This window comes from Luteimonas deserti (genome assembly GCF_013425765.1).
Lineage (GTDB): Bacteria > Pseudomonadota > Gammaproteobacteria > Xanthomonadales > Xanthomonadaceae > Luteimonas > Luteimonas deserti.
Genome location: NZ_JACCJZ010000010.1, coordinates 168,861 through 225,749, shown reverse-complemented (window position 1 = coordinate 225,749; position 56,889 = coordinate 168,861). Strand labels below are relative to the sequence as shown.

The following is a 56,889-nucleotide window of genomic DNA, read 5'->3' as shown; positions in this document are numbered from 1 at the left end:
GACCACGACACCTCGGAAAAGTATTCGCTGGGTGGCAAGTGGTTCTACGGCCATCTCGAGGACGGCATGCGCATCGGCCTGACCGCACGCGTCTATCACCACAAGGCCGACGAGCCGGGTTTCCTGACCGCCGACGAGCTCGCCACGATGCGGCGCGGTTCCAACCCGCGCAACGCCAACGACGGCGACGACCGCGACATGCGCCAGTTCGCCGTGCACATGGACCTGGCGCTGGGCGACGATCTGATGCTGGGCACCAAGCTCTATCACAACCGCTACCAGGACGACCGCCGCATCACCTTCAGCGGCGTGCCCACCGGCAATGCGCCGCGCCAGCGCCGGGTCTGGGACGAAAAACAGACCGGCCTGATGGCCACGTTGACCTGGACGGCCAGCGACGCACTGACGCTCGAAGCGGGCGCCAATCACGAGCAGCAGACCAACGCCTACCTGCGCGAGCGCTTCAACTACAGCGTGCCCACCGACTTCGACGCCGTGCCCGCGCGCGTGCAGAACGACGACGTGCACAGCTTCGACAACACCGGTGCCTACGTACAGGCGATCTGGCAGCCGGTCGAATCGCTGAAGATCGTGCCGGCCTACCGGGTGGATCGCTTCTACGGCGCCACCGCTTTGCCCGGAGGCATCCGCGGGCCGCTGCAGGACTACGGCACCATCGGCCAGCCCAAGCTGAGCGTGGTGCGCGCGCTGACCAGTGACACCAACGTCTATGCGAACTGGGGACGCACGTTTCAGGTGCTCACCGGCTCCACCGCACCGGCCTATCTGACGCCGGGCCAGGCGGCGCTGCGGCCCTCGACCAACACCGGCGTGGAAGCCGGCATCCGCTTCAGTCCCTTCGCCGGCAGCCAGGCCCGTCTGGCGGTGTGGCAGCAGGACGCGGAGAACGAGGTGTCCAACATGCCCGCCACCGGCACCACGGTGGTGCTGGGCAAGACCCGGCGCCGCGGCGTGGACGCGCAGATCGATGCGCGCCTCGGCGATGCATGGACGGTCTGGGCCTCGCACGCCTACCAGGAGGCGAAGATCCAGCGCGACGGTCGCGCGCCGGGCGTGTCGATCGAGGCCAACGAAGTCGCCGCCACGCCGCGCTACATCAGCAACGTCGGCATCGACTACCAGGCCAGCGACGCCCTCCGGTTCGGCCTTCAGGGCCGGGCCCAGGGCGACTACTACCTCGAAGAGCAGAACATCACCGACAAGTTCGGCGGCTTCGCCGTCGTCGATCTCAGCGCGCAGTACCGCATCAATCCGCGCATGCGCGTCGACGTGCAGCTGCGCAACGTCACCGGGCGCGAGTACGTCTACGCCTGGTACGACAGCTTCTTCCAGGAGACCACCCAACCGATGTTCTCACCCTCGGCCGGACGCACGGCGTTCCTGTCGCTGCACGTCACGCTCTGAGCGGTGCGTGCGGCGCGGCGGCGTTCGAGGCTCAGGCGCTGCCGCGCCTGCGCACCGGAATCGCGGCCGCGTCGAAGCGCGCCAGCTCCTCGCCGCCGTCGCGGATCGGCGCACCGTGGGCCGGGGACCACGCCATCGCGGTGATCCATTCCCAGCTCGCCGGCAGGCCCTGCGGCGTGCGGAACTGTTCGTAGTGGGCGGCGGCGGCGGCGAAGCGCGCGCGGCCGGTCATCGAGCGGCGCCGCGTGGCCAAGGCGTTGGTCGCACCGATCGCGCGCTGCTCGCGCATCAGCGACGCCATGTCGGCATGCCAGTGCACGGTGACGTCGCGATCGAGCACCGGATTGCGGAAGCCGGCCCGCATCAGCGCATCGCCGAACTCGCCGATCGACACGAACGGGCTCACGTGCGGGGTGTCGTCGGCGTGGCCGAAGGCGTCGCGCAGTTCGATCAGGCTCTGCGGACCGAAGGTGGACACCAGCAGCAGGCCGTGCGGCTTGAGCACCCGGCGGAAACCCGCGAAGGCGGCGGACAGATCGTCCACCCACTGCAGGCACAGGTTGGAGACCAGCACGTCGACGCTGTTGTCGGCCAGCGGCAGCGCGCGCAGATCGGCGCACACCCGGTCCACCGGACGCGGCTGCAGGCCGAGCTTCGCCAGCATGCCGCCTGCGCCGACCGGGGCCTGGCGCAGCATCGGCAGCGCCAGATCCAGCGCGACGATGCGCGCCTTGGGCCAGCGCGCGCGCATCGCCAGCGCCGCATGCGCCGGCCCGCTGCCGACATCGAGCACGACGTCCGGCACACGATCGTCCAGATAGTCCAGCGATTCCAGCAGCTGGGCCTCGATGTCGCGCTGCAGCGCGGCGGCGGCGGTATAGGTGGCCGACGCCCGCGAGAACGCGCGGCGGACGTGGGCAGCGTCGAAGATTCGGGTCATTTGGGCAGGGAGCGGACATCGGGTCCGTCGGCGACGGCGGCCGTCGCATCCGGAAGAAAGGCATGCAGCCGCTCGACCACCGCGTCGGCATGGGTGAGGAACGGCGCGTGCCCGGCGTGGTCGAGGGTAATGGCCGTGCCGGTCGGTGCGCGCCCGGCGGCGTCGTGCATCGCGCGTGGATCGACCAGGCGATCGCGCCGGCCGGCAAGCCACAGGCTCGGCACCTGCAGGTCCGGCAGCGCGCGCCGCAGGTCGACCGATTCGAGCAGGCCCAGGCCGTCGACCAGCACGCGCGTGGCCGGCTCGCCGCGTGCGAACACCTCGGCGCGCAGCGTGCGCAGTTCGCCGCGCGCGTCGTCCGAGCCGAACGCCTCGAGCGCGATGAAGCGATCCAGCGTGCCGCGATAGTCGCTGCGCAGGCCGCTGGCGAAATCGCGGAACACCTGGGGTGCCATGCCGTGCGGCCAGTCCCGCGCGCTGACGAAGCGCGGGTTGGCGCACACCATCACCAGCGACGTCGCGATGTCGGGGCGGGTGGCGGCCGCGTGCAGCGCGAACAGACCACCCAGCGACCAGCCCAGCCACGGCGCCGGTGGCACGACCCGCGCGAGCGCGTCGACCACCGGCTCGAGCGCCAGCGGCACGGCGCTGTCACGGCTGTGGCCATGGCCGGGCAGATCCACGATGTACAGCGTGTGCGTGCGCCGCATGCGCTCACGCAGCGGCGCGAACACGCCGCCGTGCATGGCCCAGCCGTGCAGCAACACCAGCGGCGGGCCATCGCCGACGATGTCGATGTGCAGAGCGTTCGGTGTCTCGGTCATTGTCGTCGCGGCCTCAACCGCCCTTGTCGCTGCGCAGGGCGCGGGTCCGGCGGGGGCTGCCGGCGGCAGGCCGCGCGACCAGCGCGGCGAATGCGACGATGCCGGCCGTCACGATGCCGGCGCCGAGCAGGGCACGCCCCTGGGGCCAGGCCTCGTGCAGGAACAGCGCGCCCAGCAGCGCGGCAAACAGCAGTTCGGCCGCCTGCATGGCCTCCGCGGCGCCCAGCGCCACCGGGTTGTCGCGCACCATGCCCGTCGCCTGGAAGAACAGGATCGTCGCGATCACCCCCGCGCTCAGCGCGACGCCCGCGGCCAGCCACACCTGCGGCATCGACGGCGCACCGGCCTGCTGCCAGGCGAACGCGGCGACCAGCAGCCACAGCGGCTGGCTCACCAGCGTGAGGCCGAACACGCGCTGGGTCGCGTTGAGGGTTTCGCCCGTGCGTTCGAGATGCAGCAGCAACAGCCGGTTGCCCAGCGGATACGCGACCGCGGCGGTCAGCACGCAGGCCAGCGCGATCCAGCCGGCGGCGTCGAGCCCCGGACCGCCGTGGCCGAACTGCATCAACAGCACGCCGGCGAGGATGGCCGCGGCCACCGCGAGCGCGAGGGGCGGAATGCGTCGGCGCGCATCGCGATACAGCAGCGGCGCGCACAACATGCCGGCGATCACGGTGAACTGGAAACTGCCCGCCACCAGCCACGCCGGCCCGCTCGCCGCCGCGTAGGCCAGCATGCAATAGAACAGCAGAAAGCCGATCGCGCTGCAGCGCAGCCACGCACCCGGGTGCGCGGCGATCGCGCGCAACACCGGCATGGCGCCGCCCTGCCAGGGCATCAGCGGCAGCAGAAGCGGCAGGGTGATGAAGTAGCGCAGGCACGCGGTCCACGCCCAGTGGCCGCCGCCGCTCGCGCTGGCGCGGTTGAGCACGTAGGTCAGCGTGAAGAACAGCGCCGAGGCGAGCGCGATCCCGACCGCGAGCAGCGCGCGGCGGGCGTCGGGATCGGGCCGGGTCACGCGGGTGTCGCGACGGCGGATTCGGCGCCCAGCGTGTCCCGGGCCCGCGCCAGCGCATCCACCAGCGCGTCCACGTCGGCATCGGCATGCGCCGCGCTCAGCGTGATGCGCAATCGCGCCTGGCCCTCCGGGACGGTCGGGGGACGGATCGCGGCGACCCAGAAGCCCGCCGCCTCGAGTGCGGCCGACCACGCGAGGGCATTGGCGTTGTCGCCGCAGCGCAGCGGCTGGATCGGGGTTTCGGACGGCATCAGGTCGAGGCCGGCCGCACGCGCACGCGTGCGGAAGCGCTGGACCAGCGCCATCAGCCGTTCGCGCCGCCAGTGTTCGAGGCGCGCGAGACGCACCGCCGCCAGCGACGCCGCGGCCTGGGCCGGCGGCAGCGCGGTGGTGTAGAGGTAGGGGCGGGCGGTTTCGGCCAGATGCGCCACCAGGTCGGCGTCGCCGGCGAGCACCGCGCCATAGCCCCCGAGCGCCTTGCCGAGGGTCACCAGCTGGAGCGGCACGGCGCCGACGTCGAGCCGGGCCTCGGCGACACTGCCGCGGCCGTCCGGCCCGAGCACACCGATGCCGTGGGCGTCGTCCACGTACAGCAGCGCGTGCTGCACGCGCGCCACCACCGCCAGCTCGCGCAGCGGCGCGACGTCCCCGTCCATGCTGAAGACGCCGTCGGTGGCCACGACCGCAGCGCTGCCCGGCAGCGAGCGCAACTGGCGCAGCGCGCCCTGGGCATCGGCGTGCGGATAGCGGCGCAGCCGGCATCCGGCCAGACGCGCGGCGTCGATCAGGCTGGCATGGTTGAGGCGGTCCTGGACGCAGACGTCCTCGTCGCCGAGCAGGGCCTGCAGCACCGCCAGGTTCGCCGCGAAGCCGCTGCCCAGCAGCAGGGCCGCCGGCAACTGCAGCCAGTCGGCGATCTCGCGCTCGAGCGCGGCATGGCGCGCATGGTGACCACTGACCAGGTGCGAGCCGCCGCTGCCGACGCCGTCGGTGGCAGCCGCGTCCTGCAGGGCGCCGGACACCGCGAAGTGCTGCGACAGGCCGAGATAGTCGTTGCCGCAGACATTGAGCAGCCAGCGCCCGTCCACCTCGCAGCGCATGCCGTCGCGGCGCGTGACCACGCGCCGCCGGCGGCGGCCGTGCACCGCGTCCCGGGCCTCGCGGGCCTGCCGCGCACGCTCGCGCAGGTCGGGCCGGTCAGGCGCCATGACGCGACCAGATCGCCAACGTGCCCAGGGCGACCGCCGGCAATGCGACCAGGCCGTTGATCGCCACGCCCACGCGCCCCGGGGCGCCGAGCTGCATGCGCCGGGCGTCCTGGGCATCGGCCACGCTCTTGTGCGACAGCACCACCACCGCGGCGAACAGTGCCGCCGCGAAGCCGAGCCCGGCGTCCCCGTCGCGCACGTAGACGAACACCGCCCACACCAGAACACCCATGGCGGCCAGGCGCGCCAGGGCGAGCGGCTTCGACTGGCCGGCGCGCAGCATCAGCGCGAACCCGCTCAGGCCGACCAGCGCCAGCAGCACCACGTAGGCCCAGGCGGCCCAGGGCATCACGCTGCGCAGCTCCGTGGATGCTGCGGCAGCTCGACGATGTCCGCATGCACCGTGCCGGGCCGGTCGTGGTGCTCGGCATCCACGTGCACCTGCATGGGGCGCAGACCGAGCCGCTGGAACAGCGCCATGTCGCGTTCGGTGTCCGGATTGCCGGTGGTCAGCAGCTGCTCGCCGTAGAAGATGGAGTTGGCGCCGGCGAGAAAGCACATCGCCTGCAGCTCGTCGCTCATGTCCTGCCGGCCGGCCGACAGGCGCACCATCGACCGCGGCATCAGGATGCGGGCGACGGCGATCGTACGCACGAAATCGAAGGGATCGATCGCCTCGGTGCCGTGCAGCGGCGTGCCTTCCACCTGCACCAGCCGGTTGATCGGCACCGAATCGGGATGCACCGGCAGGTTCGCCAGCGTGCGCAGCAGACCGGCGCGCTGGCGCCCGGTCTCGCCCATGCCCACGATGCCGCCGCAGCAGGTCTTCAGGCCGGCATCGCGCACGTGTTCGAGCGTGTCGAAGCGGTCCTGGATCTCGCGCGTGTGGATGATCGCGTCGTAGTACTCGGGATCGGTGTCGATGTTGTGGTTGTAGTAGTCCAGGCCCGCGTCCTTGAGCGCGCGCGCCTGCGGGCCGCTGAGCATGCCGAGCGTCGCGCAGGTCTCCATGCCCAGCGCCTTGACCTCGCGGATCATCGCCGCGACCTTCGGAATGTCGCGGTCCTTCGGCGAGCGCCAGGCCGCGCCCATGCAGAAGCGCGACGCACCCGCGGCCTTGGCCTGGCGGGCCTTCTCCAGCACCGCCTCGGTCTCCATCAGCTTCGTCGCCTCGACACCGGTGTGATAGCGCTGCGCCTGCGGGCAGTAGCTGCAATCCTCCGGGCAGCCGCCGGTCTTCACCGACAGCAGGGTGCTGATCTGCACCTCGGCCGGATCGAAATGCTGACGGTGCACGGCGGCCGCGCGGAACAGCAGGTCGGTCAGCGGCAGCGCGAACAGCGCTTCGATCTCGCCGCGCGACCAGTCGTGGCGCAGGACGGTGGGCTCGCGGGTGGGGCTGACAGCGGACATGGCGATTCACCGACGGATGGCGCGGAGCAAGAGCGGCAGTCTGGAAAGCATGCCCCACCCTGTCAACCTGACGTCCCGGCCCGCGGTTGACGCCGGCTGGCGCCGTCATCTGCGGCGGCTGCTCGTCTGCCGCTGCCTCGTTTGCCGCGAGCCGGCCGCGGACGGCCACGATCTGTGTCCCGCGTGCCTGGCCGCGTTGCCGTGGTCACCACCCGCGTGCCGCCATTGCGCGATCCCCCTGGCCGCAGGCGTGGATACGGTATGCGGCGATTGCCTGCGCCGGCCACCGACGCTGCACGCGGTGCACGCGGCCTTCCTCTACGGATTTCCGGTCGACCGGCTGCTGCCGCGCTTCAAGTTCCACCACGATCTGGCCGCCGGCGCCCTGCTCGCCTGTTGCATGGCCGATGCGTTCAGGAGCGCGGAACGGCCGCAGCTGCTGGTACCGGTGCCGCTGCATCCCGGCAGGCTGCGCCGTCGCGGGTACGACCAGGCCCTGGAACTGGCGCGGCCGCTCGGCCGGGGCCTCGGCGTGCCGGTCCACGACGGGCTGCTGCGCCGCCGCCGTGCGACGGCCGCCCAGTCGGAGCTGGATGCCGACGCCCGGCGGCGCAATGTCCGCAATGCGTTCGAGGCGACCCTCCGCGATCCGGCGCCAGGACATGTGGCCCTGGTCGACGACGTCATGACCACCGGCGCCACGCTGCATGCGGCCGCGACCGCGCTGCGCCGCGCGGGCGTGACCCGGGTCGACGCGTGGGTGTGCGCACGCGTGCGCTGATCGGGCCGGCCGTGCCGGTCAGACCAGCAGGAGGGTGGCCGGCGGCAGCGCATAGTGCGCGGCGATGCCGGCGAAGACCGCCATGCCGACCCAATGGTTGTGCAGAAATGCCCGGAAGCAGGCAGCGCGCTCACGCGTGCGGGCGATGGCGAACTGCCAGGCCACCAGACACGACGCGGCGGCAAGACCGAGCCAGTAGTTCGCCCCCAGCGCCGCCTCCCGCCCGGCCAGCGCCAATGCGATGAAGGCCAGCGCGTACAGCACGCCCTGCGCGACGAGGTCGAGATCGCCGAACAGGATCGCGGTCGACTTCGAACCGGCACGGATGTCGTCGTCGCGGTCGACCATCGCATACCAGGTGTCGTAGGCCGTCGCCCAGAAGATGTTGGCCACGAACAGCACCCAGCCCAGCGGCGGCACCGTACCCTGCACCGCGGCGAACGCCATCGGGATGGCCCAGCCGAACGAGATGCCCAGATAGACCTGCGGCAGGTAGGTGTAGCGCTTGAGGTAGGGGTAGCTGGCGGCGAGGAACACGCCGACCACGCTCATCGCGATGGTCAGCGTGTTCATCGTCAACACGAGCGCGAAGGCCACCAGCATCAGCGCCGCGAACAGCACCAGGGCCTCGCGTCCGCGCACCGCGCCGCTGGCCAGCGGCCGGTCCCGCGTGCGCTCGACCTGCGGATCGAGCCAGCGGTCGGCGTAATCGTTGATGACGCAGCCGGCCGACCGGGTCAGCCAGACGCCGGCGCTGAACACCACCAGCGTCCACAACGGCGGAACGCCTTCGGCGGCGATCCACAGGGCCCACCAGGTCGGCCACAGCAGCAGCAGCCAGCCGATCGGGCGATCGCCGCGGACGAGTGTCCAGTACTGCCTCAGCCGTGCGCGCCAGGGCGGGACGATGGGATCCGAATAGCGTTCGTAGTCGTGCATCGCCGCGGAAGGATATCAGCCTGACATGCGGCGCCCGGGGCCGTGTCATCGCGGTATCCGCGCACTGCCGCACGCCGGACATGGAGCGATCCCAGCATGACCGGACTCCACCAGGTCGGCGTGCATGCGGATCACCATCGTCGGCGCCGGCTACGTCGGACTTTCGAATGCCCTGCTGCTGGCGGGCCGGCACGCCGTCACCGTCCTCGACGTCGCGGCCGAACGGGTCGCGATGCTCAACCGGCGCGAGTGCCCGCTCGCCGACCCCGAGATGCACGCCCATCTGGCGCGACCGGAGCTCCAGCTCACGGCGACCACGTCGACGGCCGACGCCTATGCGGGCGCCGACTGCGTGGTCGTCGCCACACCGACCGACTACGACGCCAGCACCCACGCCTTCGATACGCGTTCGGTGACGTCGGTGCTCGCCCAGGCGCGCGCCCTCGCGCCCGATGCCACGATCGTCATCAAGTCGACCGTCCCGGTCGGCTTCACGGCGGCCCAGTGCGCACGCTTCGACACCGCGCGGATTCTCTTCTCGCCCGAGTTCCTGCGCGAGGGACGCGCGCTGCACGACAATCTCTACCCCGCCCGCATCGTGGTCGGCGGCGAGCGCGACGCCGCGGCGGCGTTCGCCGATGTCCTGCAGGCAGGCGCGCTGCGCAGCGACGTGCCGGTGGTGCTGACCGGCGCCACCGAGGCCGAGGCGATCAAACTCTTCGCCAATACCTACCTCGCGATGCGGGTCGCGTATTTCAACGAGCTCGACACCTACGCCTGCACGCACGGGCTCGATCCACGCCCCATCATCGAAGGCGTCGGCCTGGATCCGCGGATCGGCAACCACTACAACAATCCCTCGTTCGGCTACGGCGGCTATTGCCTGCCCAAGGACACCCGCCAGCTCCTGGCCAACTACGCCACCGTGCCGCAGAACCTGATCCAGGCCATCGTGGCGGCGAACACGACGCGAAAGGATTTCATCGCCGAGGACGTGCTGCGCCGTGCCCCGGGCGTGGTCGGGATCTACCGTCTGGTGATGAAGACGGGGTCGGACAACTTCCGCGCGTCGGCGATCCAGGGCGTGATGAAACGCATCAAGGCCAAAGGCGTCGAGGTGATCGTGCACGAGCCCACGCTCGGGACGCCGACGTTCTTCCACTCGCGGGTGGTCAACGACCTCGCCGCGTTCAAGCGCGAGGCTTCGCTGATCCTTGCCAACCGGCTCGGCGCCGAGATCCTCGACGTGCGGGAGAAGGTCTACACCCGCGACCTGTTCGGCGGGGACTGAGCCGTGGCGGGCGTCCATCCGGATTCGCCGCCGCCGGTCCAGGCCGTCGCCGCCGGTGCCGCGGTGCACGAGACGTCTGGGTGGCGTCGCACCCCCAGCAGGATTTCCGTTACAATCCGCGGCCGCCTGCCCACCTCCGCGTGGCGCACGGCCTGCACCACGCGCCTGTAGCTCAGCCGGATAGAGTAGTGGCTTCCGAAGCCATTGGTCGGGGGTTCGAATCCCTCCAGGCGCGCCATTTCCCCGCGACCCTCAGGGCTGTGACCTGCCAAACACTTATGAGGCACTACTCCTCATAACTGCTGGGTTTGTGGATCTCTGCTCCAAAAATTTCTTTCTTTCCAATGAGTTAGGCTGATTCGCTGCTTGCTCTGCAGGGTTGGGAGAACTCCCGCATCTCTCCTTTCGGTAACGGTGGGCGCTGCGAGCTGCAGGTCAGTCGTACGGTTGGATCAGCCTGTTGAAGACCGCTACGGGGAAGCCTCGCGAGCCAAAACAAAAGCCGGGCCGATCGCCGGCACCGGCTTTTGGAGTACGGTCGGGAACAGAGCGCCTACGCCCCGAAAAGAATCGAGAGTTCTAGTCGCTCTTCTTGTGTTTGTGGGGCTTGAGCGACGGGGTGTTTCCGGGCGTGTCTTTGTTATCCCGCCTGCGCTGATCGGGCTTGCCGGTGGACTTCGCAATCGGCTTGGGGCCGGGCTTGATAGCCATCACTGAGCTCCTTCGGTGAGATGCCTGTCAGAGGCGTCTCAACGGTGCGCGCATAGATCTGAAAATGGCGAGAAGACGAGACAAGGTCGGACATTGGCTGCCACCGGCAGCTACGGCTCAAAGGCTCGCGACGGTATCCCAGTGAGAACACGCTGAAGTTCCTAACGCACACACGTGCTCCATAAAACAGGGGCCTACTGAGGGGGCCTGGACGTCGGCGCTTGCTTGGAGTTTCTCGTCTCCGTCCCCCGCGTACGGGTGAGATGGCCAAGACGTCGTAGGTAGACTGCGCCGATGGCAGAGAACAACTTATCGGAACATGGCGATAGCTGATGTAGGGATTCTGCGCAGCTTGCTTACGTTGCGTACGCGTCACGTCTGCTGACGGCCATCAGCAGGCATCTTCTATGGTCCGGTTTCGACCCTAAGCGGACTCTCGGATTCCTACGTCGGCGTGCGATCCACTTCGAATGGAGGTTCTGCGGGCGCCAGTGCTCCGTCTCGGGCAGATCGATCAACAAACGGTCCGCGGTACCCGATTGTCCGCAGCAGCAGACGGTCGACAAAAAGCAACATTGCAAAGTACTCGTCGGCAGGACTCTGGTACGGCCAGTCATTTGGCGGAGCATCACACTGACAAACGAAGCGGGCCTCATGGACCAGTTCATTGCGTGACCTCACGAATCGTCGGACCTGATCGGCGTCCATATCCAACCGGAGTGCACGATGCGCCTCCGAGATCCGCTGCCGAAAGGTTGGATTAAGTAAGTTGTTTACCTTCTGCTTCAGCTCGGCGATGCGATGCTCCTTGTCGCCTGTAGTGCCTTTTGTGTCGTCAACAAGGCGCGCTTTAGCCTCCGCTTCCACGTGAACTTGTACCGCGTCGCGAAACGCCGCTCTTTCTTTTCGTGTCGCAAAGCCCGTCGGAACAGAATCGCCCACGACCACTGTTATCAGCGCATCAATAGTGGTCGCAAGCTTCGCGCCCCTCACCTCGAGGAAGTCGTCGTCAGCCGTCGCGTTGAGGATCAATCCAATCAGTCGACGGGCATGAAGACGGTGTGCTGAATAGAATTCCGAGAATCGCTGCCAATGTTCTGCAACGACGTCCCACCTTCGAGCCTCGTCGATCAATGGCAGGTTTTGGAATTTCCCGGTGATGGCATTGGAAACCCACATATGCGTAACGACTCCGGAAACGTCCAGACCCTCGAGATGAAGCCAGGAAACGCGGCAGCCGGAGATGACGCTGAGTAGCGCACACGTGGTCTCTGCTAGACGAACGGCGTGCACGCGATCATTCGTAGCAACAGACAGGTAGGCTGTATGGCCGAAGCGATCTCGGGTAGCGAGCGCTGATACCACCTCTTCGTATGCCGGCGCAGGGCTGACGGTAAGCCCAATGCCCTCCACCGTCCACAACGCGTCAGGCGGCGTTTCTTGGCTGATGTTGCTCAGAGCGAGCCGGAACGATGCGATCGCGAGGGCAGGAGCACTGCATTCGATTTCTTGGACGCGGAGTGTTATCCAGCCCTCGTCAGGGTCATCTGCGTCGACCGGGTTCGTTCGACCGTTCGTAGTGGCGCGAACGGCGCGCCCCGAAATGTCCATCCCAACAATCGTAGGCTTTCGGAAGAACTCGAGGAGGATGCCGAGGTCGCCGCCCAAAGGCTCCTCTGGAAGCGGTCGCACCGCGATAAAGGTGTGCCCTGCCACGCTCTGAGCGGCAGTCCACGCCACTCGCACTCCCCGAGGAGGATCGAGTTCGAGGATGCCTTGTCCTTCGTTGTACCAGACGAACTGGCTCGTCCATGTTCGCTTCAAGGTTGCCTACCTTCAGGCGGGAATCAATGGAAGCCTAGGCCTCAACTTGCGATCAGTCCAAGCCTGCCGCTCGCTTTCGAGAGATTTTCCGCTCGGGATTGAAGGTTCGGATTTGGCCGAAAGCGGGCATGGTCGGCGCCAGCTAGACGGCCATAACGCAGGCCCGATCGCAGTGCGGGCTGTGGAAGTCTGTTCGCTGGAGCTACACCTTATGCGGGCCCAGCAGGGCTTGCTATTGTCGAAGTTCGTTCGTTTGTAGGCTCCGGGGACTGATCGCTCTCGGGTCTGCATCTAGCTGTTAGCAAGGCACGCAGACTTTGGTTACCTCACAATGGCAGTGACGGCAATACAGCTACGCGTTAATGTTATTGACCACGTTCGGACTGGAGTCGCGATGGGCAAGCAATCGGACGCGAAGCGAAAAGCGAAGCTCAAAGAGCGTCGGAAAATTAGGGATGCGGCCATAGCGCGATCTGGATCGAGCCGAGAAGCCATCGCCAAGTGGATGGCTGCACAAGAAGGCGAGCCGAACATCAACGCGGAACTCGTTGATGAACATGGAGCCGTTCTTGCTCGCCTGGAGGGCGACAGCGAAGAGCTCTGGACGGTCTATGTTGGTGACGATCCAATCGCTGGCTCCCATGACGAGTTCATTGCTCTCGGTTTCCTTCTCACTGCTGCGGTTGACGAGCATGCTTTGGGCAGGACTTGCTTCCTGCAGTTCTACCCTTGGTTGCTTGAGGAGATCGAGAGGCGCTGCGCGGAGAGCGAGATGGAATGGCAGAAGCTGCTGAGCGATCTACTCCCGCCTGATAGACAGCATTTGGCGCTACCGCCGCATCAAATGCCTTGAACCGTTTCCGATGCTCATGAGCACTAAGCTTTCGACACTCAGAGAATCGCCGATAACAGTGTATGTACTTGAGCTTCAGGATGGCTGTTATTACGTCGGCCAGTCCTGTAAGTTCCGCGAGCGAATCTACCAGCACTTTACCAACAAAGGCTCTGCATGGACCCGGCTTCACCCGCCGGTGAAAGTGATTTGCGCGAAGACAGTTAAGACTCGGGACTGGAAAGTCGCCGAAAGGATCGAGAATAGACTCACCATTTTTCTTATGCGCCATCATGGGTGGACGCGCGTTCGTGGGGGATTCTGGTCCAACACCTGTGAGATATCCACAGCCCGAAACCTCGAACACCACAATAAGCACTCTGTCATTGAAAGTGGTAAGCGCTCTAGCCTACCGACTAACTCCGGTGGTGGCGTGTAGATCGGCGGGCGTGCAGAAGCCTTGGCGTGACAGCTCAGCTAAACGCAGTGAATCATATCGCCGTATGGCCGCTATCGGCCAGAAGCGGACGTAGCTCGACCGAGCCACGCATCCTGGTCGCGCAGTTACACCGCCTGGTCCGCTATCGAGGAACACCTTTAAGGTCGATCGATGCCGCCAAGATTCCGATCTTCCCAGCGTCAAGGTCCAATAGGAATAGAACACCTCGGGGCACCTCCGGTAGCAGCGCTTGGATGCGCCCCAGATGAAAAGCGCGCGGCAGGCCGCTTGAACCCCTGCGCTCGACGCTTCTGGATCTTCTCGGGGAAGCCTCATCCTCAGTGACGTGCGCTCGTTTTTTCGTTGTGTCAGATCGATGGTTCCGGTCGCCCGTACGCAACGCGTTGGCCGATTTCGAAGGCCCGTTGTAGCCCCGATTCCGCTTCCGGACGGCCGATCGGGTGCAGTAGTTCCGAGCCGATGGTCTGCATACCGCAGTAGCGGAAGATGCCTTGGATGATCTGTGCGTTCAGAACATCGAGATAGCCTCGTCGCTCGTAGGTGGCCCGATCTGCACCCCCGATCGCGACGACTTGTCCCTTCAAGCGCTTGAGTAGCCGCTTCGTTCCCTTGCCTGGGTCATCAATGAAGGCCCAGCCTTGAACGAACACCCGGTCAATCCAGCCCTTCATCACCGCTGGCATCGACCACCAGTAGACCGGGAACACCAGTACAAGAACATCGGCCCGGTCAACGCGTCGTTGCTCCTCCAGCACATCCGCTGGCGCTGACCCACGCTCATGGAGCAGATCGTGGTCAGGGCCAGCGAATCGAGGGTCGAATCCGCTCGACGCGAGGTTCAGAACTTCATACGTAGCTTCCGAAACGCTCTCGAGTCCGGCGACAAGCCTGGTGACCACAGCATGCGTATAGGACTCCGGGCTCGGATGCGCCGTGACGATCAGGGTATGCATGTCGGTTTCCAGAATCGGGGGATGGCTCGGGTAATCGCGGCGGCGGGTCGGCGTGTGCGGGACGGCCACGCGTTCACAGCGCGAACGTTGCCTGACTCGATACCTTCTTATGGCGTCGATGTGATGTGCGCATCTACAGGCGCCGACCGGGTGCCCTCCGAATCGCGCATCAGGAGCTCACCGCCGACGCTGTGCATCACGACGGCTGAGAAGCTGTCCTCGTACACCCAGTAGTGCGAAATGAGGTCGCCTTCGAAGTCGAAGCGGATGGCCAGTTCCCACTCGCCTGATCGACCTGTTATCGGGCTACTGGCCTGCTGCATTGCGAATGCCACAACGGTGTCCTCGTCTGCAACCCAACGGTCGATCTTGTCCACGCTGCTGATCTGTCCCGCAAGCAGTCGACGAAGGAAGTTCTTCGCTGCTTCACGGCCGCGATGTACGCCGCCCCAGGGAATGGCGTGCACGGTGTGCGGCGAGCGGCCCGACACGATGGTCATCACGATGTCTTCGGACATGAGTTCATCGACGACGGTGAGATCGCCGCGACCCTCTCGTTCCAAGTAGGCCTTCGCGCTCTGAAGGTGGCGCTGCGTGGTGGGTGTCATAACGGGTCGTCGTGGAGTATGTGGATGTCCGCGGCCTCCGGGGCCCCCGGTAATGGAAGGTCGATCAAGCTTGTTCCGGGAGTGGCACGCAGGCGCCTCAAAGGTCAGCGCAGTTTCCTGAGCGTGCTGTCCGGTATCGGCGAACCTCACTGGCCATGCACGTCGGAAGACGCGGTCAGAACCTGTTCGGTGTTTCGAGAAGAGCGGCCGCCGGTCAGTCGCGCTATGTCTGCCGGCGGTGCGCACTGCTAGAGGTCGCCGATGGCGCCTTCGGCCCTCAGTTCGGCAAGGAACCAGTGGGCGTCCATGAGTTGCTCAGGGAAGTACAGGCCGGGCGGGGATGCGTCCTTGCCTTCGAGGCCGAGCGCTGTCGAAAGTGCGAGCGCGACACTGAGCCCTGTGAGTGCCGCCTGTCCTTTGCCGAACTCCAGCGTGACACGTCGCTGGCTTGGGCTGCCGCGCAGCTCTCCCTCGATTTCTACGATCAGTTCGGTCGCAACGCCTGCTCCCCTGCGCCGACTGGACGAGTCGGCCATCGCGAGATCGAAGCGAACCGATCGTGCGCGGGTCATCGCCTGGAGGCTGGCAATGTCGTAGGGAGCAAAAGCGCTTCCCTTCAGCAATCGACCGTCGAGCGACCGGAACTCCCGGGACGCCGCAGCCCCTGTCAGCCAGACACGATGCCCCCCTTCGAAGGCCCAGACGCCGGATCCGCCTTCGGAGCCGCGCTCCATGTCGGCCATCGCGGCGGGACCCGTCGGGTCGAGGTCGTCGACGACCGCCGCGACCGACACAGAATGGACGATGTCCATGTCCACAGTTGCCAGTTCCGTCAGGAAGACGGCCGGGCCCCCATGCCAGTGACTGGCTAGGACAACGGGACTGGCATTCGGACGGCGAATGACATGTGCCATCTCGGCGCCAACCTCCACCAGCCAGTTGCCCATGCTGAGGTAGGGAACGCAAAGATCCTGGGCGTATGCAAGGCCGTTCAGCCCCTCGTCCGGCGCCATCATCACGACTGCGCCTATGCGGTCGTTCTCGGCCAGGCCCAGTCGCGGCTGGTTGTTGTCGATCTGGACGGCAACAGCGTTGTCGATCTCGAGCGCGAAGGCATGCGCCCGCGCCAGATTGCGCCCACCAATCAGAATCGGCGTTCCGGAATGACGTTTGCGGAACGCCTTGACCGCCTCGCTGCCGACGATGCCGGTTCCTCCGGCGAATAGAACTGGATCTTGCATCGCACTCTCCTGTGTGTGTTTGCCCGCCTGCAGTTGGGTTCCACCCGTGCGGCGGAACCTGCAGGTCGAAAGCACGTGGGTTGTCGGATCAGAATTGATTCAGCGCGGCGGGTAGTGGCGCTGCAGCCAGTCGATCGCCAGCCGATTGACCGCATCGGGCTTCTCTTCCGGAGTCCAGTGCCAGGCATCCGGAATGACGTGGGTCTCGAGGTCGGGAACGTAGTCGGCCATCCCCCGGGTCATGGCGGGTCTGAGGACGACGTCGTGCTCAGCCGAGATCATCAATGCCGGTACGCGGACTTGCTGATCGATCTCAAGCCCGGCTTTCCAGTTTCGTGAAATATTGCGATACCAGTTGATCGCCGGCGTAAACCCGGTCCTTGCGAAGCTGCGCGCGTAGACGTCGAGTTCGTCGTCGCTGAGCACGTCCTTGCCGGGTAGTTCGGCAGGAATCGGCTTGCCGTAGTACTCCATATTGGTGGCGAACGCGGGCAGCGCGTCCCATTCGGAGGCGCGCATGAGGTCCTTGCGATAGGCCGAGCGGATCGTAGCCCGGGGATCTGCGTCCATGGCGCGGTCGGCTTCATCGCCGCTCACGAACATCAGCACGTACATGTCCGGGCTGTAGACCTCACGCATCTGCGCGATCGGATCCACACCTGGATCGGCGACGAAGGTCTCGCCTTCCTCCAGCGCGGGACCGGCGATTTCGGGATGGAGCCAGAGGCCCCAGTGCGGCACGTGCGGGGTGTTCATAGAGATCACACCCGCCACCCGGTCGCGATGCAGAAGCGCCATCTGCCAAGCGAGCAAGCCACCAAAATCATGGCCAACGAACACCGCCTCGCGCGCGCCCACACGGTCGAGCAGGCCCACCAGATCGCCGGTCAGCTCGGCAATATCGTAGTCCTCGACGTCGGGCGGCATGTCACTTGCGCCGTAACCGCGTAGATCGGGAACGACCACACGGTATCCGGCGGCCACGAGCGCCGGGATCTGGTGCCGCCACGTATAGGCGAGACCCGGAAAACCATGCAGCAGCACAACAACGGGTCCGGTTCCGGCCTCATGGACATTCAGCTCTATCCCGTTGGTCGGCACTGCGATTGCGGCCGGCATAGGGGACGCGTCCGCCCAGGCAGGGCTGGCTGCGCCAAGCGATAAGGCCACAAGACCACTCGACAAAATTCGACGCACGATGGACACGTTGACTCTCCTTGGTTGCGATGGCACAGGCGTTTCCGCTAACCTGCGCGCATCGTTTCGTTTAGTAAGTTACTTATCGTAACTTAGAAAACACAAAGGTCAAGTGAGGAGTGCCGGGTGACAAAGAAGCTGCCGAGAGCCGAACGTCGCGCTCAGCTCCTGGAAACGGCGTTTGACATCGTTCGCGAGCAGGGGACGGACGCGTTGACGCTTGGACTGCTGGCAGAACAGGCGGGCGTCAGTAAGCCGATCGCTTACAGTCATTTCGAGACCCGATCCGGCCTGATGATGGCGCTCTACAAGGACGCCATGGATCGTCAGGTCAGCGCACTCGCCAAGGCGCTCGAAGATGCTCCGCAGGAGCCCGGGACGATTGTCCGGCTTCTGGCGCAGGCCTATCTGGAGTGTGCGGCGACGATCGGTTCGGAATGGCACGCGATCGGCGCCGCCTTGCGAGGTGACGCGATGATGGATGCCTACCAGCGGGAGATGCGGGAGGATCACGCCGCCTTCTATGCGAACGCCCTGCAACCGTTCTCGGGCCTCGATCCAACGGCTGTGCAGCGTCGCTGTATCGGCTTGATCGCGTCGATGGAAGCCATATCGAATGAGGTGACCGAAGAACGGATCGTCATGGAAGACGCGGTCGACGACCTCGTTTCATTGATCGTTACTTGGATCATCTCGCGGCGGTGAGGTGAGCCGAGCCAATGCCATGTTGCTCTTTGTACCAAGTGCTTTGAAGCACATCGACCGGAGTACCACTGCGCACTTAGAATAGTGGGAATACCGCGATCCCCGTTCGAATCACGTCTGCTTCTGGCCGGAAGCGGACCCGCATTGACGCTCCGTACCGACTGACACTGTGGGGTCTCCAACCAAGGAGAAGCCCATGCCATCTCAACGTGAGCCGTGGAACAAGGGAAAGCTGGTGGGCCAGAAAGCCCCCCTCAGGCTTAGCGACATCTGGTCCATCCGTGTTCGGCTGCAACTGAGCAAGAGCGTCCGTGACTTGGCGCTGTTCAACTTGGCGATTGATTCCAAACTGCGGGGCTGCGACCTCGTCAGCCTTCGGCTTAGAGACGTGACCCACGGTACAGCAATCGCCAGGCGCGCAATCGTGCTTCAGCGGAAGACCGGTCGGCCCGTCCAATTCGAACTGACTGACATGACCAGAATCTCTGTCGCGGAGTGGGCACGCCAAGCTCAGCTAACATCTGGCTCTCACCTATTCCCGGGGCGATCGCGCCAGGCCACCCACCTCTCTACTAGGCAGTACGCGCGGATCGTCTCCAGGTGGGTTAGCGATATCGGGCTCGACCGACATGCGTATGGAACTCACAGCATGCGTCGGACAAAGGCGTCGCTCATCTACCGGCGCACCAGGAATCTGCGCGCTGTCCAGATCCTCCTAGGTCACACCAAGCTCGAGAGCACGGTGAGGTATCTTGGAGTTGAGATTGAGGATGCTTTGGAGATGGCAGAGCAAACGGAGGCATAAGTCGACTGAGCGGCCAGAAGCGGACGGTCCGGCCGTCGCCATCCGGACCAGCCGTGAATGCCCTCCGTCACCGGCAATTGTGGTAACGGACACGGCCTACCTGCGCTTCACCACTCGATGCCGATCTTGCCGAAATGCTGGGCGCTCATCTCATAGGCGAACGCGTCACTCAACTGCTCGAGTGGAAAGCGCCGATCAACGACGGGCCGCATCTCTGCAGTGTCCAGCGCACGGACAAAATCCTGTTGATGACTGCGGCTGCCCACAATGATGCCTTTTAGGCACGCCTGCTTCGCCATCAGGGCTGCGGTGGGAACCTCGCCGATGTTGCCTGTGAGCACGCCGATTAGGGAGATGCTTCCGCCGAGACGCACCGCCTCAATCGACTGAGCGAGTGTTCCGGGCCCGCCTACCTCAACGACGTGATCGATACCGCGTCCGCCCGTCCAGCCGAAGACAGTGCGACCCCACTGGGGATCTTCTCGGTAGTTCACCAGAAAGTCGGCTCCGAGTTGTTTCGCACGCTCGAGTTTTTCGCCAGAGGAAGAAGTGATTGCGACTGTTGCACCCATCAGCTTTGCGATTTGCAAGGCCCAGATGGACACGCCGCCAGTGCCGAGCAACAGCACGGAGTCACCTGCTTTGATTTTTCCTTCCACTACGAGTGCGCGCCAAGCGGTCAGTCCTGCTGTAGGGATCGTTGCAGACTCCACCACGTCATAGCCGCGAGGCGCTCGCGTGAAGGCAGTGGCGGGCAGGACGACATGCTCCTGAGCAAACCCGTCGATCCCGTCCCCCGGGGTGTAGCTGAAGTCGCCGATCACTGGCTCCCCGGTCAGCCAGTTGGGAAAGAAACACGAAATCACCATCTCGCCGGGAGAAAACTCGGTGACTCCGTGGCCCACGCTCTCCACGATGCCGGCACCGTCTGCCATCGGGATGCGCCCGTCCTCTGAGGGAATCCAACCATTAACTACTGCGAGATCGTGGAAATTGAGCGAACTAGCGTGCAGAGCTACGCGTATCTCTCCTGGACCCGGGTTGCCCGGGTCCGGACGATCGCTGATAGCGAGTAGATCCAAGCCTCCAGGTGCACTCACCGTTGCTACTTTCATACTGTCTCCTATCAACCAGATGCAGAGTTACCGTGAATCTATCGATGAGGCGCTCGCATGATAATTGCCGCCAAGACAAGTCCGAGCTTCCACAGCAAGCCTTGGCGGGGCGGCTCCTCGTTCACAGCGTAGTGGGAAGATTCAAGCCGCTACAAGAGTGCTGCGATCGGCGACGCCCTGCGCCCAGTGGATCGACACCAGGAACGCGATCACCGCGAGCGCCAGGCTGACCAGATCGAACACCACGCGGCGGGCGCCTCGCGGCGTCTTCGGATACACGCAGAACAGCACGCCGAGGACAGGAACCACGGCACGAACAACAGCAGCGCCAGATTGAGTTCGATCACCGGATTCATGAGGCCGTCTCCTTCGTGGCGTCGGCCTCTGCCAGCGCATCGAGCGCGGTCCGCACCATTGCGGCATCGACGCCCTCGCCGAGCGACGCGGGTGCATCGGCAATCGAGAGTTCGCCGCGGCGCAGCCGCGCGATGGTCTGCCCCGCATCGCGAGGCGCATCGAAGGCGTGGCTCTGCAGCAGCACGCGCTCGCCGTTGACGAACTTGAAGTGGAACCGGCCATCCGCCTCGCGGTACTGCTTGAACATCGGCGGCGCGGCGCGTGTGCCGCCCGGCGCATCCGCCGCGGTCGTCACCGCGCGGCCGAGATCGCGCAGGCCGACGGCCTCGCGCAGCTGCGCGAGCAACGGCATCGCATAACGTTCGCGCAGACGACGTCCGCCGTCGCGCAGCACGTCCTCGATGTCGGCTGGTCGTGCGATCAGGTCCTCATAGCGTTCGCGCATCGGTGCGATCTCGCGCTCGACGACATCGAACAGCTGCTGCTTGGCATCGCCCCAGCCGATGCCATCCGCGAACGCCGCGGCGAAGCCCGCGTTCTCGTCCGGCGTCGCGAACGCCTGGTAGAGCTGGAACAGCGCCGAGCCGTCGATCGACTTCGCTTCGCCGGGCATCTTCGAATCGGTGAGGATCGAGAACACCAGTTTCTTCAGCTGCGCCTGCGGCACGAACAGCGGAATGGTGTTGTCGTAGCTCTTGCTCATCTTGCGGCCGTCGAGACCCGGCAGCGTGGCTACGTTGTCGTCGATCACCGCTTCGGGCAGGTTGAACCAATCGCGGCCGTAGACGTGGTTGAAGCGCTGCGCGAAATCGCGCGCCATCTCGATGTGCTGGATCTGGTCGCGGCCCACCGGCACGCGGTCGGCGTTGAAGATCAGGATGTCGGCGGCCATCAGCACCGGATACATGAAGAGGCCCGCGGTCACCGCGGCGTCGTCGTCCTCGCCGTCCGCGCGGTTCTTGTCGACCGCGGCCTTGTACGCGTGCGCGCGATTGAGGATGCCCTTGCCGGCGACGCAGGTCAGCAGCCACATCAGCTCGGTCGTTTCCGGCACGTCACTCTGTCGGTAGAACCACACCTTCGACGGGTCGAGCCCGGCCGCGAGCCACGTCGCCGCGATCTCCAGCGTCGAACGTTGGATACGTGTTGGATCATGGGTGTTTACCAAACTATGGAGGTCGGCCAGAAAAAAGAAGCTTTCCGTATCCTCCGTTTGGCTAGCGGCCACTGCGGGGCGCAGGGCGCCGACGTAGTTGCCGATGTGGGGAATGCCTGATGGCTTGATGCCAGTCAGGACACGCAAAGGCCGTTTAGTCATCTAGTGCTCTAAGCATTGAAGTTCGCCTAAGTGCAAGGGTAAATCGCCTGGACTATATAGAACTTCATCCGGTTGTGATGTGGTAACAGCCGTTTCCTGACACTGTCTAAGAGCGTGCTCTTTATTAAAATAAAACTATCCAGTTACCTGCACAGAGCGCCGCTTCATATGGGACTCATTCTGTTGTATTAACTGAAAGGATGGAAAACTCAGCATCACCAAGCTCGAATCCTAGATAGCAACGCAAGGTTCCTCCAGAGATGCCTCGACTCCACCAGAACTGGAGGTATTCGTCCCGGCAACCGCTTACATGGCGGCGATACGTCTGAACTAGCGGGCGCAGGCCGAGGTGAAAGGCCAGCAGACGAATTTTGTTCTTTCGCTCCGAGAGGTAATCGACGCGTGACCAGGATCTGCCGGCATACTCGGTCCTGTCTATAGCCATGGCACGGAACTGTGCATCGAATGACGCACGGCTCGACGGGAGGCGAAGCTCTTCCATCGTGAGGAACAGTCGCAGGTTTGAGACGAGGCCTCCCCTGACGGATTGAAGGATATGGCCCTGCAACATAAAGAGCGAGGTCACACGCGACAAGTCACTCGTCGTCATAACGCGCCGCCCCTTGTTCTCTAAATCAGCTATCAAAGCCCCATATCGCCAGATCCGATCTGTTTCGTGCGCTAAGACCGGCGTCACGGAAACCCTGTCACCGACGCGTATCAGTTCGAACGGAAGCTGCACTTTCTTCGCTCATGTACTGCAGATCGGCGCGCACACGAAGTAGAGTTCGAGCGATCTTCGCTGCATCGGCTGTAGCGCCTGTCCTCGCCCCTGGAAGCAATTGCGTTGTTGAGGGGCATAAGTCACCTCGTCTTGGGCGCGTGCATCCGACGATGCCTGCGATTTCGGCGCACTCTTTTGAAGAGCCAAAAGACGGTGACTCCAAGTGCGATGAAGGATGCGATGTATAGAACATCTCGAAGTACGAACTCCACAGAGTAGTCCTCTAGAGGTGCTGTCTATTGGTATTGGCCGCGGGCCCGACAGTTGGGCGGATCGACGGCTTAAGGGCGATGTGCTTGATCAGACCTAACTATCGATGAGGTCATGTCAGTTGTGGTCAAACATGCTCAGAGGAAGTGGAAGCGTGGCCCTCGGACGCGACTGGGGCAACTAGGTCCAGGATTGAGGCAATCAGTGCTTCAAAAACCTTTGACGACAGGCGGATATCGGCCAAAGACAGATGCACATGCAGTCCCTCAGCAGCTAATCGACCGACGAAGTTTCGGATTGCCCCACCGTCGCAGTCGTCAAGTGGTTGAGGCGGCGCCCAATATTCGGACACTCTTAGCCAGTGCTTCGCGAACGCCGGTGATGACCATCCACTCAACATGAAATGCAGTCGATGCACCGAGCGCTCGTGCGCGCAAGCTTGTACATATGCCCGATAGCAGGTCGACGGATTGTGCGGAGGCGAGGGGCTTGGGACGTTGCATTCAAGATCTTCTTTCCAGAGGAAGGCGAGATACTCATGTAAAGCAGCAATGAGGTGGTCGCGCGTCGGAAAGTGGTAGAGAACTCCTTGTCTTGTGATTCCGCTTTCGGAAGAAACCGCGTCGAACGTGATGCCCGACGGCCCCTCAGAATCGAGAACGGCGACCGCAGCTGCGAGTATGAGGCGTCTACTGTTTCGCCTTCGTAAGACTCCATCTGCCCGCTCGACACGCGTTGTCGATCCGCTCATCGCTCAGAACCCTACGTTCTCTTGGCCATTGAATCAGCGCTCACCCCTCGCAAGAAGGAATCCATCACGAACTGGTGGGCGCTCGCCGGAGCAACGCGTCCAAGGCTGATTGCACGCGCCGCACCGTAAAGGATGGCGCCGTAAACCTCGTTCAACCACGTCGCGGGCATATCAAATCGCAAGAAATTCTCTCGTTGACACCTGAGGAAGAAGGCGTCCATTGATTCTTCGAAGAACATCCATTCTGGCGGAACGTAGTTGACATCCCCTCGCTTGATTGCCTCTTCCCAGATATGTGTGAAAAAGAAACTGTACAGATCTCGGTTGCGTAGAAAAGCGTCAGTGACACGATCGAGCGCCTGACGGGGATCGCCGCGGTCGAGCTCAGCGCCATTGAGTGCGCTCTGCATCATGTCGACCGCATGTTTCGACAACTGGGTGAGAAGTTGTTCACGGGTCGAAGCAAACCGGTAGAGCGTTGCTCTGCTGATACCGGCCGCCTTTGCGAGTTCCTGGAGGCTGCTGCGCGGCCTGAGGGCAAGCGCAGCAGCGATCGGTTGCAAGAGGTCGTCGTCGGTTAGAGCCATTGATCTTCCACTGAGTCGACTGGTGATGACTGTAAGCAGGCACTGTATCACGTGAGTAACGGAAAGCTCCAATGAATCATTGTTGATTCAATCTATACAACTAGATAGCATGTGCGCTTCTGTGGCGGAAGCCGCGCTTTGGAATTGGTCGGATGAAGGTGTCAACGGGTTGGCCTGCGGGGCTTTGCCTCGCTTCGGTTGCGCTGCTTAGCGCGTGCGGCGCAAGCGGCGAGAATGAAACCGCCCATGAAGAGGCACCACCACCACCAGTGGAGGTGGTGACCGTTCAAGCCGGGCCTGCAGCAGCTGCGGAATCCCGCCCTGGCCGCATTTCACCGGTGCGAGTCGCTGAGGTTAGGTCGCGAGTGGCTGGCATCGTCCTCAAGCGGGAGTTTGAGGAAGGCATGGATGTGCAAGCAGGGCAGGTGCTGTTCCGAATTGACCCTTCGCCCTTCCAAGCACAGCTTTCGGAGGCGCAGGGTGCGCTTGCGAAGGCCGAAGCCGAACTGAAGGAAGCGCAAGCACAGGCGAGCAGATTGCAGCCCCTCGTCGAGGTGGAGGCCATCAGCCGACAAGACTTCGACGTCGCGCAGACGCGTGTGCAGACGGCGCGCGCAGGTCTGCGCTCGGGTCAGGCCGCGGTCGAGAGTGCCCAGATCCAGTTGTCGCACGCGACGGTAAGGGCACCCATTGCAGGTCGCATCGGCCGAGCTTTGGTCACGGAAGGTGCGCTGGTTGGGCAGGACGGCAGCACCCCGATGGCCCTGATCCAGCAGCTCGATCCTGTCTACGCGGATTTCAGCCAGCCGGTGGGTGATGCCTTGCGTTTGCGTGCAGCTGCGAAGGCAGCAGGTGATGCAGCCAGTCCCAAGCTGGCGATGACAATTGAAATCCCGGAAATTGGCGAGACGCGTTCTGGAGAACTGCTGTTCTCCGATATCACTGTCGAGCCCGACACCGGACGCATTGCGATGCGCGGTCAGTTCGACAATGCCGACGGGATGCTGCTTCCGGGCATGTTCGTGCGGGTTAGCACCGCGCACACACAGCCACAACAAATTATCACCGTCCCGCAGCGTGCAGTGGTCAGAAATCCCGACGGTAGCGCAGGCGTGATGGTGGTTGATGCCCAGCGCACTGTCGTCGCGCGGTCTGTGGAGACGGGACGTATGCACAACGGCCAATGGCAGGTGCTCAGTGGGCTTCAAGCTGGCGAACAGATCGTGGCTTCGGGCGTTGCAAAGGTGCAGCCCGGTATGCAGCTGCCACAAGGATCTGGCGAAGAGGCAGCTGTCCTCGCGCCGGCCAGTAGCGACGCCAACCCGTAATTGACCGGGCGCATGTCGCGCCATAGAGCTCCACCTCGCTCGCAAGATGCGGGCAAACGGAACCCCCATGTCCAGATTCTTCATTGAACGCCCAAATTTTGCCTGGGTCGTCGCAATCTTCATCAGTCTGGCCGGCTTGCTTGCGCTGCCGTCCATGCCGGTCGAAAAGTACCCCGAAGTTGCGCCTCCTCAGGTCCTAATCTATGCCTCATATCCCGGCGCCTCGGCGGAGGTCGTCAATGACACGGTGACCAGCATCATCGAGCAGGAGCTCAATGGCGCTCGGAACATGCTGTATTTCGAGTCCAACAGCTCGAACGGGACGGCTGAGATCACTGTCACTTTCCAGCCAGGCACCGATCCCGATCTGGCGCAGGTCGACGTGCAGAACAGACTCAAGAACGCCGAGCCTCGACTTCCGCCCGAGGTCACGCGTTCGGGCGTAATGGTCGAACAGACCACGGCTGGCTTCCTGATGATCTACACGCTGACCTACAAGGACGGCGTGGACTCCACCGATGCGGTGAGGCTCAACGATCTCGCCGCGCGCGTGGTCAATAACGAGATCCGCCGCATCAACGGGGTGGGCCGCGTGCAGTTCTTCGGCGCCGAGGCGGCAATGCGCGTCTGGGTAGATCCAATTGCCCTGGTCGGCTACGACCTGTCCATCCAGGACGTCAGCAACGCAATTGCCGCCCAGAACATCCAGGTGCCGGCTGGCGCGTTTGGCCTGAGTCCAACGGATGAAGGCCAGGAGCTCACAGCAAGTCTGCTGGTACAGGGATCTATGTCGTCGCCAGAAGAGTTCGGCAACATCGTGTTGCGCGCGCAGCAGGACGGCTCGCTCGTCCGTTTGTCCGATGTGGCACGCCTTGAGATGGGGCTTCAGGACTACAGTTTCGCCACGACGAGTAACGGCAAGTTGTCCTCGAGTGCGGCTGTGCAGCTGGCTCCCGGTGGCAACGCTGTGCAGACCGTCGAGCTGATCAAAGCGCGGCTAAACGAGCTCTCGCAGACGTTTCCGGAAGACATCACCTACACGGTGGGCTTTGACAGTGCGAAGTTCGTCGACGTCGCCATCAAAAAGGTGCTGCTGACGCTGGCCGAGGCAGTCGCTCTGGTGTTCCTGGTGATGCTGCTGTTCTTGCAGAACCTCCGCTACACGATGATCCCGACCATCGTGGTCCCGATCTGTCTGCTGGGCACGCTGGCGGTCATGAAGCTGCTTGGCTTCTCGGTGAACATGATGACCATGTTTGGCATGGTGCTGGCGATCGGCATCCTGGTCGACGATGCGATCGTGGTCGTAGAGAACGTCGAACGCCTGATGTCGGAGGAAGGGCTGTCTCCTAAAGACGCGTCTATCAAGGCGATGCAGCAAGTGGGCGGCGCAATTGTAGGGATCACCTTGGTGCTCTCAGCTGTCTTCCTACCGCTGGCATTCATGAGCGGATCGGTCGGCGTCATCTACCAGCAGTTTTCGATCTCGCTCGCCGTATCCATCTTGTTCTCAGGCTTCCTTGCCCTGACCCTGACACCCGCCCTGTGCGCCACGCTGCTGAAGCCGGTCCCCAAAGGCCACCACGCTGAGAAAAAAGGCTTCTTCGGCTGGTTCAACCGCAAGTTCTCGGCCGTTTCCGGCCGCTACATGGCAGTGAACAACAAGCTGGTGCGCCGCACCGGTCGCTACATGGCGATCTACGCCGCGCTGCTGGTGGTACTGGGCTTTGCCTACGTGCGTCTCCCTGAGGCATTCGTCCCCATGGAGGACGAGGGCTACATGATGGTGGACATCCAACTGCCCCCCGGCGCGAGCTTCAATCGAACGCGCGCGGCCGCCGAGCAGGCGGGTGAATACCTGGCGTCGCGGCCAAACATGCAGGAAGTCACGGTCATCTTCGGCTTCAGCTTTGCAGGCTCGGGCGCCAATGCGGCGCTTGCGTTCCCCACGCTCAAGGACTGGTCCGAGAGAGGCAGCGATGAAACCACCGAGGTCGAAGTGGCGGCTGCAAACGAGTTCTTCGCCGGAATCGAGGATGCAACGCTGATGGCGGTGAGCCCACCGCCCGTTGACGGCCTTGGCACCACCGGCGGCTTCTCGATGCGTATCCAGGACCGCGCGGCAATTGGCCGTGATGCACTATCTGCCGCCGTAGGCCAGCTGCTTGCTGAGGCCAACGACTCGCCAGCGATCGCCTACGCGATGATCGAAGGTCTCGACGATGCACCCCAGCTACGGCTGGACATCGATCGAGAGAAGGCTGAGACCTTGGGCGTGAGCTTCGAGAATGCCACCAGCGTGCTGTCCAGCGCTTACGGCTCGGCGATGGTTAACGAGTTCGTGAATCAGGGCCGCATGCAGAAGGTGGTGGTGCAAGGCGACGTGCAGTACCGCATGACCCCCGAATCGCTCAACGATCTGTACGTACGCAATCGCAACGGCGAGCAAGTCCCGCTGACGGCGTTTACCGAGACGTCGTGGGAGGTGGGCCCGATCCAGATCGCGCGCTACAACGGGTACCCCGCGTTCAAGATTGCCGGCGATGCCGCGCCGGGCTACAGCTCAGGCGATGCGCTCGCCGAAATGGAGCGAATTGCGGCGGAGCTTCCCGAGGGTGTCGGTTTTGAGTGGACGGGTCTGTCCTTCCAGGAGAAGTTTGCCGGCGCGCAGGCCCCGATTCTGCTCGGGCTTGCTTTGATCGTGGTCTTCCTGCTGCTCGTTGCCCTCTATGAGAGCTGGTCGATCCCGTTTGCGGTCATGTTGATTGTGCCTATCGGCGCGATCGGTGCTGTCGCAGCGGTCACGCTCGTGGGTATGTCAAACGACGTCTACTTCAAGGTCGGCCTGATCACCATCATAGGCTTGGCTGCGAAGAACGCGATCCTCATCGTGGAGTTCGCAAAGGACCTGCATGCACAGGGCCACAGCATCATCAACGCCGCGCTTGAAGCAGCGAAGCTGCGCTTCCGTCCGATCATCATGACCTCGCTTGCCTTCATTCTAGGCGTTGTGCCGTTGACGCTTGCTTCCGGCGCCGGTGCCGCCAGCCAGAATGCGATCGGCACGGGCGTGATCGGCGGCATGTTGGCAGCAACGTTCCTGGGCGTGCTCTTCATCCCGATCTTCTACGTATGGGTGATGTCTAAGTTCTCGAAGCACCGGGGCGGCAAGTCGACACAAGAGTCTTCGGTGTCGCTAAAGGAGGACGCGCCATGAGCGCAAGCAACTACCGCCGTGCGTCGCTCGTAATGGCTACCACTATGTTCATCGCTGCCTGCTCCATGGCGCCGCCGTATCAGCGGCCCGTGGCGCCCGTCGCCGACCAATGGCCAGCCGTCATGGATCCCGTCCGGGGCGCACAGTTGGTGCAGCAGGACGGGTGGCGAGCCTTCGTGATCGACGAGGATCTGCGGCGGTTCGTCGACGTCGCGATCGGCAATAACCGTGATTTGCGCACTGCGTTGCTCAACGTCGAAGCTGCGCGGGCGCAGTATCGGATCGAGCGGTCCGATCAACTACCGGCGGTCGATGCGACGGCGTCGGGCGTTCGTCAGCGCCTCTCGCCCGCCAGCAACCTCGAAGGCGTGGGCGGCGTACAGGAAAGCTTTCAGTCCGGCGTCGCACTCGCGGCATTCGAGCTCGACCTGTTCGGGCGCCTTCGCAGCCTGTCCGATGCGGCACTGCACGAGTATCTGGCAACCGAAGAAGCCGCTCGTAGCGCTGAGGTGTCGCTAGTATCGGAGGTGGCACGGGCATACCTGCTTCGCGAGGGAGCGTTTCGCCAACTGATGTTGACGCAGGAGATTGTCGACACACGTCGTGAGGCATTCGAACGCATCGCCGCTCGTCGAACCGCTGGTGTCGCGAGCGCTCTCGAACAGGAGGAAGCGGAGACCTTGGCCAACCAGGCGAAGGCAGATCTGGTTCGTCTCGACCGGCAATACCGGCAGGCCACCAACGCACTGGTGCTATTGATCGGAACGCGCGACGCCCTGACTGAACTGAAGCCGGGCTTTGAGACAGATGCACCAGTGGTCGCAGAACTCGAACCTGGCGCTCCGTCCGAACTATTGGCTAGCCGCCCGGATGTGCGGGCCGCTGAGCGCCGGCTTCAGGCGCGCAACGCAGACATTGGCGCTGCACGGGCGGCCTTCTTCCCACGTATTGCGCTCACCGGTTCCGCAGGGAGCGCGAGCGCCGAGTTCTCCGAGCTCTACGGCAGCAACACGCGCGTATGGTCGTTCTCCCCGCAGATCACCCTGCCGATCTTCAGCGGTGGCAGGAACCGCGCGAATCTGAATCTGGCAGAGGCTAGAAAGGACATCGCCGTAGCTGAGTACGAAAAGAGCATCCAGGTCGCGTTCCAGGAAGTCGCCGATGCTATCGCGGCAAGAGAAACTTTGGAGACTGAGCGCCAGGCGCTATCGGCAGTGATCCGCAACAGTGCAACTGCAGCCCGTCTGTCGGAGGCGAGGTACCGCGCGGGTCTGGACAGCTATCTGCGATATCTCGATGCACAGCGGACGCTGTATGCCGCCCAGATCGAGGAGATCGACGTCGAGGTCCAGCGGCAGATCGCGCTAACGCAGCTGTTTCGTGCAATGGGCGGGCGCTGGTACGCCCCCGTGTCCGGTGGTGCAGTGGCGACGCGTCACCAGAGCGGATAAGGCGCCACGCGTCAGCTTCGATATCACCTCTATCTAGAACGTTTCTACGCGCTGGCGCTGCCACCACTGATCCCCCTCAAGAGCTTCAAGACCATGCCCGCTCTACCAAAGAACCGATGGTTCGTGCTGCTCACCGTGATGTTGGCCTTTCTGCCGATCGTGGTGGATCTGACGATCCTGCACATCGCGATTCCTTCCCTGACCCAGGCCCTGTCGGCCACCGGGACGGAAGTGCTGTGGATCATCGATATCTATCCGCTGGTCATGGCCAGTCTGTTGATCCCCATGGGCACGCTCGCCGACCGGATCGGTCATAGAACCTTGCTGGCGGTAGGCCTGACGATCTTCCTGTTGGGCTCGCTAGCAGGTGCGTTCTCACCGAATGCCGAGTTCCTGATCGGCGCGCGCGCCGCGATGGCAGTGGGCTCGGCAATGGTGATGCCCTGCATCCTGGCCATTATTCGTCAGACCTTCGAGGACGATAAGGAACGCGCTCTGGCGCTCGGCCTTTGGGGCTCGGTCGGCTCAGCGGGCGCAGCACTTGGACCTCTGATTGGCGGTGCCATGCTGGAGCACTACTGGTGGGGATCGGTGTTTCTGGTCAATGTGCCCATCCTGCTCGTGGTGGGGCCGCTGGTTGTGCTGAGCGCGCCGCATCGACCCGTCGGGTCACAGAAGGGCTGGACGATCGGACAGGCGCTGATGTTGATGGCTGGCCTGCTTGCTAGCGTCTATGCGCTCAAGTCGTTCGCAAAGCCAGACGCCTCGTGGGCGCTGTCAGGCGCACTGCTGCTGGTCGGCGCCGCGCTGCTGGCCGTGTTCGTGGTCAAGCAGCGGCGCGCAGCAGACCCAATGCTGGACGTGAGCTTGCTTTCGATACCGGCGATCCGCGTGGGCGTGATCATGGCCCTGGTCGTGATGGGCGCCCTGGCCGGTGTCGAACTCACGCTATCTCAGGAATTGCAGTTCGTGCTCGGCCAAACGCCTCTGGAAGCGGGCATCTACATGCTGCCTCTGATGGTGGCAGCCGCCGTGGGCGGGCCGCTTGGCGGATACCTGCTTGGACTTGCTGGCCTGCGTTGGGTTGCGTCGTGCTCCCTGTTGGCTGCCGCGATCGCCGTCGGGAGTCTTGGCATGGCTGATCTGCATGATGCAGGCGTCGAGATCATCTTCATGCTGGCTGTGCTCGGTCTCGTCCTGAGCATAGGACTCACCGCATCTTCGGTGGCGATCATGAGCAGCGCGCCGATCGAGAAGGCAGGGTCGGCAGGCGCACTTGAAGCCACAAGCTACGAGCTCGGCACCGGATTTGGTATCACGGGCTTCGGCATTTTCCTAGCGAGCGTTTATATGCGCGCGATCGAAGTGCCGGCTGCGATTGCGACACAGATCCCTGCGACGGCGTCCGATTCAATCGGCGAAACTTTCCTGGCGGCTTCGCGACTTCCTGATGATGAGTCTGCTGCCCTGATTGATGCAGGAAAGATTGCATTCATGGAGGCCCATGGCAGCCTGCTGGTCGCCTCGGCTTGGGTAATTGCTGCACTGGCGCTTCTGGTCGTTTTGATGCTGCGAGAACCCAGGCCTGCTGAAACCTTGAGAGACGGATAGGCGCTTGTGAGACTCAACGAGCCTGATCAATGTCAGATGCAAGGCGCTGATCTTTCTCAAGAGTCGCCCGTGGCGAAGCCTGGCATTCACTTGGCTCAGCTTGGGTCAGGACCTCAGTGGCATTGGCATCGGCGGGAAGCAGCGTGTAGTCGACGTCCGGATCAGCGGCCAGAGCGGTCTGGGCGCGGTCGACGAGCGCCTCATGCAGCGCTGCATCGGCAAGGTTGGATTCGCTTGAAAGTTGCTCCACCTTGGCAGCGTGGGCCGCGGTGAAGCGTCGGCGCGGATCAAGACGTCGCATAGCTAGTCGGCGCAAGCGCAATCGCCGCTTGGCTTCCGCTGAGATCCGCGCGCGGCGCTGCAGCCAGCCGGTCGCCAGGACGGCAATCAGCACCAGGCCCATATAGCCGAGAACTGGATAGACAAACGACACCAGTGCTCGAAAGCCCACGAAGCTCAGGCCGAAGCCCACCAGGACAGACGCAACATAAACCTGGCGAAAGCGCTCAGGCCGTGCGCGGGTCAGGCGCTTGCCCAACGCGTAGAACATGCCCAAGGCAGTGTTGAAGATCATGCCGAAGATGACTGCCGACATTGCCGCACCAAGTCGGGGATCAAGCTCGTTAACCAAGGTCAGCATCGGCAGAGCGTCGCCGCCGATGACATCGACCCGCAGAAACAACGCACACACCGCGAGCATCAACAGCAACAAATACATCGAACCGCCGATCAGGCCAGCGAGGCCAGCGGTTCGACTATCGAGCATGCTTCCGCCGATGACAATCGTCATCGACACGCCCGTGATCGCGCACAGCCCCACATAGTTCAGCGCACCCACCCACCAGTTGGGCAGGCTGGTCTGTACGTTTCCAGCAGCAAGATCGAGGGCGACGACGTTGTAGGGCGCCGTCAGCAGCGTCCAGCCTGAAGCGCCGAGCAGGAAGAGAACGATGAAGGGCGTGATCAGGCCGATGAGGCGGGAGACCTTGTCGACGTCGAACATGCCGGCAACGAGGACAGCGAGCAGCGTCAGCACCGCGCCAACCCAGACAGGCCATCCAAACTGCTGTGACATGTTCGCGCCGCCGCCGGCGAACATGACAAAGCCGATCGCAAACAGAGTTGTGATCGTCGCAGCGTCTAGGAACCATGCCAGCGCCGGGTGAGACACGCGCCGGAACACCGCCGTGTGTTCTTTGGCCTGCACATGACTGCCTAGCTGCAGCGAGGCCACCCCGATCAGAATCATGATCACCGAAGCGATGAAAGCTCCAACGATGCCCATGAGTCCGAACGCCACAAAGAACTGGAGCATCTCTTGCCCCGACGCGAAGCCCGCGCCGACAATGAGGCCGATGAAGGCCATACCGATGCCGAGGGCGCGCTTGAACATGTCTGTCTCCTGGAGGCCGGGCCAAGCTATGCCGTGCAGTCGGTCAAGGCAAGCGAGTCTGACGAGGATCTAGGTGCCACAACGCTGTCCCAACAGCTCTAATGTCCGCTTCCGGCCAGAAGCGGACATCTCATCACCGACTTCGCCTGAACTAAGTCGGAAGTACCGCTAAAAAGAAGATTGAGATTGCGCGAGACCCTCGCGTAGGACGTCACGCCAGAAGGTTCAAGCCTAGATCCCACCAAATTTCACTTAGGCCTTAACATCCATGGCCAAGTCCTTGAAGTAACGCGGCACCGCTCGTATCCGACGTGGACCTCAGCGGAGTAGCACCTAGTTCTTGTCGTAGGGGCTTAGGCATACCAATTCAGCGTAATTCTGCTCATGCAGATCATGGATTAACTGCCTCTTCGTGATCACACGAACACTTGGTAAGTTGCCGATTGGATACGTCTCTAAACGAAACAGGATGTCACTGCCGAAATCCAAGTAGACCGGTTTGCGTGCCTCTATCCATGTGGAGTGAGGACGTTTCCACAAATACTGGTGGTGACCAGTGTACGCTTCGCGAAACTTCTGCTCTTCATCCCGCTGAAAGAACATCAGATGCATTCCGGTCGCAGCACCTCTGGCTCGGTCTTCTGCGATGAGTGATCTCTTTTGGTACATGCCTTCTGGAAATGGAGCGCCTTGAAGAGGATTACGCGCTGGAAACCATGCGCAATCTTGTGCCCAGTCTAGTGAGGGGTCGGGAAGACTGTGATGTAAATGAAAGCGGCTGGAAAACGGTGTCCCATCCACGATCCAGATCATGTTGTCGTAGAACTGCTCCCGCGAGTCCCGCTCGGCTTGAGTCATAGCTGAGTGCTGGATCTCAACGTATATCCCACCAGGCGCTTTGATGTCGGCGCGATGGATCTCGCCACTGGGTGCAGTGTGGGATATTTCCCGACACTCAGGTGGGAAAAGGTTCTTCCAGTCCCGATGCCACTGGGTCTCGTTTTCCCACCATGAGTCACAGTTGCGCCCTGCGTGTGCCCAGTGATGCATGACTATAGGGCCGCACTTGGCCACAGTCTTTCGGCCGCAATCAAGGCATGTAGCGTCAGCGCCGGCCACGGCTTCTGACTTCACCCCATTGATCAGTGCATATTGCATCCCGCTAGCGCTTTCCAGCGATAGCCACAGGGATGGAGATCAGTGCCAAGTCGCCTTCCTTGATGACCGTGCACCTCTTGGCATCCTCGCAGGGCCTGTGGAAACCCATGGGTTTGATCACACGGTGCTGCATGCGGCGCATGAGCCTCTTCCATTCTGGCTCTCCTGCCACGTGATCAGGATGCAACTCACCTAGATGGCATGAAGTTGTGTAGTCCACATACATGCGGTTGTGGAATTCGCGGTAGATGAGCCGAGATCTATCACAAGTGGTCCATAGACCACAATCACCAGTTCACCGCTATGGAGATCCTTGGCGCTCTCGATCTTGAGGTAGTCGTTGGCGATCTGACCCAGATCGTAGAGACATCCCATAGAGCTCTGGGACCTAGATCTTGGCATGCGTACAACCTTCAGTTCGATGCCATGGTGGTCGTAAACGATGTCGATCCTCGCCCTTCTTGCACCATCGGGCGCTGTGCCGCGAAAACGGGCTAATGGCACTTCTTTTTCTGCTTGCTTCAGGAGATCAAACATCCCATCGCGAGCAGCATGTTCCGTACCCAAAACACCTACAGAACCCTTAAGCCTGGTCACTGCCTGCAGTGCGCCACGGTAGATCCTTCTCTGCATGGCACGTCTTCCGTGTAAGTCATGATCAAGCAAGGTTATGCTCATTAAACATAACGCTCAACGCCGAACAATGCCCATCATCAGCTTTAAGCAGGTACTCAATGAGTACAACGCAGCGCTCACACTCCTGAGTGGATATGGCCTTCGAGTTAAGTCAACCAGGCTTGCCGACTATCGACGCGTGATCACTCGCGCAATGAGCGATGAGAACGAAGGGCGCGATTTTTCCAGCAGACGTCCAGAGATCGTAAATGCACTGAATGAAGCGGCAGAGATCGCTGAAATCGCAAAATTGAATCCCGCGCACCTGCGGGATAGAGAGGTTGTTCGAAAACTTAAGTTGATTTCAGGGGGCAGGCCCGTCATGGCCGCCGAGGGTGCGGATCAGGCACGCGACTACAGTTTGGAGTTCACAACCGCAGTCGCACTGCAGCAAGAGAATTCTTTCGGAGGCTTCTCCACCCATGGTGGCGACCTCACCATTGGTGAAGCTAAGAACCCTGCAGAGTGCAAACGCATCTCTTCTTTATCCAGCCTCCCGAAACGTCTTCGCGATGTTAGGGAACAGTTGATCGCTCTTGGTGAGGCTGGCAACCCGCCAGGCTTGATCGTGCTTGATCTCACGCGCCCAATCCGAATCGAGCAAGGAATGATCAAGGCTGACAGTGACGATGATTTCGGCAAGCAGGCAGAACAACGCTTGCTTGCCTATCTCGACAACCACGTTATGACATTGAGCAATGTTCTAGCGTTGATCCACCCGAACGTGCTGGGAATTGTTGCGCGTTGCATATCCACTGGAATTGCTGGCGATGCGACCAACATTCGTCAAGCAGTGATCTGGCAGGCCTGCACTATTCACGAAGATGGCTCTACTGAAGACATGCTGTTCCGAAATTTGGCACGGGGTTTCGGACCTGGCGAGTTGCGAGAAGGGTCGAAAGAAGATATCGATGAGGCCTCAGCGCGTATCATCGTAGCGCCTCGCAGAGGCAAGCGAGAGCGCTAACTAACGCACCACCATCAACTGATCCCGCTGCGTTGTGTATTCCTTCAACAGGATCTGTTGATCGCATGCTGCAAAAGCATGAGTCGACCGAAGTCAATTGACATCTGCAAGCTCAAACATACGCGCAACAGCAAAGAACTCAGCGTGCAAGTCTCTAAGAGCTTTCATTGCTGATGGCGACCTCCTCGGAAGACATGCGCGCAGCACTTCTCCGCTCCGATTCATATTAGAGATTTGCGCCCAGTGCGAATGCGATGCCTTCGCCACTAAAGCTTAGGAACCCAGCCATGCACTAAGAATTGATGTGTCCGCTTTTTTGCCGAAAGCGGACTTGGTCGATTACAGCGAAGCGCTCCTCTCACCACGGCGCGTGAGTCCGATCTGACGAGGCGCGCATGGCGCACGTCGACACGACGGGTCGGGTAAGCCCCCTAAGCAGTAGCCCACCCAAGACCTAACTGGATCAGGTCAGGTGGTAGCGCTTCTCGATTGCGGCGAACAACTGAGCAGCCTCTTCTTTGACGCGGACTGTTTCCTCGGCCGCGAGTGGCGCCAGTTCGATCCCGTCGACGCCCCCGACATACGCTGGCCCGCCGACGTCATCGTCGTACAAAGTGCCGTCCTCGTTGATCGCTTCATGCCGGTCCTGGCTCAGGTCCTGACCCAGCATGCGCGACAGGTGCATCCAGACCCAAGCGCGGACCAGTGTCTCGCCCCGATGTTCGATGAGCTCGCGCATGGCGGATACGTCACCTACGCATGCGAGCACGGTCAGCCATTGGTACCCCAGCTCGGGTCGACCATGTGCAGCGGCCAGATCTGCCATGTCGTACGGATCCATTTCATCCGACGGCTCGAGCTCAAGCGCTGAAGGATCGCCATAGCGTTCCGCAGTGACCAGCATTGCGCGTCTGTCCCCGCCCCGCGCCGCCGCAAGGAGATGGTACCTATGTTTCGCAACCACACGAACGAACCCGCCGCCCCCCGCAGTGATCTCCGCTAGGCTCACCGGCTCGACAGACCACTGCGCGCGCCAGCGCAGCTCGCGTCCGAAGCGGCGGTCCTCCTCCTCCGGCAGGCAAGCGTACGGCTCGAACAGGTACGCGGTCGCTAGGTGCGCAGCGGCAGCACCGCGGGCCGCGGCCGCCTCCAAGCCTTCCAGCAGCAACGGAAACTCCTCGAGCAGTGTCTCAAGCCCATGATCCATTCGGCTGATCAGTGCGGCCGATACCCACGTGGGGACCGCAGGCGCCTCCGCCTCGTCAGCGTCCGCCCACTCGTCCTCGTAGTCCTCGAGTGCAGCGATCAGCTCCTCAAACCGTAGCGGCGCGTAGCCGGATGAAGCCACGAAGCCGGCCAGGCCCTGGGCGGTACGCGCGGACTCTTCAGGCGAAAGCCGGAATTGAAGGCACCGCTGGATGACGCGGTCCTCATCCGGCGGGACAGCGGCAGCGCGCCATGGCACATCGCACCACGCCGCCTGGTGCTGGAACGCAGCATGGGTGGCAAATCCAGCGGCCGCAGCCAGCAGCTCATGGACCTGGCTGCGGGTAAGCGACAGCAGCCCCTGGGCCCGAAGATGCGCATGGGCATGAAACGCGTATTGCTTGATGGTCATGACTCGTCCTCGTTGGCCAAGCGATCCGGGGCAGGCGCACACGTTTAAGACCCCGGCAGCTGGCCAGAAGAAAAGTCGATTAGGGGATACAGCCTGTTTTTGCTCGTGTGCAAGCAGGGCGGGCGCCGCGGCCAGTGTATGCCGCGTGCTGTCTAGATTCCAAGCTCGCACTGCAACTGCGTGCGTTGGTGCGCCATCACCATTCCAGCTGTGGCTTACTGCCAAGCAGCACCGACTGGCGAGGTCCGCTTCCGGCCAAAAGCAGACACCGACCCTGGGCACTGGAATGGCTCAGTGCGGACTCGAAGGGCCTGCCGAAGACCAAGCACCACTGATCCGACGAAGCATCGCCTCCGGCGCCATTTTTCAGGTCAACGAAGAGCTTGGACAGGCGCCTGCTTAGATGCCATCATCTCCCCATGCATGGCATTGCCTACTTGGCACAGCATCGAATATGCGCGTGATCGTTTAGGACGATCACGCCCCTGCTGCTTACGTTGGTTTAAGCGCCGGCCTTATACTCCGGTGAAAGCACGCGCCAGATAAGCGCGGCCACGTCGGTTCGATTCCGACCAGGGGCTCCATTGACGAGGGCCTGTCGTGCATTACTTTTTCCTCGACACCGAGTGGGCAGACGCCCACGCGACGAGACTCGTGAGCCTTGCGTTGGTGAGTGCAGAGGGCGAGCGTGAGCTCTACTTGGAGCTGGATCCACCTCCAGCAGACCCCAAGCCGTTTGCCCGCGACGTCGTGTACCCACTGCTTGAGGGAGGCTCGAGCGCACTGCCGGCGGCACAGCTTCGACAACAGCTCTTCAATTTTCTGAGCGCATCACCCTGTGCTGCCGTGCTAGCCGATCATCATCATGACCTTGGCCTACTGCGCCGCTTTCTGGGCCCAGAGGTGCTGGACCGTTTGCATGACCGCGGCCTAATCCTCACCCGGTGCCACAAGGACGAGCGCATGCAACAACTGACCGAAGCTTGGTTCGCAAGCTCTCCAGAGCGTGCACACACGCGACACCACGCGCTCAACGACGCAAGAGCTTTGCGATACGCGTGGTGCGTAGTGACCGGCCGCTTGCCCGTGCAGCGGCACCCGCCTCACTTGATCTCACCGGGATCGCCTTGACCGCCACGGGCATGCAACGCGTCGCACGCGTCGGGAGATGCGGTTGTGGACCGGGTTTCTGACGCCCTGAGCTGCTTTCTGGCAGTCGACCAGCGCACCGGTCGCGGCAATGTGGCATCTGGATAGGAGTCCACGCGACCATCGGTGCCGACGTAGCGACCGAGATGCACCATGAACAAGGCGCGGGCGCCTGGATGCAGTCTGTCGAGAAGATCGGCGGTGCTGATCTCCTCATCCGGTCTGGGCAGTCGAGGCTCCCGAGCAGTGTTGTTGGAAACACGTCTGAGCTGTCGTGCCTCGGCGTATACGGCGCACAGCTTGCGATGATGCTCCCAGAAGAACGAGTAGCTGACGCCGACGATGATGGCCAACAGCTTCAGACTAGGAAGCGCGACCTTGGGTGGCGATGCCAGCAGTGCCTCCACAGTGCGTTCGAAGTACACCGCCAAGTCGCGATCTACGCGGCGTCTGCGCGAGTGCACGTTCAGATGGATCGACATCCCCGGCAATCGCGGTGACAGCGCCTGGGTCGGCGCGGTCAGCAGATCCACCACGTCAACTGCCTGCATCTGCGCAAGCTGGACAACTGATTTCCATCCAAACCGTGCGCGCGCCCGGCTCAAGACCCGCATCCGCGCCGTCTCGGTGGGCCCGTAGGCGTCATAGTGCTGCGCGAGCAGGTGTTGAATGCCTGCGTTCAGCTGCGCTCTCCAATCGGTCGGCGGCGCCGGTTGATCGGAATCGGTCACGTAAGTAATGAGTCGGTAGAACTGAGCATCTGCACGCAGCTGATCCGATGACACGTGGTCGCCGGCGCAGGGTTGCACGAGTGAGGCTCCGCACTTTCCACAGACCGACCTGTCGGGTGACCACAGCAAGGTTGACGCCTGCCCACCACACGCCGGGCACCGATCGCGCAACGCGCACTTGTGAAGCGGGCAGGCGACGAGATCTGTCAGCGTGTGCGCGAGCAGGAAGTAGCCCATCCCGGTGTCCGGATCGAGGCACGCTGGGCACCAACGCATGCGTAGCGGAAACAGCTTGTGGAACCCAAGGTTCTCCGAGACCTTCGCAAACGTATGCCCATAGCATCGCTCGCTCCCGTCCAGTCGAGCGAACTGGCGTAGGAGCCGCAGCGTGGTCTCACATCCGCCCTGAATTTGTCCGATCGTTTTGACGCCCTTGGGATCCGGTCCGCCCGCCTCGGTGGCTCCGAGAAAACGAATCAAGTAGTGAAGATTTACGCGCCGCAGGCGCGCGGTGCGCGCCAGGATAGAGTGGAACGACTCGACATACAGCGTGCCCGCGCCCTGCCCTTCGACAGCGAACGCAGCCTTCATGCGTGTGCCACCGTGTGTCGCTTGGCGTCGCGGCGCCCCACGCTACGTGTGCGGGCGGCGCGCAGGTAAGTCTTTTGCCTTGGTGTCATCTCTTCGGCGAACGCGGCCTCTACGAGGTCGGCTTCGATCCGCATGCGCCGTTGCAGGCGCGGCGCTTGTAGGGCGTTGCGAATATCCGTCCAGTTGGGAACCTCCCGCTCATGCACCAACGCCTCCACACGCGCGCGCATGAACAGACCGTCGAGTTCTCCGGTCAACCCGTAGCTCGCCTCGTAGAACCAGTCCAGATTATCCAAAACAAGCGCTCCATCGACCTTGTAGTCGGCGGCAATCCCCTGCGCCACGGCAGCAAACATCGCCGCGTCCGCGTCGGTTTTGATGCCAAGACGCTCCAGATGAATGTTGAAGACGCGGCGATTTATCTGCGCGCTGAAATCCATGACATCAACCATCTCGAAGGTGCCCGCGATGAGGAGAATGCATTGCGTACGCGTGGCCAGAGAGCGCAGGAACTCGATGTAGTCCGTGGCCACGTGATTGCGCTGCACCATCACCATGAGGTTGGCCTCGTCGACAACGAGATAGCGCAGCTTGGCGCGCAAGCCAAGATCCTCCACCGCCTCGAACTTCTCTTTGACTGTCCGCCGTGCCTTGCCAATCTTCAAATACGCACGCTCGATCGCTTCGGCACGCTCATCCGTCGGCAGGCCAATCGAGCGGCGGGCGAATGGATCCCCTAGCTCGACCAGCAGATCATCTGCCAGCGAGTCGGGGCTAAAATAGGTTCGATCCGAATTGATCGCCGCAGCGTAGGCATAGGGGATGACGCCGGTGGGCCACCCACTTTGGTCGCCAAAGCAGTTCTGCATAAACGCCCGCAGTAAGCTGGTCTTGCCCGCGCCCCCGGCTCCCACGACGTAAATGATGGAGCCCGGGACCAGACTCAGGTTGGTTGCGCAGAGCATGCGCAGCGGCAGATCGAGCTTCGAATGGACGATTAGGTCAGCGAGCGGCCGCACGTTGCGGGATAAGGGCTTGAATGCGTCTGGATGGATCATGGCGTGGCCCCCAGTCGCTGGATGGGTGCTGGCGTCACCCGTTTGCGCGCGGGCGCCTCGTCGGCCGGCTCTATCGGCGCCGGTGCGGGCGCGGCCGCGGCAGCCACACACGGGTCCACTGCGGGCGCAGGCGTCGTTGCGGTGGCAACACATTGCTCAAGTTCGGTGTCCCGCCGACGGCGCGTTTTGGCCACCGCCTTCCGGTCTCTGGCATCGTTGAGCATGTCCTCGATGTACAGCACACGCTGAGGGATCCCCATCGCCTGAAGCTTTGCGTTGTCGAACGAGTAGGCTGGCACGTATTCCGAGCCGTTATCGAACCAAAGAATCGAAGGATCCACGCAGTCCAGGCGCGCCTGTTTGGGGCGCGCGCCCTGCTGCAGCATCGTGGTCAACGCCTGCGAACTGAATACCTGACCATGGGTGCGGATACCCCGCCTGGGGTTTGGGTCGCGGATGTCGATCGGGTAACCCGTGGCGTAGGCCAGCAGCGGCGTGACCGAATGGCGCACCAACAGATCATCGTAGCGCTTGAGCTGATCCTTAAACGCGTCTTCTCGCGATAGGCCGTCCGCGCCCGTAGGCGTTTTGTTCCAGACTTCGAAGCACCAGTGATCGAGCTTGGCGATCAACTCCTCAACCGTAAACCGCGCATGCCGCCGCGATTTCTTCGCTCCGTCCGCTGCACGCCCTGCGGCGTCGTGATACGTGCTGCCCGGAAGGGAGGAGGCGTACTCGTTGAGCTTGCCATGGAAGCCCTCGTCCGCGCCGCCATGGCGCGGCGCCGACACTGGACGGTGTTGGAACGTCACTCCAAGCAATGCCACTTTTTCAGGCTCTGCCCGGTTGTTGTTCTCGCTACCGGTGTCTCGCAGGATGGTGGCAGGCAGGAATCCGTGGCGCGCGACGCAGTCGCGCAGGGCAAGATTGACGCCGAACTGGTGTGGACGATTAATGCTGATGCCGCGCGAGAGGACGTAGGAATTGGAATCATCTACCAGCGGGTAATAGATCAGCACCACGCCATCGCTCGATTCGTCTGAGCGCGTGTCCACGCGCACGCCATCGAGATGCGTGTTGAAGCCGCAGATTGCTGCTCGCACGTTGACCTTGGAGCCGTCAGTGCGTGCCCGCGTCGCGTGATACCCCCGTAGCCCACGCGTCGCCAGCGCCACCATCTCCGGCGCGAACGCCTGATGGTAGAGCTTGCGCATGGTCTCATCCGACATCGCGTCGCGATGCTGAGGCAAGTCACGTTCGAAAGCGGCGACTGCGCGTCCCGGCGAGGCTCGGCCTTTGACCCTTGGCAAATAATCTGCTTTGACAAACTGGAGAAACGCATTCTTGGCGTCTTCCGGGACGGGGCGACCCTTACCACCACGGCCCGAGAAGTTGGGCACAAACGCAGCTATCGCCGGCGCCGATTCCGAGGTGGCCTGCCGGATGCGTCGCACCGTAGCGTAGTAGGCGGAGTTCTTCTTTTCTGGCGAAGCCTGTCGCTTGATGAACGTCTCTTGGCGACAGAGGGCATGCGCCAGTTCCGTTGAGGAAGCGCGCAAGTAGCGCGCAAGCATCGGGCCTGCCGGCAGCTCGACGATGGCATGGCGCTTGAGTTCTGCCAGATGCCGCTCGACATCCATTGCGTTGGCAAACAGTAGAAATCCGTCATCAAAGACCTGTAACTGCAGCATGCCATGCAGAAGGCCGGCCTCCACCGCCTGCAGTAGCTGGCCCGCCGTGACGCCACCTACGCGCTCGCACAGTTCCAGCACCGTGCGAGGTCGACTGTTGAGCAGCGTCAGAATGCGACCATGCTTCGCGCCGCTCATCGGCTCCACTTTGGACAAGCGTAGGCGCACGCGCATCAAAGCATTGGCCTGCCAGACACGCGCCTCATCACCGTTCACCTGCACACGAAAGTGAAAGCCCATCGCGTGAGCTGCGACCTGCCCGGGCAGAAACGCCCACGTATCCGCGTCCTGCACCCAGTCCGCCGGGTATTCTTGGCCCAGCTTGCGGACCACATCGAGCGGCTTGACCTCGATGAAACAGAATCGCTCCGCCTTGAACTCGATGTAGTCGGGCGTGATGGTGCGATGACTCTGGCGACCCCGCCTGTCGTGGGCCAGCACCCGCAGCTGCGCCGGCTGACAGAGGACGCCAAGGGTATCGGGGTCACAGAGCGAATCGAGCACGAACGTCCGCTCGGCAATCGACTCGAATTGAACGGTCGAATCGACGTCCTTTGAGTACAGTTCGCCGTGCACCGCCATGAGTGACTGTCGCCCCACCGTTCGGGCAGGCTCCCCCTCGCATATCGCTCGGAGCAGCTGCTTACCCTTTAGGCTCAGCTGGGTGTAGCCGGCCAGCGGCTCTAGCTTTGCCAACAGCTTTTCACTATCAAGTGCCATGGTCGCGCCTCCTAGTACCTGCGCGCCGGACGGCGCACACGAGGGCACAGCCCGCCGATCTCGGCAGGTTGCAATGGGGCTAGGAGGGGTGTAGCGTCGGCGCGGAGTGTCCAGCTCGCGCAGATACACCCCCCTGGCTTCGGCTGGGGGTTTCGCGTTTTAGGGATCAGCCGCTCATGACGCGACCTCCCTTATCCGGATGGGCGGGGCATGTGTCGGGCCGCCGGACCTTGTCGAGGGGAGGCAGCTCTGGAAGATGTGCCGGAGGCAACGTATGCAGCAGCACTCGCGCCAGATGCCCCGCTGAAGTGAACAGACCGCGCCGCCGGGGGATCTCGAACATGTCGAGTTCCAGCCGGCCCGTCTTGCGGGCCTTAGCCAAACCCTCGGGAGTCCGGAACCCTAAAAGGCGCGCAGCGGTATCGGAGTCGATGACCAGGCCGTAGCGCAGCTCCAGATGATCGCTTAGCTGAGTTGCCTGCATGTCCGTTTTGTCCGATCGCCCGTGGTCCGGTACTGTCGGCCGCTGTCGGAGATACGCGGCTATCGGCAATCTGACAAAGAACGGATGTTTCCGCAAGTGCCTGAATTTAAACTGCTTTTATCAGATTAGAACAACAATAGTTGGGCTGCTCGCTTTTTTGCATTTGATGAGTCAATGAAAGTGACGCAGGATCAAACATGCCAACCTTGCGTCACGCGAGGCCAGCGGCGCGGGTTTTGGGTTTTGCACGCATGCCCGGCCTCACAGGCGGAGCGTCTAGGGCCGTTTTCGATCCCACCACTCAGCGTCAACGTGATCGCGTCGCCACGGGTGTGAAATCACCATATGTCCTTGACACCCACGTTCCGACCTCGCGGCGTCGCCGCTGTTGCGCGCGGGGCCGTCTGGATATCAGCGGCCATGAGCCTCCTTGTCGAAGGCTGCGAGCGGGATTTATACTGAATAGACGTGTTGGCAGGTTTCCACGCGCGCACTTGCTGGAGCCGCCGCTCGTAGCTCTGCAAGTGCCGGCACCGCGGCGCGTCACGGCGGCCGTCCCTTTCACCAATTGCGCGGCCGAGTCTGCAATTCCCAGCAGTTACCGAGCACAGCACTCTAAGTGCTTGGAATGTCGCGCTTAAATGAGCACGGCAACTGTTTGGCTGGTCAGCTGGCCCGGCACGGGCCGCGCATCCGTGCCCGCGGGTGCCGCACGGGGCATCGTGGATGCGTCTCGCGCCGGATTTCCGCAGCGCCATCGCCGCCGGCGCCTGCATCCCCGGGCCGTCAGTCGCCAGTGCCGACCGGCGCCCGCCAGGGCAGGCGCATGGTGAAGACAGTGCCTTCAGTGCTGGACGCCACGGTGATCTCGCCGTCATGGGCACGCGCCACTTCGCGCACGACGAACAGGCCGAGGCCGAGGCTGGTGCCATCGTCGATGGCGTCGCCACCGCCGTTGCCGCGGCGCAGCGGATCGAACATGGTGGCGATGAGTTCATCCGGAATCGTCGTGCCCAGGTTGCCCACCTCGATCACCACGGCGTCCGCGTCCCGGCCGAGGACAACGCGGATGTCGCCGTGACTGGCGCCGTACTTGACCGCGTTGTTGACCAGATTGGCGATCGCCTCACGGATGCGCGATGCGTCGAAGTGGCCCGTCACGGCGCCCGGTGCCGCGAACTCGATCCGCGCGCCCGGCCAGGCCATGCGCAGCATCTCCACCTCGTCGTGAAGTTCGCGAACGAGATCGGCATCGCCGCGCTTGACCCGCAGACCCACGCCCAGCGATGTACGGCTGAAGTCCAGAAGATCGTCGAGCAGGGTCGCCATGCGCTCGCCACTCATGACCAGCCGTCGGGTCAGGCGTGACATGGGCGCATCGTTGGCCATCCTCGCCATGTGCGCCGATGTCAGCAGGATCGCGGTCAGAGGTCCGCGCAGGTCGTGGCCCAGGACACCGAGGAAGATGTTGCGCCAGGTCTCGGCCTCTGCCGCGTAATGCGCAACCGATTCGGCGATCGCCTGGTCGACGGCCTGGTTGAATCGCATCATGTCGTCGAAGGAGGTGGCCTCCGTGCCGTGGTCAGCTGCCCAGAGGCGCAGCACGGACGCGCGCAACGCCCGGTATTCGGCGACCAGCAGATCGATGGTGAAGCCGGATTTCGCGCGAAGCCTGCCGTGCCACTGGGCCGGCGACAGCGGGGACGATGCCGGGGTATCGCTCCGCCCTTCCGCCTTGCGGCGTTCGCTGCGCGGCGTCTGCGCAGCGCGCATTTCGGCGACGACGACCTCCAGGATCTGCGGCAGGTGGTCGCGCAGCGTCTCGCTGTCGAGCTTGACGCGGTCGCCGAGCTGCGTGGAGGCGAACAGTTCGGCCTCGTCGACGATCCGTGTCGCATGTGCGGTGATGTAGTCCGCGAGCCGCATCCTGTCGTCGTCCATCACAGCACCTCGTCCGATATGCGCCCAGTAGCGCACGGATGCAGAGGCAAGCGGGTGAATACGCGGTTTCCATGTACGGGCTGCAGCAGGCGCCGTGCCAGCCCATGTGGAATCACACGCGCAACGGAGATGGGCGGTGCGCCCTGTGCTCTCGGACGTCCCGCAGCGCGCGTCGCCTCACGCGGGGCGACGGCGCGTGCCATTCCCGGAGTTGCGACCGCCGGGCCGCGGCGCGCAGGGCGGTGAGCCGGCGGTCGACCGCGAGGGTGGGTTCACCGGTGACGGGCACCCGCGTCGAATCGGGCCTGCGAGCGTCGGTATCCATCGCGGCTGTGCCGCTCCGAGAGCAGGCGCGTGTCGGCGCAGCTATCGACGTCGCTGCCGAACAGCCGCACGACGCGGCGGGCGCTGCCGTCGGCGCAGCGCTGCTGCGAACCGGCCGGTGAGCCTGTACCGCGATCGCCAGGACGCCACCTGCGCGGACTCCGGCCAGGCTGCCCGGTGGACTGGCCGACCGCAGCCAGCCAGCGAGACGGGACGCGCCCTCAGTCGACGGTGGCGACCGGCGCCGCGCCGCCGCCGGGCGTCTTGAGCTCGGCGAGCGCGGCCGCGATCGGCGCGTCTCCCGGCAGCGCTTCACCGCCCGTGCTGCCGTCTTCCTCGTCACCACGCAGGTGCCCGGGCAGGGCCGCTTCCGTATAGGCCGTGGCCGCGCGGGGGGCGTCGTCCGCCGGCGCGCCTTCCGCGCGCAGCACGACGTCCGGGTCGATGCCGCGTGCCTGGATCGAGCGCCCGCTGGGGGTGTAGTAGCGCGCGGTGGTCAGCTTGACCGAGTCGCCGTTGTCGAGCGGAAGCACGGTCTGCACCGAGCCCTTGCCGAAGGTGCGGCTGCCGATCACGCGCGCACGGTCGTTGTCGCGCAGCGCCCCGGCCAGCACTTCGGAGGCGCTGGCCGAACCCACATCGACGATCACCACGACGGGTGCGCCATCGAGCACGTCCCCCGGCGTGGCACTGAATTCCGCTTCGCTGATCGGTATGCGGCCTCGGGTGCTGACGATGCGCCCGCGGTCGAGCAGATCGTCGGCGATCTGCACCGCCGTGGTCAGCAGGCCACCCGGATTGCTGCGCAGATCGAGGACCAGGCCACGCAGCCGGCCGCCGGCGCCGCTCTTCAGCTCGCCGACCACCCGGGTGAACTCCGCCGCGGTATCCGTCTGGAACTGGCTCACGCGCACGTAGCCGTACCCCGGCTCGAGCATCCGGCCGCGCACGCTGACCACGCGGATGGTCTCGCGCTCGACGCGGATCTCGAGCGGTGCGCGCTCGCCGTCGCGCAGGACGCCCAACGTGACCGCCGTACCCGGTGCGCCGCGCAGCGGCCCCGGGCCTTCGTGGTCGGCCGGCGCGAGCGTGCGTCCGTCGACCGTGACGATGACATCGCCCGCGCGCACGCCGGCCGTGTCGGCGGGGGTGCCGTCGATCGGGGCGATCACCCGCATGCTGCCGTCGGGCAGGTACATCACCTCGACGCCGATGCCGTCGTAGGCGCCCGCGGTGCCTTCGTCGAACGCCGTGGCATCGGCCTTTTCCAGGTACACGCTGTGCGGATCCAGATCCAGCAGCAGCCCGCGGATCGCCGACGACATCAGCTTGCGGTCCTCGACCGGCTCGACATACGCCTGGCGCACGGCGTTGAAGACACCGACATAGCGGCGGATCTCCTCCAGCGGCACCCGGTTGGATGCATGCTCGATCGCGTCCGGATCATCGCTGGCGGCCACTTCGCGTGCGGCCTGGGCATCGTCGGGCGCAGCCCCCGGCTCGGCATCGTCTGCGGCGGACGGCGCATCCGTTCCCGTCGGCTCCTGCGTCGCGGGCGCATCGGGCGCGGTCGCCGGCGGCACGGGCTCCTGGGCAAAGGCCACGGGCGACAGCAGCAGGGACACGGCCAACGTCAGGGAACGAACGCGCATGCAGGACTCCGGCAGAACAGGAATGCGGCACGGGCGTGCGCGCGGACCGATTATGCGGCGCACCTGCCGGGAAGCGTTAAGCCCTCCGCGCGATGTTCAGTTCCGCGTCCCGGCGGACATCGCGGGTGCGTCCCGTCTGCGCAGGGCGCGCCTCAACGGGCAATCGCGCGACGGGCCGACCCTGCCGGCAGGGCCGCCTCGAGGATGCGCTCGAGCACCTGATCGGTGCGGACCAGCACATCGTGCTGACTCACGGACAGCAGCGAGAAGCCGCGGCGGGCCATGAACCGGACACGTGCGTCATCGGCGCGGGCCGCTTGCAGGCGCTCGACCGTTTCGACCACAAGGCGGGGGTCGAGCACGAGAAAGGGAGCGACGAAGGGTCCGATCGGGTGTCCACGATGCACCTCGAGCCCGGCGAGGCGACCGTCGCGCAGGTGGAACCAGAGCAGGCGTTCGGCATCGATCGATTCACGGCGCCATGTCCGCGCCAGGCGATGGGGCGTCGTCGTGCACATCCATGTGCTCCAGCGTCCTTGCCGCACACACGGTGCGCCGGGGCATGTCCCGCGCGAAGCGGGAAACTCCGAATCGCGCGTCATCGGATGCTGCGATGCGCCCTTCGACGCGCCGCGCGCCGCGTCCGGGGTCGCCGCGGCAGCCGAGGCCCGAGCCCGATGCGCATGTGCATCCGCCGCGCATGACGCCCACCTGCGGAATCCCGGTATCCGATGGACCGCGTTGCCCGCGGCCTCCGGCAGCGGGCCTTCCGGTGCGCCGGGACCCCCGGCGCAGGCAGGTCGCGGGCGCCGCCGGCCCGCGTGGCGCGTCAGCGGCGCTGCAGCCAGCTCGCGGGATTGACCGGGGTGCCGTTCTGGCGAAGTTCGAAGTACAGGCCCGACCGGCCCTGGCCGCCCGAGTTGCCGACGCTGGCCAGGGTGTCGCCGCGCGCCACCCGCGCACCCACGCTCTTGAGCAGCGCATCGTTGTGCGCATAGAGGCTCATATAGCCGTTGCCGTGGTCGACGATCATCAGCATCCCGTAGCCGGTCATCCATTCGGCGAACACGACGGTGCCGTCGCCGACCGCCTTGACCGGCGTGCCCGCCGGCGCACCGATCAGGACGCCGGTGCTGCTGCGGCCATCGGGCAGGCGACCGCCGTAGGCCGTCAGCAGGCTGCCGCTGACCGGCCAGCCCAGCCCGCCTACCTGCGGCGCAGGGGCGCTGGCGACCTGCGGACGTGACCGGGAGGGCGTGCGCGGTGTCGGCGCGGCGCCGCCGCTTCCGCGCGCTTCGCGTGCGGCGCGCTCGCGCGCCGCGGCCGCAGCGGCCCGGCGCTCGGCTTCGGCCCGGCGCGCGGCCTCGCGCAACTGGGCGAGCACCCGTTCCAGCGCGCGCGCATCACTGCCCAAGGCCTGCTCACGGGCGCTGCGGTCGTTGAACTGCGCTTCCAGCCCCTTGATCGCCTCGGCGCGTCGGAGGCGATCGCGCTCCACCTGGGCCAGGCGCGCCCGCTGCTCGGCCTGCGCGGCCTCGAGCGCGGCGCGGCGCTCGTGCGTCTGCGCTTCCAGTCCGTCGAGCTCGGCCATTTCCGCGCGCAGCACCGCGATGCGGGCACTGCGCTGCTGCTGCAGGTAGCGGTGATAGACCAGCAGGCGCCCCGCGTCGGCCACCCGGTCCTGGGCGAGCATCAGCTTCAGCGCCGCGTCGTCGCCGATGGTGTAGGCCGAGCGCAGCAGCGTGGCCAGCTCCGCGCGGCGGGAATCGACCGTGGCGTCGAGGACCTGGCGACGCGCCTGCAGCCGCTCCAGCGCGGCCTGCTCGTCGACGAGTTTCTGCCGGGTCTCGGCCAGCGCTTTCGACGAGCTGGCGACCTGTTCGTCCACCTGGCGCAGTTCGCGCGCCGCGGCACCGCGCTGACCTTCGAGGCGCCGGCGCTCGGCGGCGACGTCGCGCAGCTCCTTGCGCACGCGCTCGAGCCTGCGCTCGGTCTCGCGGCTCGATTGCGCAACCGCGTCGAGCACCGGCACGCCGGCCAGCAGCACGGACAGCAGCAGCGCGGTCCCGCGTGCGAAGGCCGCGCGCGTCATGCTCAACCGTCGGCCTGGAGCAGGCTGCGCCCGGTCATGTCGGCCGGCACGTCGAGGCCGACGAGATCGAGGATGGTCGGCGCCAGATCACGCAGCGCGCCGCCGCGGCGCAGGCCGCCGGCGCGGCTGCCGACGTAGACCAGGTCCACCGGCCCGACGGTGTGCGCGGTGTGCGGCTCGCCGGTTTCGGGATCGCGCATCATCTCCACATTGCCGTGGTCGGCAGTGACCAGCAGCTCGCCACCCTTGGCGCGCACGATCTCGACGATCTCGCCGACCGCGCGATCCACCGTCTCCACGGCCTTGATCGCGGCCTCCAGCACGCCGGTGTGGCCGACCATGTCGGGGTTGGCGAAATTGCACAGGATCACGTCGAAGCGCTCGTCGCGCACGGCCTCGACCAGCTTCGCACAGACCTCGGGCGCGCTCATCTCGGGCTGCAGGTCGTAGGTGGCCACCTTCGGGCTCGGCACCAGGATGCGGTCTTCCCCCGGGTAGGGAGCCTCGCGGCCACCGCTGAGGAAGAAGGTGACGTGCGCATACTTTTCTGTTTCGGCGATGCGCAGCTGGGTCAGGCCATGCGCGCCGAGCACTTCGCCCAGGGTGTTGGGCAGCGTATCGGGCGCGAACGCGAGCGGAGCCGGTAGCGCGGCATCGTATTCGGTGAGGCACACGAAGCGCGACAGTTGCGGGCGACGTGCCTGGAACCCGTCGAAATCCGCCGCGACGAAGGCAGCGGTGAGCTGGCGCGCGCGATCGGCACGGAAGTTCATGAACACCACCGCGTCGCCGTCCGCCATCGGCGCGGCGCCGTCGATCACCGTCGGCAGCACGAACTCGTCGTTCTCGTCGCGCGCATAGGCCATCTGCAGGGCGGCCAGTGCGTCGGGCGCGCGTTCGCCACTGGCATCGACGATCGCATCCCAGGCCTTGCGCACGCGCTCCCAGCGCCGGTCGCGATCCATGGCGAAGTAACGGCCGCCGACGCTCGCGATGCGTGCATTGCCGAGCGCCTCGCAGCGCAGCTGCAGCTCCTGCAGGCTGGCCCGGGCCGAGCGCGGCGGCGTGTCGCGGCCGTCGGTGAACGCGTGCACCGCCACGCGCGGCACGCCGCGACGGTGGGCAAGATCCAGCATGGCCAGGACATGGGCCTCGTGGCTGTGCACGCCACCCGGCGACAGCAGGCCGAACACGTGCAGGGTGCCGCCGGCGGCGATCGCCGCATCGCAGGCCGCATTGAGTTCCGCGTTGTCGAAGAAGCTGGCGTCCTCGATCGCGGCATCGATGCGGGTCAGGTCCTGGTAGACGATCCGGCCGGCACCGATGTTCATGTGCCCGACTTCGGAGTTGCCCATCTGTCCGTCCGGCAGGCCGACATGCCGGCCCTCGGTGTGGATCAGCGTGCTCGGATGATCCGCGAGCAGACCACGCCAGACCGGCAGATCGGCGAGCGCGATCGCGTTGTCGCGCGGGTCGTCACGATGGCCCCAGCCGTCGAGGATCAGCAGGACGACCGGGCGGGGACGGGAAGCACTTGCGGCATGCGGCACGACGGTCGGCCCAGTGACGAAAGACAGATGCGATTGTAGCGACACGCGCGCAAGCTACGGTGCACGCGGGCGGTCTGCCCGCCCCGCCTACACGAGGTCCCGATCATGTCGCCATCCCTTGCACGCTTCCGTCCCGCGCCCCTGCTGCTCGCCGTCGCGCTCGTCATGGCGTCCGGCGCCACGCTCGCCCAGGAGGACATCTCCAAGGTCAACGGCGGCGTCAGCGCCGAGGCCGGACAGACCTACCGCGACCTGAGCACGGTCAACGGCGGCATCCGCATCGGCGACGGTGCACGTCTGCGCAATGCCGAAACCGTCAATGGCGGCATCCGCGGCGGAGACGGCATCCAGGCGGAGGACCTGGAAACGGTCAACGGCGGCATCACCCTCGGTGCGCGCGCCCAGCTCGAAACCCTAACCACCGTCAACGGCGGCGTCCGCCTGGGCACCGACGCGCGGGTGGGCCGCCACGTCGAGAGCGTCAGTGGCGGCATCTTCGTCGACCGCGGCGGCCGGATCGGCGGCAACGTGGTCACCGTCAACGGTGCGATCGGGCTGGTCGGCACCGAGGTCGTGGGCGAGGTGCGCACGGTCAATGGCGACGTGACCATCGGTGCCGGCTCGCGGGTGCGCGGTGGCCTGACGGTCGAGAAGCCCTCGTCCAACTGGTTCCCGGTGACCATCAACCGGCGCAGCCCGCGCGTGATCATCGGTCCCGACGCGGTGGTCGAAGGGCCGCTGGACTTCAAGCGCGAGGTGGTGCTGTACGTGCACGCCACCGCCCGCACCGGCCCGATCACCGGCGCGACCGCGGTGTCCTACGACGGCGCGCGCGCCCCGCAGGAATAGGCCCTACACCGGCGGTACGTGCAGCAGGCGAGCAGCGCCAGCCGGGATGTGTGGCGAAGGCGCGCGGCGCGGATCGCGCTTCCGGGGTTTCGCAGCCGGGCGCCCTGCGCGCGCAAGGTCGTGCCGCGATGCAGACGGATCGCCGGAAACGCAGGCGCGGGAACGGTCGTATAGTGCGGCCTCCATGATTTTCTGGAGGTCGTTCCGGATGCGCTCATCCCCTCTTCTGCTGGCCCTGCCGCTCGCACTGGCCCTGGCCGCCTGCGGCGGCCGCCAGGACGCGGCGTCCGACGCCGACACGCTGCCCGATGCCCAGGCCGCGCATGCGTTCTCGCCGGACATCACGGCCGAGGATTTCGACGAACTGGTCAAGACCCTGGCCTCGGACGCGTTCGGTGGGCGCGCGCCCGGCACCGAAGGTGAAGAGCGCACGGTCGAATACATCAAGGCCCAGTTCCAGCGCATCGGCCTGCAGCCCGGCGGCGACAACAACGACTGGTTCCAGACCGTCCCGATGATCGAGACCACGGCCGATGCCTCGACGGTACTGCGTCTGACCACGGGTGGCGGTTCGCGCGAGCTCGCGTTCGGCGACGACATGGTGATCGGCACCCGCAGCGGACAGACCGAGGTCAATGTCGCCGACAGCGAGCTGGTGTTCGTCGGTTACGGGGTCGATGCGCCGGAGCAGAACTGGAACGACTACGCCGGGCTGGACGTGACGGGCAAGACGGTGGTCATCCTGGTCAACGATCCCGGGTTCCACGCCGGCGACGAGACCCTGTTCGGCGGCAACCGGATGACCTATTACGGCCGCTGGACCTACAAGTTCGAAGAGGCCGCGCGCAAGGGTGCGGCGGCCGCGCTGATCGTGCACGACACGCCCGGCGCGTCGTACGGCTGGGACGTCGTGCGCAATTCCTGGTCCGGTGCGCAGTTCGACCTGCGCGCCGAGGACGATCCCGAGCCGCGTCTGCCGGCGCAGGGCTGGATCACCGGCGAGGTCGCCACGCAGCTGTTCGCCGATGCCGGTCTGGATCTGAACGAGCAGATCCGGGCCGCCAATACCCGTGGCTTCAGGCCGGTGCCGCTGAAGGCCTCGGTGTCCTTCGATCTGCGCAGCACCATCGCCGAGAAGAGCTCGCGCAACGTGATCGGCATCCTGCCCGGCACCGAGGCACCGGACGAGTCGATCCTCTACCTGGCCCACTGGGATCACCTGGGCACGCACGAGGGCGACGGCGAGGATCTGATCTACAACGGCGCGATCGACAACGCCACCGGCGTCGCCGGCATCATCGAGATCGCCGAGGCGTTCGCCACCAGTGCGGAGAAGCCGAAGCGCTCGCTGGTATTCCTCGCGGTGACGCTGGAGGAATCCGGCCTGCTCGGCAGCAAGTACTACGTGGCCCAGCCGAGCATGGACCTGGCGCGCACGGTGGGCGTGATCAACCTCGACGCGATGAGCGTGGCCGGACCGTCGCGCGATTTCGTCGTGACCGGTCTCGGCAATTCGGAGATGGAGGACATCCTCAAGACCATCGCCGACGGGCAGGGCCGTACCCTGGTGGAAGAGGGCAATCCGGCAGGCGGCTTCTACTTCCGCTCCGACCACTTCAACTTCGTCAAGGCGGGCGTGCCGGCGCTGTACGCCAAGGGCGGCAACGACCTGGTCGACGGCGGCGCCGCGGCCGGCAAGGCCGCGACCGACGATTACGCCGCGCGCTATCACCAGCCCAGCGACGAGTACAACCCTGACTGGAATCTCGCCGGCGTGGTCCAGGACCTGCAGGCGCTCTACGGCGTGGGCCGCGTGCTGGCCGACGACACCGCGCGCTGGCCGAACTGGTACGAAGGCAACGCCTTCAAGGCCACGCGCGACGCGCAACGCGCCGAGGCCGGCGGCGCGCCGTGACGGCGTCCGCCTGATCGTTCCCTCGGAGGGCGGCGGCGACGCCGCCCTTCGTCCATCCCGAGACAGGAGCAACCCCATGACCCTCGCCACCGCGTACTGGTGCGTCCTCGTCGCCGCGCTGTTGCCCTACCTGTGGGTGGCCGTGGCCAAGGCCTCCGCGCCGCGCTACGACAACCGCAACCCGCGCGGCTGGGTCGCCCGCCAGGACAATCCCCGGCTGCAGCGCGCCTACAACGCCCATCTCAATGCACTGGAGGCGTTCGCGCCGTTCGCCGCCGGCGTGGCGCTGGCCCAGCTGTCCGGCGTGGCGCCGTCGACGATCGCGGCACTGGCGCTCGGGTTCGTGAGCCTGCGCGTGGTGCACGGCCTGGCCTACGTCGCCGACCTCGCGCTGCTGCGCAGCCTGGCCTGGTTCGGCGCCCTAGGGTGCGTGATCGTGCTGCTTGTCCGTGCCGCGCTGGCGGTGGCCTGAGGTGGATCCGGCGCCCCCGGTTGCGCCTCGACCGGCGCTCGCCCTGTTCGACTTCGACGGCACCATCACCACGCGCGAGACCTTCCTCGATTTCCTCGCCCACGCCGTGTCGCGGTCCCGGCTGGTCGTGGGCCGTCTCCTGCTTGCGCCGCTGCTCGTCGCCTACCGGCTCGGACTCGTCCCGGTGCGTCTACTGCGCACGGTGCTGGTGCGTTACGCGTTCACCGGCCTGCCGCATGACGCCGTCGACGCAGCCGGCGCGCGACTCGCGAGCGACGTGCTGCCCGGCCTGGTGCGCCCGGAGATGCGCGAGCGCATCGCCTGGCATCGCGCCCGTGGCGATACGGTCGTCGTGGTGTCGGGCGGCTTCGATGCGTATCTCGCGCCGTGGTGCGAAGCGCAGGGCCTGGACTGGCTGTGCTCGTCGCTCGAGGCGCGCGACGGCCGGTTGACCGGTCGCTACGCCGGCGCGCAATGCGTCGCGGACGAGAAGGCGCGGCGTGTGCGTGCCCGCTATGCCCTCGATACGTCTTCCGCCATCCACGCCTACGGCGATACCCACGAGGATTTCGCGCTGCTGGCGCTGGCCCAGCATGCGACCTGGCGCGGCGCGCCCTGGCCGGGGCCCGCGCCGGCGTGAGTCCGCCGGTACGGCTGCAGTTGTCGCGGCGGCGCGGGTTCGACCTGCAGGCGGCATCGCGTGACCGCAATGCCCTGGCGGCCCGTGTCGTGGCCCGGCCTTCGCGCTGGGGCAATCCGTTCCGCATCGGCGTCCACGGCGACCGCGCGGAGTGCGTGGCCCTGTTCGCGGCGTGGATGGCCAGCGCCCCGCCGGGCCTCGACCCGACGGCACTCCGCGGCTTCAACCTGGCGTGCTGGTGCAGCCTGGACGGCCCCTGCCACGCCGATGTGCTGCTGGCGCTGGCGAACGCCTGAGCGTCGCGGCTCAGCCCGCGACGAGACGCACCCGGGCGAAGTTGCGCTTGCCGACCTGGACCACGCCCTCGAACCCGGGCGCGAACACGGTGCCGGCATCCTCGACCACGGCGCCGTCGATCCGCACCGCGCGCTCCTTGAGCTTGCGGGTGGCCTCCGAGTTGCTGGGGGTGATGCCGGCCGCGGTCAGCAGCGCCCCGATGCGCAGGCCCTCGACCGGTACGATCACGTCCTGGAGCGGCAGCAGCGCCACGTCGCCCTCGCCGGAGATCGCCACCTTCCACCCCGCGATCGCGGTTTCGGCCGCGGCCGCGTCGTGGAAGCGAGTCGCGATCTCCCGGGCCAGTCGCAGCTTCACGTCGCGCGGATTCAACGTCCCCGCCTCGACCTCGGCGCGCAGCGCCTTCGCCTCCGCGATGCCGATCTCGAAGCTCAGCAGCTCGATCCAGTCCCACATCAGCGCATCGCCGATCTTCATGGTCTTGTTGACCATGTCGATCGGAGCTTCCGTCACGCCGATGTAGTTGCCGAGCGACTTGCCCATCTTGTTGACGCCGTCGAGCCCGACCAGCAGCGGCATCGTCAGCACGATCTGCGGCGCCTGACCGTGGCTCTCCTGCAGGCCGCGGCCCATCAGCAGATTGAACTTCTGGTCGGTGCCGCCGCATTCGACGTCGGCCTGCAGCGCGACGGAGTCGTAGCCCTGGACCAGCGGATACAGGAACTCGTGGATCGCGATGGGCTGCTGGCCGGCGTAGCGCTTGGCGAAGTCGTCGCGCTCGAGCATCCGCGCCACGGTGTGCGAGGACGCCAGGCGGATCATGTCGGCCGCACCCATCGTGCCGAACCATTCGGAGTTGAACCGGACTTCGGTCTTCGACGCGTCCAGGACCTTGAACACCTGCGCCTTGTAGGTCTCGGCGTTGGCCAGTACGTCCTCCCGGCTCAGCGACTTGCGGGTCGCGCTCTTGCCCGAGGGGTCGCCGATCATCCCGGTGAAGTCGCCGATCAGGAAGATC

50 protein-coding genes and 2 tRNA genes (2 of these 52 running past the window's edge) are annotated in these 56,889 nt (G+C 64.5%); 19 read left to right on the top strand and 33 right to left on the bottom strand.

The features are described 5' to 3' along the window. On the top strand, positions 1 to 1,425 hold the 3' portion of the coding sequence (locus tag H0E82_RS04575) for a TonB-dependent receptor (protein WP_180544242.1). It extends 609 nt beyond the left edge of the window; the window shows 1,425 of its 2,034 coding nt (coding positions 610–2,034); the start codon falls outside the window, past its left edge; it ends in the stop codon at positions 1,423 to 1,425. Positions 1,426 to 1,456: 31 nt separating this feature from the next. Here H0E82_RS04575 and bioC read toward each other — a convergent pair whose 3' ends face one another. Genes bioC through bioB form a run of 6 tightly spaced genes read right to left on the bottom strand, consistent with a single transcriptional unit; the run spans position 1,457 to position 6,828 of the window. Continuing rightward, a complete protein-coding gene (gene bioC, locus H0E82_RS04570; RefSeq protein ID WP_180544240.1) occupies positions 1,457 to 2,365 on the bottom strand; it encodes a malonyl-ACP O-methyltransferase BioC in 909 nt (302 codons plus the stop codon). Further along, the gene (gene bioH, locus H0E82_RS04565) at positions 2,362 to 3,168 is read right to left on the bottom strand and encodes a pimeloyl-ACP methyl ester esterase BioH (protein WP_180544346.1); all 807 of its coding nucleotides are present in this window, start codon (positions 3,166 to 3,168) and stop codon (positions 2,362 to 2,364) included. Before bioH ends, bioC begins: the two co-directional genes overlap by 4 nt. 34 nt (positions 3,169 to 3,202) lie before the next feature. Further along, the gene (locus H0E82_RS04560; protein WP_180544238.1) at positions 3,203 to 4,207 is read right to left on the bottom strand and encodes a multidrug resistance efflux transporter family protein; all 1,005 of its coding nucleotides are present in this window, start codon (positions 4,205 to 4,207) and stop codon (positions 3,203 to 3,205) included. After that, positions 4,204 to 5,415 carry an 8-amino-7-oxononanoate synthase gene (bioF, locus tag H0E82_RS04555; protein WP_235974168.1) on the bottom strand — a complete coding sequence of 404 codons (1,212 nt, stop codon included), beginning with the start codon at positions 5,413 to 5,415 and terminating at the stop codon, positions 4,204 to 4,206. Before bioF ends, H0E82_RS04560 begins: the two co-directional genes overlap by 4 nt. Next, complete coding sequence (locus H0E82_RS16765) at positions 5,405 to 5,767, bottom strand: hypothetical protein (RefSeq protein ID WP_235974167.1); 363 nt, start codon at positions 5,765 to 5,767, stop codon at positions 5,405 to 5,407. The genes bioF and H0E82_RS16765 overlap by 11 nt, the downstream gene beginning before the upstream one ends. Then, positions 5,764 to 6,828: a biotin synthase BioB gene (bioB, locus tag H0E82_RS04550; protein ID WP_180544234.1), complete on the bottom strand. Its 1,065-nt coding sequence runs from the start codon at positions 6,826 to 6,828 to the stop codon at positions 5,764 to 5,766. The genes H0E82_RS16765 and bioB overlap by 4 nt, the downstream gene beginning before the upstream one ends. A gap of 49 nt (positions 6,829 to 6,877) precedes the next feature. Here bioB and H0E82_RS04545 point away from each other — a divergent pair, with 49 nt between their 5' ends. Beyond that, on the top strand, positions 6,878 to 7,609 hold the full coding sequence (locus H0E82_RS04545) for a ComFC family protein (protein WP_180544232.1): 732 nt from the start codon (positions 6,878 to 6,880) through the stop codon (positions 7,607 to 7,609). 18 nt (positions 7,610 to 7,627) lie between these two features. Here the strand turns inward: H0E82_RS04545 and ubiA are convergent, their stop codons facing one another. Next, positions 7,628 to 8,548, bottom strand: coding sequence for a 4-hydroxybenzoate octaprenyltransferase (gene ubiA / locus H0E82_RS04540; RefSeq protein ID WP_180544230.1), 921 nt, complete (start codon positions 8,546 to 8,548; stop codon positions 7,628 to 7,630). A 124-nt stretch (positions 8,549 to 8,672) separates the two neighbouring features. Between ubiA and H0E82_RS04535 the strand changes: the two genes are divergently transcribed. Further along, on the top strand, positions 8,673 to 9,839 hold the full coding sequence (locus tag H0E82_RS04535; protein ID WP_180544228.1) for a nucleotide sugar dehydrogenase: 1,167 nt from the start codon (positions 8,673 to 8,675) through the stop codon (positions 9,837 to 9,839). 161 nt (positions 9,840 to 10,000) lie between these two features. Continuing rightward, a tRNA-Arg gene (locus tag H0E82_RS04530) sits at positions 10,001 to 10,077 on the top strand. A gap of 341 nt (positions 10,078 to 10,418) precedes the next feature. Here the strand turns inward: H0E82_RS04530 and H0E82_RS16950 are convergent. Both H0E82_RS16950 and H0E82_RS04525 read right to left on the bottom strand, forming a co-directional pair. Next, the gene (locus tag H0E82_RS16950) at positions 10,419 to 10,550 is read right to left on the bottom strand and encodes a hypothetical protein (RefSeq protein ID WP_268889897.1); all 132 of its coding nucleotides are present in this window, start codon (positions 10,548 to 10,550) and stop codon (positions 10,419 to 10,421) included. Between the two features lie 444 nt (positions 10,551 to 10,994). Continuing rightward, positions 10,995 to 12,374 (bottom strand): hypothetical protein, encoded by a 1,380-nt coding sequence (locus H0E82_RS04525; protein WP_180544226.1) that lies wholly within the window; start codon positions 12,372 to 12,374, stop codon positions 10,995 to 10,997. A 394-nt stretch (positions 12,375 to 12,768) separates the two neighbouring features. Here H0E82_RS04525 and H0E82_RS04520 point away from each other — a divergent pair, with 394 nt between their 5' ends. Continuing rightward, positions 12,769 to 13,227 (top strand): hypothetical protein, encoded by a 459-nt coding sequence (locus tag H0E82_RS04520; RefSeq protein WP_180544224.1) that lies wholly within the window; start codon positions 12,769 to 12,771, stop codon positions 13,225 to 13,227. 10 nt (positions 13,228 to 13,237) lie between these two features. Continuing rightward, complete coding sequence (locus H0E82_RS17045) at positions 13,238 to 13,645, top strand: GIY-YIG nuclease family protein (RefSeq protein ID WP_425600312.1); 408 nt, start codon at positions 13,238 to 13,240, stop codon at positions 13,643 to 13,645. Positions 13,646 to 14,013: 368 nt separating this feature from the next. Here the strand turns inward: H0E82_RS17045 and H0E82_RS04510 are convergent, their stop codons facing one another. The 4 genes from H0E82_RS04510 to H0E82_RS04495 form a co-directional block, all read right to left on the bottom strand. Further along, the gene (locus H0E82_RS04510; RefSeq protein ID WP_180544220.1) at positions 14,014 to 14,619 is read right to left on the bottom strand and encodes an NAD(P)H-dependent oxidoreductase; all 606 of its coding nucleotides are present in this window, start codon (positions 14,617 to 14,619) and stop codon (positions 14,014 to 14,016) included. Between the two features lie 107 nt (positions 14,620 to 14,726). After that, complete coding sequence (locus H0E82_RS04505; RefSeq protein WP_180544218.1) at positions 14,727 to 15,227, bottom strand: nuclear transport factor 2 family protein; 501 nt, start codon at positions 15,225 to 15,227, stop codon at positions 14,727 to 14,729. Positions 15,228 to 15,475: 248 nt separating this feature from the next. Beyond that, positions 15,476 to 16,468 carry a hypothetical protein gene (locus tag H0E82_RS04500; protein WP_180544216.1) on the bottom strand — a complete coding sequence of 331 codons (993 nt, stop codon included), beginning with the start codon at positions 16,466 to 16,468 and terminating at the stop codon, positions 15,476 to 15,478. A 99-nt stretch (positions 16,469 to 16,567) separates the two neighbouring features. Continuing rightward, positions 16,568 to 17,674, bottom strand: a complete 1,107-nt coding sequence (locus H0E82_RS04495; RefSeq protein WP_219338406.1) for an alpha/beta fold hydrolase — start codon at positions 17,672 to 17,674, stop codon at positions 16,568 to 16,570. Between the two features lie 117 nt (positions 17,675 to 17,791). Here H0E82_RS04495 and H0E82_RS04490 point away from each other — a divergent pair, with 117 nt between their 5' ends. Both H0E82_RS04490 and H0E82_RS04485 read left to right on the top strand, forming a co-directional pair. Next, on the top strand, positions 17,792 to 18,370 hold the full coding sequence (locus tag H0E82_RS04490; protein ID WP_180544214.1) for a TetR/AcrR family transcriptional regulator: 579 nt from the start codon (positions 17,792 to 17,794) through the stop codon (positions 18,368 to 18,370). 196 nt (positions 18,371 to 18,566) lie between these two features. Beyond that, on the top strand, positions 18,567 to 19,175 hold the full coding sequence (locus tag H0E82_RS04485) for a tyrosine-type recombinase/integrase (protein WP_180544213.1): 609 nt from the start codon (positions 18,567 to 18,569) through the stop codon (positions 19,173 to 19,175). Positions 19,176 to 19,282: 107 nt separating this feature from the next. Here H0E82_RS04485 and H0E82_RS04480 read toward each other — a convergent pair whose 3' ends face one another. The 6 genes from H0E82_RS04480 to H0E82_RS04455 form a co-directional block, all read right to left on the bottom strand. Then, positions 19,283 to 20,290 (bottom strand): zinc-dependent alcohol dehydrogenase family protein, encoded by a 1,008-nt coding sequence (locus H0E82_RS04480; protein WP_180544211.1) that lies wholly within the window; start codon positions 20,288 to 20,290, stop codon positions 19,283 to 19,285. 141 nt (positions 20,291 to 20,431) lie between these two features. After that, positions 20,432 to 20,599 carry a hypothetical protein gene (locus tag H0E82_RS04475; protein WP_180544209.1) on the bottom strand — a complete coding sequence of 56 codons (168 nt, stop codon included), beginning with the start codon at positions 20,597 to 20,599 and terminating at the stop codon, positions 20,432 to 20,434. A gap of 43 nt (positions 20,600 to 20,642) precedes the next feature. Then, on the bottom strand, positions 20,643 to 21,965 hold the full coding sequence (locus H0E82_RS04470) for a tryptophan--tRNA ligase (RefSeq protein ID WP_180544207.1): 1,323 nt from the start codon (positions 21,963 to 21,965) through the stop codon (positions 20,643 to 20,645). A 175-nt stretch (positions 21,966 to 22,140) separates the two neighbouring features. After that, on the bottom strand, positions 22,141 to 22,707 hold the full coding sequence (locus H0E82_RS04465) for a hypothetical protein (protein WP_180544205.1): 567 nt from the start codon (positions 22,705 to 22,707) through the stop codon (positions 22,141 to 22,143). A gap of 379 nt (positions 22,708 to 23,086) precedes the next feature. Continuing rightward, positions 23,087 to 23,710 carry a TetR/AcrR family transcriptional regulator gene (locus H0E82_RS17040; protein WP_180544203.1) on the bottom strand — a complete coding sequence of 208 codons (624 nt, stop codon included), beginning with the start codon at positions 23,708 to 23,710 and terminating at the stop codon, positions 23,087 to 23,089. Positions 23,711 to 23,721: 11 nt separating this feature from the next. After that, positions 23,722 to 24,297 carry a TetR family transcriptional regulator gene (locus H0E82_RS04455; protein ID WP_180544201.1) on the bottom strand — a complete coding sequence of 192 codons (576 nt, stop codon included), beginning with the start codon at positions 24,295 to 24,297 and terminating at the stop codon, positions 23,722 to 23,724. A gap of 152 nt (positions 24,298 to 24,449) precedes the next feature. On the opposite strand from H0E82_RS04455, the gene H0E82_RS04450 reads away from it, so the two are divergent. From H0E82_RS04450 to H0E82_RS04435, 4 genes are all read left to right on the top strand, one after another. Beyond that, on the top strand, positions 24,450 to 25,625 hold the full coding sequence (locus tag H0E82_RS04450) for an efflux RND transporter periplasmic adaptor subunit (protein ID WP_180544199.1): 1,176 nt from the start codon (positions 24,450 to 24,452) through the stop codon (positions 25,623 to 25,625). Between the two features lie 67 nt (positions 25,626 to 25,692). Further along, a complete protein-coding gene (locus tag H0E82_RS04445; protein WP_180544197.1) occupies positions 25,693 to 28,842 on the top strand; it encodes an efflux RND transporter permease subunit in 3,150 nt (1,049 codons plus the stop codon). Then, entirely contained in the window at positions 28,839 to 30,293 is a 1,455-nt protein-coding gene (locus tag H0E82_RS04440) for an efflux transporter outer membrane subunit (protein WP_180544195.1), read from the top strand. The genes H0E82_RS04445 and H0E82_RS04440 overlap by 4 nt, the downstream gene beginning before the upstream one ends. Positions 30,294 to 30,416: 123 nt before the next feature. Beyond that, the gene (locus H0E82_RS04435; protein ID WP_219338405.1) at positions 30,417 to 31,904 is read left to right on the top strand and encodes an MFS transporter; all 1,488 of its coding nucleotides are present in this window, start codon (positions 30,417 to 30,419) and stop codon (positions 31,902 to 31,904) included. 13 nt (positions 31,905 to 31,917) lie between these two features. On the opposite strand, the gene H0E82_RS04430 is transcribed toward H0E82_RS04435, so the two are convergent. From H0E82_RS04430 to H0E82_RS04420, 3 genes are all read right to left on the bottom strand, one after another. Further along, positions 31,918 to 33,297, bottom strand: a complete 1,380-nt coding sequence (locus tag H0E82_RS04430) for a YkvI family membrane protein (protein ID WP_180544191.1) — start codon at positions 33,295 to 33,297, stop codon at positions 31,918 to 31,920. A gap of 333 nt (positions 33,298 to 33,630) precedes the next feature. Beyond that, complete coding sequence (locus tag H0E82_RS04425; protein WP_180544189.1) at positions 33,631 to 34,455, bottom strand: competence protein CoiA family protein; 825 nt, start codon at positions 34,453 to 34,455, stop codon at positions 33,631 to 33,633. 192 nt (positions 34,456 to 34,647) lie between these two features. Continuing rightward, a complete protein-coding gene (locus H0E82_RS04420) occupies positions 34,648 to 35,088 on the bottom strand; it encodes a hypothetical protein (protein ID WP_180544187.1) in 441 nt (146 codons plus the stop codon). Positions 35,089 to 35,158: 70 nt separating this feature from the next. On the opposite strand from H0E82_RS04420, the gene H0E82_RS04415 reads away from it, so the two are divergent. After that, positions 35,159 to 36,097: a hypothetical protein gene (locus H0E82_RS04415; RefSeq protein WP_180544185.1), complete on the top strand. Its 939-nt coding sequence runs from the start codon at positions 35,159 to 35,161 to the stop codon at positions 36,095 to 36,097. A gap of 463 nt (positions 36,098 to 36,560) precedes the next feature. On the opposite strand, the gene H0E82_RS04410 is transcribed toward H0E82_RS04415, so the two are convergent. After that, positions 36,561 to 37,715: a hypothetical protein gene (locus H0E82_RS04410; protein ID WP_180544183.1), complete on the bottom strand. Its 1,155-nt coding sequence runs from the start codon at positions 37,713 to 37,715 to the stop codon at positions 36,561 to 36,563. 481 nt (positions 37,716 to 38,196) lie between these two features. Between H0E82_RS04410 and H0E82_RS04405 the strand changes: the two genes are divergently transcribed. Further along, positions 38,197 to 38,299 (top strand) — tRNA-Ile (locus H0E82_RS04405). A 519-nt stretch (positions 38,300 to 38,818) separates the two neighbouring features. On the opposite strand, the gene H0E82_RS04395 is transcribed toward H0E82_RS04405, so the two are convergent. From H0E82_RS04395 to gpmI, 9 genes are all read right to left on the bottom strand, one after another. Further along, the gene (locus H0E82_RS04395; protein ID WP_180544179.1) at positions 38,819 to 40,186 is read right to left on the bottom strand and encodes a TniQ family protein; all 1,368 of its coding nucleotides are present in this window, start codon (positions 40,184 to 40,186) and stop codon (positions 38,819 to 38,821) included. Continuing rightward, a complete protein-coding gene (locus tag H0E82_RS04390) occupies positions 40,183 to 41,244 on the bottom strand; it encodes a Rab family GTPase (protein WP_180544177.1) in 1,062 nt (353 codons plus the stop codon). The genes H0E82_RS04395 and H0E82_RS04390 overlap by 4 nt, the downstream gene beginning before the upstream one ends. Beyond that, positions 41,241 to 43,655, bottom strand: a complete 2,415-nt coding sequence (locus H0E82_RS04385; protein ID WP_180544175.1) for a hypothetical protein — start codon at positions 43,653 to 43,655, stop codon at positions 41,241 to 41,243. Before H0E82_RS04385 ends, H0E82_RS04390 begins: the two co-directional genes overlap by 4 nt. Positions 43,656 to 43,821: 166 nt before the next feature. Next, complete coding sequence (locus tag H0E82_RS04380; protein WP_180544173.1) at positions 43,822 to 44,139, bottom strand: hypothetical protein; 318 nt, start codon at positions 44,137 to 44,139, stop codon at positions 43,822 to 43,824. 786 nt (positions 44,140 to 44,925) lie between these two features. Next, entirely contained in the window at positions 44,926 to 46,080 is a 1,155-nt protein-coding gene (locus H0E82_RS04375; RefSeq protein WP_180544171.1) for a sensor histidine kinase, read from the bottom strand. A gap of 545 nt (positions 46,081 to 46,625) precedes the next feature. Continuing rightward, on the bottom strand, positions 46,626 to 48,056 hold the full coding sequence (locus tag H0E82_RS04370) for a S41 family peptidase (protein WP_180544169.1): 1,431 nt from the start codon (positions 48,054 to 48,056) through the stop codon (positions 46,626 to 46,628). 152 nt (positions 48,057 to 48,208) lie between these two features. Then, on the bottom strand, positions 48,209 to 48,574 hold the full coding sequence (locus tag H0E82_RS04365) for an endonuclease domain-containing protein (protein ID WP_180544167.1): 366 nt from the start codon (positions 48,572 to 48,574) through the stop codon (positions 48,209 to 48,211). Positions 48,575 to 48,885: 311 nt separating this feature from the next. After that, complete coding sequence (locus tag H0E82_RS04360; RefSeq protein ID WP_180544344.1) at positions 48,886 to 50,148, bottom strand: murein hydrolase activator EnvC family protein; 1,263 nt, start codon at positions 50,146 to 50,148, stop codon at positions 48,886 to 48,888. A gap of 2 nt (positions 50,149 to 50,150) precedes the next feature. Then, a complete protein-coding gene (gene gpmI, locus H0E82_RS04355) occupies positions 50,151 to 51,698 on the bottom strand; it encodes a 2,3-bisphosphoglycerate-independent phosphoglycerate mutase (protein ID WP_180544165.1) in 1,548 nt (515 codons plus the stop codon). Between the two features lie 105 nt (positions 51,699 to 51,803). Here gpmI and H0E82_RS04350 point away from each other — a divergent pair, with 105 nt between their 5' ends. The 5 genes from H0E82_RS04350 to H0E82_RS04330 all read left to right on the top strand — a co-directional run bounded on the left by H0E82_RS04350 (position 51,804) and on the right by H0E82_RS04330 (position 55,870). Then, complete coding sequence (locus H0E82_RS04350; protein WP_180544163.1) at positions 51,804 to 52,547, top strand: DUF4097 family beta strand repeat-containing protein; 744 nt, start codon at positions 51,804 to 51,806, stop codon at positions 52,545 to 52,547. 208 nt (positions 52,548 to 52,755) lie between these two features. Next, positions 52,756 to 54,462 (top strand): M28 family metallopeptidase, encoded by a 1,707-nt coding sequence (locus H0E82_RS04345; RefSeq protein ID WP_180544161.1) that lies wholly within the window; start codon positions 52,756 to 52,758, stop codon positions 54,460 to 54,462. 76 nt (positions 54,463 to 54,538) lie between these two features. Next, on the top strand, positions 54,539 to 54,934 hold the full coding sequence (locus tag H0E82_RS04340; protein ID WP_180544159.1) for an MAPEG family protein: 396 nt from the start codon (positions 54,539 to 54,541) through the stop codon (positions 54,932 to 54,934). Between the two features lies 1 nt (position 54,935). Further along, entirely contained in the window at positions 54,936 to 55,574 is a 639-nt protein-coding gene (locus tag H0E82_RS04335; RefSeq protein WP_180544157.1) for an HAD family hydrolase, read from the top strand. Next, the gene (locus tag H0E82_RS04330) at positions 55,571 to 55,870 is read left to right on the top strand and encodes a DUF4326 domain-containing protein (RefSeq protein WP_180544155.1); all 300 of its coding nucleotides are present in this window, start codon (positions 55,571 to 55,573) and stop codon (positions 55,868 to 55,870) included. The genes H0E82_RS04335 and H0E82_RS04330 overlap by 4 nt, the downstream gene beginning before the upstream one ends. 10 nt (positions 55,871 to 55,880) lie before the next feature. Here the strand turns inward: H0E82_RS04330 and tyrS are convergent, their stop codons facing one another. Further along, positions 55,881 to 56,889 carry the 3' portion of a tyrosine--tRNA ligase gene (gene tyrS, locus H0E82_RS04325; RefSeq protein WP_180544153.1) on the bottom strand. Its footprint extends 203 nt past the window's final position, so the window shows 1,009 of its 1,212 coding nt (coding positions 204–1,212); its start codon lies beyond the right edge, outside the window; it ends in the stop codon at positions 55,881 to 55,883.

What these genes read in the sequence shown, in the direction of transcription:
- H0E82_RS04410 (WP_180544183.1), bottom strand. Translation starts at nt 37,715, where the DNA reads ATGACCATCAAGCAATACGCGTTTCATGCCCATGCGCATCTTCGGGCC.
- H0E82_RS16950 (WP_268889897.1), bottom strand. Translation starts at nt 10,550, where the DNA reads ATGGCTATCAAGCCCGGCCCCAAGCCGATTGCGAAGTCCACCGGCAAG.
- H0E82_RS04420 (WP_180544187.1), bottom strand. Translation starts at nt 35,088, where the DNA reads ATGCAGAGAAGGATCTACCGTGGCGCACTGCAGGCAGTGACCAGGCTT.
- H0E82_RS04505 (WP_180544218.1), bottom strand. Translation starts at nt 15,227, where the DNA reads ATGACACCCACCACGCAGCGCCACCTTCAGAGCGCGAAGGCCTACTTG.
- H0E82_RS04345 (WP_180544161.1), top strand. Translation starts at nt 52,756, where the DNA reads ATGCGCTCATCCCCTCTTCTGCTGGCCCTGCCGCTCGCACTGGCCCTG.
- H0E82_RS04440 (WP_180544195.1), top strand. Translation starts at nt 28,839, where the DNA reads ATGAGCGCAAGCAACTACCGCCGTGCGTCGCTCGTAATGGCTACCACT.
- H0E82_RS17040 (WP_180544203.1), bottom strand. Translation starts at nt 23,710, where the DNA reads ATGAGCGGATCGACAACGCGTGTCGAGCGGGCAGATGGAGTCTTACGA.
- H0E82_RS04395 (WP_180544179.1), bottom strand. Translation starts at nt 40,186, where the DNA reads ATGAAGGCTGCGTTCGCTGTCGAAGGGCAGGGCGCGGGCACGCTGTAT.
- bioB (WP_180544234.1), bottom strand. Translation starts at nt 6,828, where the DNA reads ATGTCCGCTGTCAGCCCCACCCGCGAGCCCACCGTCCTGCGCCACGAC.
- H0E82_RS04485 (WP_180544213.1), top strand. Translation starts at nt 18,567, where the DNA reads ATGCCATCTCAACGTGAGCCGTGGAACAAGGGAAAGCTGGTGGGCCAG.
- H0E82_RS04340 (WP_180544159.1), top strand. Translation starts at nt 54,539, where the DNA reads ATGACCCTCGCCACCGCGTACTGGTGCGTCCTCGTCGCCGCGCTGTTG.
- H0E82_RS04425 (WP_180544189.1), bottom strand. Translation starts at nt 34,455, where the DNA reads ATGCAATATGCACTGATCAATGGGGTGAAGTCAGAAGCCGTGGCCGGC.
- bioC (WP_180544240.1), bottom strand. Translation starts at nt 2,365, where the DNA reads ATGACCCGAATCTTCGACGCTGCCCACGTCCGCCGCGCGTTCTCGCGG.
- H0E82_RS04510 (WP_180544220.1), bottom strand. Translation starts at nt 14,619, where the DNA reads ATGCATACCCTGATCGTCACGGCGCATCCGAGCCCGGAGTCCTATACG.
- H0E82_RS04445 (WP_180544197.1), top strand. Translation starts at nt 25,693, where the DNA reads ATGTCCAGATTCTTCATTGAACGCCCAAATTTTGCCTGGGTCGTCGCA.
- H0E82_RS04500 (WP_180544216.1), bottom strand. Translation starts at nt 16,468, where the DNA reads ATGCAAGATCCAGTTCTATTCGCCGGAGGAACCGGCATCGTCGGCAGC.
- H0E82_RS04370 (WP_180544169.1), bottom strand. Translation starts at nt 48,056, where the DNA reads ATGCGCGTTCGTTCCCTGACGTTGGCCGTGTCCCTGCTGCTGTCGCCC.
- ubiA (WP_180544230.1), bottom strand. Translation starts at nt 8,548, where the DNA reads ATGCACGACTACGAACGCTATTCGGATCCCATCGTCCCGCCCTGGCGC.
- H0E82_RS04375 (WP_180544171.1), bottom strand. Translation starts at nt 46,080, where the DNA reads ATGGACGACGACAGGATGCGGCTCGCGGACTACATCACCGCACATGCG.
- H0E82_RS04430 (WP_180544191.1), bottom strand. Translation starts at nt 33,297, where the DNA reads ATGTTCAAGCGCGCCCTCGGCATCGGTATGGCCTTCATCGGCCTCATT.
- bioF (WP_235974168.1), bottom strand. Translation starts at nt 5,415, where the DNA reads ATGGCGCCTGACCGGCCCGACCTGCGCGAGCGTGCGCGGCAGGCCCGC.
- H0E82_RS04390 (WP_180544177.1), bottom strand. Translation starts at nt 41,244, where the DNA reads ATGATCCATCCAGACGCATTCAAGCCCTTATCCCGCAACGTGCGGCCG.
- H0E82_RS04545 (WP_180544232.1), top strand. Translation starts at nt 6,878, where the DNA reads ATGCCCCACCCTGTCAACCTGACGTCCCGGCCCGCGGTTGACGCCGGC.
- H0E82_RS04350 (WP_180544163.1), top strand. Translation starts at nt 51,804, where the DNA reads ATGTCGCCATCCCTTGCACGCTTCCGTCCCGCGCCCCTGCTGCTCGCC.
- H0E82_RS04455 (WP_180544201.1), bottom strand. Translation starts at nt 24,297, where the DNA reads ATGGCTCTAACCGACGACGACCTCTTGCAACCGATCGCTGCTGCGCTT.
- H0E82_RS04415 (WP_180544185.1), top strand. Translation starts at nt 35,159, where the DNA reads ATGCCCATCATCAGCTTTAAGCAGGTACTCAATGAGTACAACGCAGCG.
- H0E82_RS04380 (WP_180544173.1), bottom strand. Translation starts at nt 44,139, where the DNA reads ATGCAGGCAACTCAGCTAAGCGATCATCTGGAGCTGCGCTACGGCCTG.
- H0E82_RS04480 (WP_180544211.1), bottom strand. Translation starts at nt 20,290, where the DNA reads ATGAAAGTAGCAACGGTGAGTGCACCTGGAGGCTTGGATCTACTCGCT.
- H0E82_RS04520 (WP_180544224.1), top strand. Translation starts at nt 12,769, where the DNA reads ATGGGCAAGCAATCGGACGCGAAGCGAAAAGCGAAGCTCAAAGAGCGT.
- H0E82_RS04360 (WP_180544344.1), bottom strand. Translation starts at nt 50,148, where the DNA reads ATGACGCGCGCGGCCTTCGCACGCGGGACCGCGCTGCTGCTGTCCGTG.
- H0E82_RS04470 (WP_180544207.1), bottom strand. Translation starts at nt 21,965, where the DNA reads ATGACTAAACGGCCTTTGCGTGTCCTGACTGGCATCAAGCCATCAGGC.
- H0E82_RS04450 (WP_180544199.1), top strand. Translation starts at nt 24,450, where the DNA reads ATGAAGGTGTCAACGGGTTGGCCTGCGGGGCTTTGCCTCGCTTCGGTT.
- H0E82_RS04365 (WP_180544167.1), bottom strand. Translation starts at nt 48,574, where the DNA reads ATGTGCACGACGACGCCCCATCGCCTGGCGCGGACATGGCGCCGTGAA.
- H0E82_RS04385 (WP_180544175.1), bottom strand. Translation starts at nt 43,655, where the DNA reads ATGGCACTTGATAGTGAAAAGCTGTTGGCAAAGCTAGAGCCGCTGGCC.
- H0E82_RS04535 (WP_180544228.1), top strand. Translation starts at nt 8,673, where the DNA reads ATGCGGATCACCATCGTCGGCGCCGGCTACGTCGGACTTTCGAATGCC.
- H0E82_RS17045 (WP_425600312.1), top strand. Translation starts at nt 13,238, where the DNA reads ATGCTCATGAGCACTAAGCTTTCGACACTCAGAGAATCGCCGATAACA.